Here is a 54,419-nt window from a genome sequence, read left to right as displayed (position 1 = left end):
TTGAGGAACTGCGTTGTGGAGCCAAAGATGCGTCCATCCTTGGTGCGGATGATGTTGCCGATCTCGTTGGCCACCCGCACCACCTCAGGGTTGGGAGTGCCGCCTACGGCTGCTACCCCTTGCTCGTCGGTGGCATAGGCGCCGCTTACCGGATCAATGCGGGCAATCACCCCGTTGGCGTCGAAGCCAACCACCAAGCGGCCCACGTAGCGGTAGTTGGCGCCGGTGTTGACCACCGCCACCGGCTGGCCACTGGCGGAGGAGCGCAGAATGGGGTAGTCGCCCGTGCGCACATCCCCAGGGCGCAGGCGGTCGGTGGGCTTGGCAATCACCCGATGGGAGCCCCCTGCAATGATGACGTCCACATCCCGCAACTGGCTGGCCAGGGCCACCTCGTTTTGGAGCTGCTGCAGGTGGGCCAGGAGGATGATCTTGTTAATGCCCTGGGCAGTAAGCTGGTTAACGAAATTTTGAATCAAGGCGGCGCTGACCTGGTCACTGTCATCTACTCTGCCTTCCACCCTTACTTCAGGGCCAGGACTGGAAATGGCAGCTAGGCGCGTGGTGGTGGCTCCCACTAGGCCAATTCGCTGTCCCCCTACAGTAATCACAGCGGTTTTGGCAATCTTGCCCGGAATGGAACTGGCCTCTTGCCCATCGGGAGCTAGATCAGTGCTGCTTAATTCGCCGGTGCCGCTAAAGCTGAGGTTGGCGCTTAGGTAGGGAAAGCGGGCGCCCGCATAGCCGCGGCTAGGGTCAGGCCGCAGGAGGTCGCGGAGTTGCCGGGTACCCTGGTCAAACTCGTGGTTGCCAAGAGCAGAGGCCTGAAAGCCAATGGCATTGAGGATCTCGATATCAGCCTTGCCAGGCGTGCGGTCGTAGCGAGCCCGCAGCGAGGGATCGGCGCTGGCGTTGTAGAAGGGGCTGGGAATGTAGTTGTCGCCACTAGAGAGGATCACGGTGTTGGGAAATTGGGGCCGCAGCGCATTCACCACCGCCGAGAAGCGGGGTGCATCCTGAACGGCAGCGATGGAAGCTTCTAAGTCGCTGGCGTGCAAAATCTGCAGCGTGAAGACAGGCGGCTGGGGGGAGAGGGTGACGTTGGGATCCGAGGCAATAAACCCCGCTCCTCCCCCGGCTGGAGGAACTGAGCTGCCGTCGGTGGTACCGCAGGCGTTAGCCAGACCCAGCGCCAAGCAGCACAGCCCAGCCCCAAGGGACTTGGCCAGAGGGTTCAGCCAAGCCGGGAACCCTCCCTTGGCAGGGGCAGACCCTCGCGTGCAACAAGCTGGTTTCATGACCATCCCTACACTCCGTCCACAAGACGCCCTCGCGTTCACGTTACCAGGGCTGGGCGGGAGGTTTTGCTATGGTTTGTTTAAGGTTAGGTCAAGCCCAGGTTAAGCTTGGCTGGGATCCCAGCCAAACTGGTGCAGGTCCACCCGGCCCTCGGCGTCGAAGGGGATCCCTTCGGCTTGGAGCAAGACTTTTTGCAGGTCGTCGTAGCCAAGGCGAAAGGGGGAGTAGGAGATGCGCCCTTGGGCGTTGATCACCCGGTGCCAGGGGATGTCGGTCTTTTGGCCTTGCAGGCGAAACAGGGCATAGCCCACCTGGCGAGCATACCCCGGATAGCCGGCCAGCCGCGCCACCTGCCCATAGGTGGCCACTCGCCCCGGCGGGATCCGCCGCACAACTTCATAGAAGCGCTGGTAGAGGCTGATGGATTGGGCCTCGGTGGGGCAAGCCGGTGTCATAGGGATCCCTACCCAAACTCAGGAGACAATGGAGTTGGCTGATAACAAGCGCAGCTCTTCCTATGAGTTATCTCATTGCCGTCCTGCCGGATCGCATGGCTGCCGAAGCGGCCTACAGCGCCCTGGAACAAGCGGGCTTTCCCGTGGAGCGGCTGCACCTCCTGGGGCGAGGCTACAAAACGGCAGATGAGTTTGGGCTCATCGATCCGGCCCAAGCAGCCCGCCGGCAGATGCAGCGCCTAGCCATTTGGCTGGTGCCCTTTGGCTTCTTGGCGGGAGTGGGGTTCAGCCTCCTCAGCGGCCTGGATACCTTTGCTTGGGCGGGATCCCTGGGCAACCACCTCATTGGCGGCCTATTGGGTGCCCTGGGCGGGGCCATGGGCAGCTTTTTTGTGGGGGGAGGAGTGGGTCTAACCAGTGGCTCTGGCGATGCCCTGGCCTACCGCAACCGCCTCAATGCAGGCAAGTACGTGCTCATTGTGGAGGAAGCAAGCGAAACCCGCCTTCGCGAGGCGACGCGGATTTTGCGCCAATTTGAGCCGGAGAATCTACAAGGGTACAGCGAGCACCTTTGAACTTGACCTAGCTGCCGGTACAGCAAGCTTAGACCCTTTGCGTACGTGCAATTAATTGTGAGGTAGCAAAAAGCATGTTTTGGCAGTGGCGGCGACCTTTGGCCTTGCCTGCTCCAGTGGGCCGCAACTGGGCCGTTGGCCTGGGAGCAGGGATCGCCTGGCTGGCCTCTGGGCCGGCTCTTGCTCACCACGTTTTGGGCGGGAGATTGCCGGCCACAGGATGGGAAGGATTTCTCTCGGGGCTGGCTCACCCTGTTATTGGCTTAGATCACCTGGCCTTTGTGGTGGCCATGGGTCTCATTGCAGCGGGGCAGCCCTGGCGCTACGGGATCCCTTTGGGCTGTGTGCTGGCCAGTCTACTGGGCACCGGGATCCACCTGGCCGGCTGGGATCCCTTGGGGCTGACGGAGTTGGCGATTGCCTGCTCCATAGTTCTCTTTGGCCTACTGCTGGTTCAATCGCGGCAGCTCCCCAGTTGGCTCTTGCTGCTGTGGGGGTCCCTGGCTGGGCTATTCCATGGCTATGCCTATGCCGAAGCCATCCTCGGCGCCGAACCCATGCCCTGGCTGGGCTACTTACTGGGGTTGAGCACCGTGCAATATGGGGTAGCGCTCCTTGCCCTCTGGGCAGCTGAAACCTGGGCAGAGAGGATCCCTGGCTTCATCCGCAGCGCCGGCTGGATGATTGCGATAGTGGGGTCTATATTCCTGACGTTGGCGGTGGTGAGCTCCTAGACACCGTTGCACTGGGGATCCCCAATCCGGTACAAGGATAACGGTGAAGATCAACTCAAACAAGGGGAGATCCCATGGAGCGCACTTTTATCGCCATCAAGCCAGACGGCGTGCAGCGGGGTCTGGTGGGCACCATTATCCAGCGCCTGGAAAGCCGGGGCTACCAATTGGTGGGCCTAAAGCTGGTGCAGGTAAGCCGAGAGCTGGCAGAAGCCCACTACGCTGAACACAAGGAACGCCCTTTCTTCCCCGGCCTGGTAAAGTTTATTACCTCAGGGCCAGTGGTGGCCATGGTCTGGCAGGGCAAAGGAGTGATTGCTGCCGCTCGCAAGCTAATTGGCAAAACCAACCCCCTGGAAGCCGAGCCGGGCACCATCCGCGGCGATTTTGGCATTGATATTGGCCGCAACCTTGTCCACGGTTCTGACGGGCCGGAAACTGCCCAGCGGGAGATTGCCCTTTGGTTTCAAGAATCCGAGCTGGTGAACTGGACGCCTGCCACCCAAAGCTGGATTTACGAAGAGCTGTAGAGCTGCAAAGGGCACTCAAGACTCAAGCATCTGGGCTGGCACTACAATAAGGGTATTGCCCTCGCGCTCGATCACGTAAAGCTCTTGACCAGGTTGGATGGCTAAGTTAGGGATACTGCACTTGGCATTCCAGATGGAGCCGAGATAGGAGACCCGACCCCGCTCACCCGGCGGAATGGCCGTAACTGCCCGCGCTTCTCGCGATTCCTTCAGGAGATCTTCCAACTGCGTTGAAGGAGAGGGCAGCAGACGCCGGCTGAGAATGATTAGCCCAAGGGAGAGCCCAATCCAAGCCAAGAACTGGGCCCAAACTGGCCAACCCCAATGGGCCAAAAGAGCAGCGCCTAGAGCAGCCAAACCCACTGGGCCAGCTACCAGCCCCGGCAAAAACAGCTCGGAGGCAATGAGAACCAACCCAAGAACAATCCAGGGCCAAACCATAGGACCTAGGGATCCCACCACGTTTAGTATGGCTCACAGCCTCCGGATTCTGGGCAGGGATCCCTTTTTCTCCTGGCTAGACTGCCAGCTAGCCACCCAGGGGGTAGGGCTTCAAAAACTGCAAGGGATCCCTCTCCTCCTAAGGGGAATTCTTGGGTAAGTTCCTGGACTCGGCAAGCCGCATCAGGGTTTCCCAGTCTGTGTTCATGATGAAGGCCACCGCCTGAAGGGCTGCTTCTCGGTGGGGGCAGGCCTCGCCTAAAACGCAGCCATCTCGGCAAAGAGTGGCGCAGTCGTGCTCAGGGCTCTTGAGATTTGGGCCAGCCATACCGTCGTTCTCTCCTGGGGTTTTACATTTTCTTTAGGATACCCGACCTGAAGAGAATCTTGCGCCTGCTAGGGATCGGAATGGGCGCAGATAGCCTGGATGAGGTGAGAAGACCGGTTAAGCCCAGAGGAGCAGTGGTCTTATGGAGTTTTCCCAACTGCAAGTGCTGGTGGAGCGGGCTCTGGAAGATAAGAAGCTAACCCGCAGCGAGGTGGATCAAATCATCGCCGCCATCCGGGCCGATGGCAAAATCTCCCCGGAAGAGATGAACTTGCTGGAGTCCATTCGCGAGAAGGTGCTGCGCCGAGAAATTCAGGTGGTGGAAGAGTAAGGGGCGGGGATCTCTTTTTGCAGGTAGAGGGTAACCTCGCTGCGGTTGTGGAACAGGTGGCGGGCTCTCACCACGGAAAAAGCCTTGCCCAAAATGTCCAGCGTTTGCTGCAGCACCCGCAGGCGGGAGCGGCGGGGGAGTTTTAGGGTCATCACGGCTGCCCCCTGCGGCTCCAGATAAGGGGCAAAAGCCACCATCAAATGGGCAGAGGCGCGGCCATCCATGCGCATGTCGTTGAGAATGAGGTGAAACCGCCCCGCGCAGCGAGCCAGATAGGCTTGGGCGCTGAGGCGGTGGTGACAAATGCCGGCATCGGAGCGGAGACGCTTGTCCAGCTCTGCCGGATCCACGGCCGTCACCTGCTGGCCATGCAGGCGCAAAATGCGCGACCAGCCCCCCGGCGCTGCCCCCAGATCTAGGGCCTGCCCTCCTGGGTGCAAAGGGATGCGAAACACCTGGATGGCTTCTAGCAACTTGAACTCAGAGCGGCTAATCTGACAGGGATCGCGGCGGAAGCGGTGAATGCCGCCGGCCCACGTGGAGAGGTTTTGCGCTGCCCGCGACAGGCCCAGCCAAGCTCGGATCCCTGTCGGGTTGGCCAGGATCACCACCGAGATCACCTGTTGGGGATCCCTGACCTGCAGCGGCGCCCCCACTGCTGCCGCCACCTGGGCTGCTAGGGCGGCGTTGACCTGAAAGGGCTTGACGTTGAGCTTGCCAAATAGGCGCGTCTGCACAGAAAAGCTGAGGGCAGGGTCGATGGCCGCCAACAGCTCTTCGTCTAGACAGAGTTGCGCTAGGGATCCCTCGTCCAGCCGAAACTCCCGCTGGATGGGGCAGATGTGGCGCAAAAAAATAGGGGGGTTGGCCTGCCAGGCCTGGGCAAGGTCGGCAAAGGAACGCTGACTGCACACCCACACAAGGCCAGGTGCCTCCGGCAAGGGCTGAAGGACGGCCTCGGGATCCGCCGCCGCAATTTCCCGCCTTGCCAGATCCAGAAAGTTGGGGTCGGCGCTGCCCAGCCACAGGTGAGTAGCAGGGGGAAGAAACCTGCTCACTTGACCCGCTGCCATCGCAGATAGGGCAAAGAAGCAGCCACCTCTTGAATCCGATCCCGGGCGGCCAGCAACTGTCCGGTGGCATCCCACGTCCCCTGCACCAGCATCTGCCAGGCCCCCTGCGGGATTTCAACAGCAGCGGCCTTGTCCTCCCAACGCACCTGTTTGTTGAGCAGATCCAGCGTTAACTGGAGCTGCGGGTTTCTGACCACTGCCTCCTGGAGAGTGTGGATTACGCTCGCAGGTGCTGTTACACAGGGGATCCCCAAACTTAGACAGTTGCCGAAAAAGATCTCGGCAAAGCTTTCGCCAATGAGGGCGCGGATCCCCCACTTGGCCAGGGCCTGGGGGGCATGTTCCCGGCTGGAGCCACAGCCAAAGTTAGCGTTGACCAGCAAGATCTCTGCCCCCTGGTACTGAGGCAGGTCAAAGGGGTGCTGGCCGGCAGCTTGGGCGCGGTCGTCGGCAAACACGTGTTGGCCCAAGCCCTCAAAGGTAACGCATCTTAGGAAGCGGGCTGGGATAATCCGGTCCGTGTCAATGTCATTGCCTACCAGTGGGATCCCTCGACCTGTAATACTTAAAACTTCGCTTGCCATGCAAACCCCTGGCGAAACTTCACCCTCCGTCCAGAGATGGGCTAAAAGCGGCGGTAAACTTGGTTCTCCAAGTTGCGCACCTGTCGCTCCAGGCGATCCAGCCGCCCGCGCAGCTCATCCATTTCCGACTGGCGAGGCACGCCCAAATCCTGCAAAACGTTGCGCACCTGCCGCTGCACGTAGGATTCCAAGTTGCTCTGTTCAGTTTTTACCTGGTTGAGCAGGCTGTTGAGGAGATTGGATGCCTCTTCTGAGCTAAGCTGCCCTTTTTGCACCAGCTCATCGGCAGCTTTCTTTAACTGCTCTGCCAACAAAGTCGTGGTGCCAACACCCATCAGTAAGAGCTGACGTAGGATACTATTGTTTTCCAATGCTGCCCTCCAGAGACCACTTGACCAACAGGACTGTCCCCCATGACCTTTCTAGCCCCCTCTCTTAGGGCGGCCTCTGCCATCATAACAAATGAGCTCCACCCCCTCGAAGAGGGGTCAGTTTCAACCCCTATGGGGTGCCGGCCCAGGGGTTTCTGCCACTGGCAGCGCGGAGCGCCTGCCCTCGGGGATAGGGAAAACGCCAAAGTGCTAGCAACAGAGTTGGGCATTCCCCAAAAGATGCGGGAAGATTAGGAGTTAGGAAAGCCGGGATCCCAAGTCTTCTTGTTTGCCGAGGAACCCCCATGCACGATCTGGAGAGTTTGCCAGAACCGGTAGCTGATGCCCTGATCAAAAGTCTGCTTACAGATCTGGAACGGCTCATTAACCAGCATGGTTTGTCGGAGGTTTTGGTGGGGTTGGCCATGTATTGCAATGTGCAGTTCAAGGCCAAGCTCAACAAGCCCAACCGCACTGAGAGGGATGAGGAGTTGGGGTTTTATTTCCGCGACGCTGCCAAGGCTCTAGAGGTAGCAGCCAGCCTCACCTACCGCACCATTGACCGCTCCCGGCCCAGCCAGCCCAACGCTTAGCCACCCCCACCTCCAGCCCCTCTCCCTGAGGGAGAGGGGAGGTGGCCAGTGCTCTGGGGTTTGGGGTGGCAAGGGATCCCCCTGGGTTCTTATGCTGGTGGGCAACAGTTGCAGTGAGGCCGAGCGTGAGAGTTGTCTGGGAACGCAGCATTTACGCGGGCAATGGCCGCGTGCCCTGCATTATCTGCGGCGGATGGGCCACCCCGATCCAGAAAAAGGGGCAGCAGGTGCTGCTGGCGGTGGTCTACAACGACCGCGGCCAAATCTATGGCGAGATCTGCCGCAGTTGCCTTAGCCTGGGGGCTAAGGGCATCAAAGAGTATCTACGGGAGCGGATTGCCCGCCTGCGTAGACAACTGCAAGATCTGGAGGAGCTGGAGCGGGGAGAGGTGGAGTTGCCCACCTTGGAGGAGGAGCTGAGCGCTTACCTAGATTGAGGACTGCCCTTCCCGCCGCTCAATCGGGATCTTGAGCCAACGGCTCAGCTCCGAGGCCAGCCATTCCAGCTCTGGCTCCTGCAGACCCGTTAGCTCGTACTTGCGGATGCCCGCCCAGATGTTCAACCGTGGGCTCACCTCCCCGCGATCCCCATCGGAATCCCGTTTGGTATGGCGCGGGATCAACTCCAGCCGGTCAATATCCCGTCGTAAACTAGGGGGAACTGGATGAAAACGTAGGCCAAACAGCTCGTGGGCTAAGCTGATCCGTTCTTTGTCAATATGCAGGTAGGCCTTGCCGAATAACCCGTAGAGGATCCCGCGCATCACTGCCAACCCCACCATCCAGAAGGGCAGCGTGAACAGGCCAACCATCAGATTGCCCGGAAAAGGAGCATACCAAACCGACATGATCGTGAAAAAGGCCATGAAGGAGTTCCAAGTAATGGCGAAAGGCAACGAAGCCAAGGCACCGGATCGTTGGGCCGGGATCACTACCAGAAAGATCTGCTCGGACTTGTACAGTTGAATCCGGCTGCCTGCCGGCTTTCGGCGGGGAACCGCGGCTGCTGTTGAAGGAACCGGCAGGGGGTGGCGATCCAACTGCTCCAGTGCCGCCAGGGCCTGCCGGGCGGAAGTGGGGCGATCCGCCACTAAGGGCTCTGTCAGCCAGCGCAGCCAGTCGCGAAAGGCCGGGCTCAGTTGCACCGCTTGCTCGAACCCAATCCGGGATCCCACCTGCGGCAAGTCCGCCGGATGCTGGCCTGTCAGCAGGTGAATCAGCGTGGCGCCTAGGCTGTAGAGATCGGAGGCAGGCACAGTTCTGCCGCCAAATTGCTCTAGGGGCATGTAGCCGTAGCTCCCCACCACGGTGTAGGATCCCTGCTCCCGCGGCGCAGCCGCCTGCACCGAGCCAAAATCCACCAGGTACACCTGCCCGTCGGCTGCCAACAGAATGTTGCTGGGCTTGAGATCTCGGTGGATAACCGGCGGATGGAGCTCGTGGAGGTAGATGAGGATGCGCAGCAGCTTTTGCGCCAAGTCGCGCACTTCTGGCTCGGCAAAACGTCGCCCTCGCTCTATCCACTCCTGCAACGAGGGGGCATCGATGTAGCTTTGAACCAGCGCCAGGCCGCGCCCCCCTTTCAGGGCAATTTCAAAGCAATCGCGGTACTGGGGAATGGCCGGGTGGGAGAGAGTTTGCAGGATCTGGGCTTCTCGCTCAAACAGCTTCAGGTCGGCCCAGTTGAAATCCGGCCCGAATAGGATTAGCTTGATGACAACCGGTTCTGAGGTGAGGAGGTCCCGCGCTAGGTAGGTGTGTCTACCGCTACGCTTGCTCAGCCGCCGCTCGAGTTGATACCGCTGCCGCCAAACTGGACGCTCTGAAGCCATCTCTCCTCGCTCAAGCACCCCGTTTGCTCAGCTCCATAGTAGCTCTAGGACAGGGATCCCCTCGGGGTCAGAAATTTGTTCTGGGAGACAGAATCAATGGGATTCCTGGAAAGCCTATCCAACAGCTTTCCCAAAACGGGCAGGATATGCTGGCGAGGGATCCCTGGTTCTCTACCGAGTCTCCCCTGGCCCCTCCGCCTGTTTCCCCACCTACTACCAGGGCTTTCTCCCCAAGCCAGCCTAGAGGAGATCAAAGCCGCTTGCCGCCGGCGGGTGCCGTCTGCCTGCCGACTTCCCCGAAGGGTTGCGGCAATTGGCCCAGTGAGATACCACGTCCCTCAGCAACAGCCAGATCCCAGCCCTCCCCCTTGCCGCAGCCGGCTGTGACCTCTACTGCTTGGCTTGCTCTCTTGAGTGCCGGCTGGAGGGGGGCTGCTCTCTGTTTGGCAAGTTTGGGTCCTCAGCCCGGCCCAAGGTTTGGATGTGGCCAGCAAAACGAGTTTCTCGGCCACCCCAACTCGCCTGCCATCGGCCAACGGCAGCAAAGAACGCCGGCGTCTAGCCAGGCAGGACTTTGGCCCCTAGGCGGGAGGAAAAGACCTCGTAAATGACCGTCAAAGGCTGGCCCCGGTGTAACAGGAGATAGTGCCTAGCCCAAAAAGGGCCGGGGCAGTTGAGAAGCCGGGCAATGGGCTCGGCTTCGCCGTAGTAGAGCCGCCCCAACTCGCGAAAGGTCTCCAGTTTTTCTTGGATTAGGTTTTGACCAATGGGCAGATCAGGATGGGGCAAGTACTGGGCCAGATGGGCAGGATTCCACCAAGAGGTGGCATACAGCAAAGGCCGTTGCGAGGCCGCCCCCCACAGACAAACCCGCCGCCGCATCAAGGGGGATCCCAGCCGCGCCAGATCCTTAGCCAGTTGAGGCATGGACTTGGGGACGGTGCTTTGCTCGGCCAGCAGCTCGACCTGGGCTGTATCCAACAGCTGGGCCTGAATGGGTTCCAGGGTTAGAGTGGCCAGATTGCGAGTGGTCAAGCCATCCCCCAGCAGCAACAGCCGCAACACGGGATCCACCTGCATCAGCTCAGGGTGAAGGGGGTCGGCTTCCCCCTGCCACTGCAACCGCAGCGGCCACCACTCGGCTTGACCCGAGGGAACATTGCCTAGGAAACCCTCCTCCGCAGAGCCAGCTGAGCTCTTGGGAGGTGCCGCCCCAAAGGCATGGCCGAGGGATAGAGAGTGGAAAAGTTCCAAGATGGCAGTGCAGTTGTTAAGTTCTGTATCGACACCTAGTCTAACCCACTCCCCCTCGCGGCAAACTTCTCTAGCTCGTGCCCGGCTGGATCAGCAGCCGCACCACCCAGGGGACGACCACAATGACGCTGATCAGGCGGGCCAGATGCATAACCACCACTGTGCTAGTTTGGGCTCCCATGTCCAGGGCGATCAAGCTCATATCGGAGATGCCCCCTGGGGCCGTACCCAAGATGGCAGTCAGGCGCTCGATCCCCAACCAGCGAGAGATCAAAAACCCTGAGAGAACGCCAGTACTCACCGCAATCACCGTACACAGCAGGGCTGGCCGCCACAGATCCTTGAGGGCCAGGAATGTCTCAGCGGTGAGCTTGCTGCCTAGGAGAATACCCAGGACCACCTGCATGACAAAGCGGATCCCAGAGGGGGGAGTGGGAATCGGGATTGCCCCCCAAACATTGACCAAGCCTACTGCCACCATCGAGCCTACTAAAGCCCCGGCTGGCAGCCTTAGCTTGACGGCAATCAAGGCGCCTGCCAACCCAATCAACACTGTCCAGAGATAGTTCATCATTGTGGCTTGGCCTCAAGGCAATAGGATGACTGGCAATTAGGGTTGGGCCTGCTTCCTCCACGGCATTCGGCGCAGACGCCGTAGAAGTCAAGCACATGGTACTCGATTACAAATTGGTAGCGGCTGGCCAGCTGCTCCTCCAGATCCCCCACCGGACAATCTGGCAAAGGCACCACCCGCCGACATTCGGTGCAGATCAGGTGATGGCGACTGTGGCCGTTGCTGGGCAGCACCTGGTAGTAGGTTTGCTGATCCCCCAGGTGGACGGCCTGGACCCTGCCCTCATTGCGGAGGGCCTCCAAAACCCGGTAGACAGTGGCTAAGCCTACCGTGTGGTTGGCGTTGCGCAGCTTCAGGAAAATCTCCTGAGCCGCTAGGGGCCGTTCGCTCTGCTCCAGCACTTCCAGGATCAATTTTTGGTTGCGAGTCTGGCGGGAGGAGGACATGAGCCTTTTCCCTTGGGGGTTACTGTGAGAGTTAGTGCTCAGCGTCAGCCTCAGCTTTCATGCGCTCTAGGGTCTGCTGCATTTGGTCAAACATTTGGCTCAGAGAAAGCCCAAACATCCCCAGTTGAGTTTGCAATTGCTTAATAGTCAGTTGGGCCATAAAATCGTCGGAGAGCTCCAGCCTCTTCATGAAAATGCGCTGACGCTCCAGCAATTCTTCCATGTGCTGAATAAAGATTTTTTTGCCTTCCCGGTCAAATTGACCGTAGCGCTCACCCAGTCGCATCAGGTTTTGGAAATCCTGAAACAGTTGCCTTGCCTCTTCCTGGACAATCTCCGAGTCGAAAAAGCTCATGGCTTTCCCCTTGCCCCCAACAAACGACATTCGATATACCTATCCTATCCGATGGCGTTGGAGAATGCAGGCGGTGCTGACGGGATCCCGTCCTGAGGGAATTGATTTAGGTGACTTACTAGAAGATGAAGACCCGAGATCTTAGCCTGTCAGCTATGCTCCTGCCTCCCTGCATTGAGGCTTACACTCAGCCCGCTTTGGCCCAACAGTGGTGCCAACGGGTACAGGGATCCCGACCTCTGTTTCTGGCCTGCCTAGGGTTTACCGAAACAGCTCTCATTCCAGGTATTTCCGCTGCTGGCGCCACGCCCTCCCTACGGCGCTACACAGCCTTGGCGGACGGGGAGGTGCTGCTGACCGGCCGTTCTCAGCGCTTGCCTACCTCGCCCGAGGGCTATCCCTCGCCGGTGGTCATCAGCCGGGCTGTCTTAAGCGAGCTGGGGATCCCCTGTGGCGTGTTCGACTGTGGCCTTCTGGAGCCTTTGCCAGGAGCAGAAAAAGTGCCTTCTGGCGGGCCAGCCCGCTGCCTGAGCACCGGCCAGGCGTTGTCCCTAGAACAGGTGAGAGCCTTGTGGCGGGAGGGGTATGAGCGGGGATCCCAACTGGAAGCCAGCTACTGCGTCGTCGGAGAATGCGTGGCGGGTGGTACCACGACGGCACTGGCGGTGTTGCTGGGGCTAGGCTGGCAGGCAGACGGCATGGTCAACAGCAGCCATCCGGTCTGTAACCACACCCAGAAGCTAGCCTTGGCCCAGCGAGGTTTGAAGAATCTCCCCTCCACCGCGACCGCGCCAGAGGTAGTGGCTGCCGTAGGGGATCCCATGCAACCCTTTGTAGCTGGGCTGGCCATGGCAGCAGCCCAGCGGGGGCCGGTGCTGCTGGCGGGAGGAACGCAAATGCTAGCGGTGCTGGCCCTCATGCGGCGCTGGGGAGAAGAGCAAGGGATCCTCTGGCCGCCAGAGAACGTGGTGGTGGGCACCACCCGCTGGGTAGCAGAGGATCCCTCAGGCAACACGGTAGGCCTGGCGGAGATGTTGGGCAATGTTTGTCTCTTGGCCACCCAACTGAGCTTGGCTCAGAGCCGCTACCCCTCCCTGCAAGCCTATGAGCAAGGCTATGTCAAAGAGGGAGTAGGAGCCGGCGGGCTAGCCATTGCCAGTAGCCTGTATGCTGGCTGGGGTCAGGCAGAGCTATTGGCCGCTGTTGAGCGCAGCTACGAGCAGCTCGTACTTCAGGCTGGTTCCAGCGGGGCCATCGTCAGGCCTTCCCGCAGCAACTGCTGATGGTAGAGCTCTGCTTGCTCTTGCGGACCGACCCAGACAACTGCCTGGCCCTCCCTGTCCACCTGCATTGTCAGTTGTCGCGCCAAGGGCAAAGTCATGCCGGGGATGTACTTGAGCAAGCATTCAGTAACGTGCTGGAAGGTGTTGAAGTCGTCGTCCAGGACAATCACCTTATAGTTGGGGTAGGGTTTGCGAACCCGCGTTGTAACTGAGGCCAACTGCTGCAGAGTCCGGGTTGGAGTTTCCGTGATCGCGGTCATAGCAGCTTAGGAGCGAAACAACCTCTAAGACCCAACTTCCGGCAGCGGCCTTTCCACAACTTAAGCCAAGCTGTGAAGGCCGTCCGTTTGTGACCACTACTAGTAGCTATTTTTAGCCAGTTTTGTGGCTAGGGTCAGCCTGGGCCTGCCTGCGGATTCCCGTACCAGTTCCTAGCTGGGGCGATTGCGGAAGCATGCCAAGGTTTAGCGCTGCTAGAAGCTACGAAAAGTCCCTAGGAGGGTCGTCGTTCTTGGCTTTGGGCAAACTGCTGCAGTTGCCGCAGCATCAGCAATTGGCCCAAGCCCAAGGGCAGGAGCGAGATGGCCTCTACCCGCAACTGTACCCACCCATTCCCCCATAGCCAGTCACAGTAGCCATCGGCACCACCCCACATCAGTAGCCGCAGCCGCCGGGGCAACAGGGTTTCCACCTGGTGCAGGATGGAGATAGGGCCCCAATGGACGGCAAAGGTGCTGCCCTGTTGTAGCTGGGCAGGTAGGGATCCCTGCAGTTGTTGTGGCCAGATCCACTGCCGCAACAGCTCCACTTCCGTGAGGCAGCGCTGCAGAGTCGAGGAACGGGCCTCAACCTCGATGCGGATGGTGGAGGACTGGAGGGTTCCTAGCATCCCTTCAAACGACGCTGGAGCTGGGGCACTGGCTATCCCTAAGTCTATCCTGGTCGGTTGCAAGAGATTTGCCTTTGAAAGCGCCTCGTCCCCACTTGGTGGCCATCTTGGCCCAGAGTCTCGATGGCAAGCTTGCTGCCCACCGCGGGCAAAGGCCCCACTTCCTTAGCTCTGAAGACCAGCGGCATCTGGAAACCCAAGCTGCTCGGCAACAGGCTTTAATCATGGGGGCGGCCACGCTGCGGGCTTACGGCACCAGTCTCCGCCTGCGGGATCCGGAGCTTATCCAAAGCCGAATGGCGCGGGGTCTCCCCCCCCAGCCCCTGACAATTATTTGTTCCAGCAGCGGCGAGATTCCGGAAGAGCTGCCCTTTTTTCGCCAGCCCCTTACCCGCTGGCTATGGACAACGCCGGCGGGATCCCGCCGGTGGCAGGGACGGCCCGGTTTTGCCGAGATCTGGGTGGCCTCGGATTGGGATTTGACTGCTCGCCTAGCTCGCCTGCGGCAGCGGGGGATCGACCAGGTAGGCCTATTGGGCGGGGGGCGGCTTTTGGGGGCGTTTTTGCAGGCGCAAGCTTTGGATGAGCTGTGGGTGACGCTGGCGCCGGTGCTACTGAGTGGCTACCCCGCTGCCCCAGCTAGCATCGAGGGCTGGCAACTGCAGGGATCCCCGCCGCGCCTGGAGCTGCTCGAGTGCCGCCGCGGTTCCCAAGAGCTGTTTTTGCACTATCGAGTTGAGTGGCCCTAGGAGAGGACTCGAGGAAAATTTTTTAGAAAACTGAGATTTCCCAAAAATCCACAGGTTTTCCCCAGTCTTTCCACAGGTAGGCGGGCTGTTTTCCACAAGGTCTTTCGCTCTGGAGGCCGCCTCGAAGGGTTCTGTGGAAAAGTGGCCACCAGTAAGGTTCAAGTGACTACACCCTGAGAAACGTAACGGGATCGCGTCGCTTTTTCCGATGCCATCAAGGCCAAGGGAGGGCTTAAGTTCCCCTGGATACTCTTGCCCAGGATTGACATTCCCCCCAGGACAGAGGGCAAAATAACCCCACCTGAGGTGAGGGGGAGATTTCCCCAGCCCTTCTCCTCAGAGACAATTGCGTCCCCCTTGTCCTTCTCCTGCTTGAGAGAGACCAGGGAGTGGCTAGCTGCTTGCAGGCAGCTGACAGGCCAGCCCTTTTACACCCTTTCCTGTGAGGCCAAAGCGATCCCTGAGGGGCCCCAGTTAGAGGACTGGGTCAGCGGGTGGGCTTTCTTCCTGGGCCAGCTGGGCTTTGGCCGAGGGCCTAGAATCTTTCTGTTTCGACTGTTTGAGTATTAATCCCAGGTAGGTGGTTGGGCTATGGATTCTCCCACCGTCAGCATTTTGAGCGAAATCCCCAAGGAGCTCCATGACACCCTCAAAAACTACCTCTCTCGTCATCCCGACTGGGACCAAGACCGGGTTGTAACGGCAGCCCTCTCGTTGTTCTTGCTCCAAAGCGGAGATGGGGATCGACGTGCTGCGCGCATTTACCTAGACAGCCTCTTTCGCCGCAACTAGGCCCTTCAAAAGCAAGCCCCACAGCTAGCCGAAGGCCAGCTTAGGGCTTTGGGAGCGTCCTGTTAACCTACAAGTTAGGAAGGTGCCCTGCTGCTGCCCCAAAGCCGCAGGCAGGGCAAAAAGGACCCACAAGGGAAAAACCGCCGTGCCCCAGGGTTTTGGTCAAGGGAAAGGCAATCGGCAGGCGGCTAGGTGCCGGACCGCAGGGCACTCCTTCCCCTCGCCGGAGGCGGCGCTGGCTGTAGCCGAGCGCTACCGACAAGCAGGGGATCTGGGGGCGGCACTGCGCCTTTGTCAACAGCTCACCCGCACCCATCCGCACCTGGCTGCCGCCCAAGCGCTGCTAGGGTCTCTCTACCTCCAGATGGGAGATCCCTGTCAAGCCTTGACCCCCTTGCAACTGGCTGTGCACCTGCGGAAGGACTGGGTGCCTGCCTGGCAGGAGTTGGGTGATGCGTGGATGCTGCTGGGCCACCTGGAGGAGGCAGTGCACGCCTACCAAGAGGGGTTGGCCTTTGCCCCTGGCAATGGGCAACTGCTGTTCCGGCTGGGCAGTTGTTGGCTGGCGCTGGGGCAACGGCAGCGGGCCATTGCGGTTCTGCGCCAAGCTGCAGCAGCCCAACCTCCCCAGCCCTACGCTCTGGCCGCCCTGGGCAATGCTCTGATGTTCGATAACCAGCTGGAGGAAGCGGAAGGCTGGTTTCGCCAAGCCCTTGCCTTCCTACCCCAGGAGGGGCGGATCCTTGTCAACCTCGCCCACTGCCTCCACCTGCAAGACCGCCTGGAGGAGGCCGCCGACTGCCTCCGACAGGCCATCCCCCTGCTGCCAAAGGATGCTCAGCCCCACAACAACTTGGGCACGGTCCTGCAGGAACAGAACTGCCTCGAGGCCGCCCTTGAGTCCTACCGGCGGGGCTTGCAACTGGCCCCTGACTGGCCAGAGATCCACTACAACCTGGGCACGGCCCTGCTTACCCTGGGCCGCTATGAGGAGGGATGGCGGGAGTACGAATGGCGGCTGCAGCGCCAGGGGGCAGCCTATCCGCGCTTCCCTTCGCCCTTGTGGACGGGATCCCCCTTGGGCCAGCAGACTCTGCTCATTTACGCCGAACAAGGGTTGGGGGACACCCTTCAGTTTGTGCGCTACCTGCCCCTTCTGGCCGCGGCCCATCCGCAGGCCTCCCTCTACTTCCGCTGCCCCCCCTCCCTAGTCAAGTTGCTGCGGGCCTCCTTTCCTCAGGTACAGGTTATCTCGGATACGGATCCCCTACCTCCCTTTGACTGGCACCTGCCGTTGCTCAGCCTGCCCCACCGCCTGGGCACCACGCTAGAAACAATCCCTGCCCGTCTCCCCTACCTGGTCTGTCCCCAAGAGGGCTCTGCCTGGCCAGAAGCATGGCCCAAAGTTCCTCAAAAGGAGATGAAGGTGGGTTTGGTGTGGGCCAGTGGCCGCCGCAGCGACCCTGCCCTCAACCGGGTGTGGAGGTTAAAAAGCTGTCCTCTCCACCTCTTCCTTGAGCACCTTGATCTGCCCCAGGTGCAGTGGGTTAGCCTACAGGTGGGGGAAGAGCTAAGCCAGGTGGAACCCCTGCTAAAGCAGCACCAGGTGGTGGAGCTGGGATCCCGTTTCCGCAACTTTGTCGATACTGCCAGGGCAGTTGCCCAGTTGGATCTAGTAATTAGCGTCGATACCGCCGTTGCTCACTTAGCTGGAGCCCTGGGCAAGCCGGTGTGGGTGCTACTGCCCTTTGCGGCCGATTGGCGCTGGTTGCTGCACCGCCAGGATAGCCCCTGGTACCCTGGTGTGATGCGCCTATTCCGCCAAGAAGCCCCTGGCGACTGGGTTGGCCCCCTGCAGCAGATGCGAAGGGCGCTGGAGGAGAAATTGGCAGGGATCCCTTCCTAACCCTCTCCTTTTTCGCCTTTTGGCACAATGCGCTGAAACAGGTAGCCAGTGCCGCGGGCTGTTAGGATAAGCTCAGGATTGCTCGGGTCATCCTCCAACTTGGCCCGTAGCCGCGAAATGTGAACGTCCACCACCCGTGTATCCACATGGCGCTCTGGTGTATAGCCCCATACCTCTTGCAGGATCTCGGCGCGGGAAAACGGCTCCCCAGAGCGGCTAACCAATAGCTCCAGTAAACTAAACTCCATTCCCGTCAGGCGGATGCGCTCGCCCCGCTTGTAGACTTGGCGCTTGTTGGTGTCAATGCAAAGATCCCCCACCTGGATAATCCCGGAGCTGGGGATCCCCTCATGGCTAGAGCGTGCCACCCGCCGCAGCACCGAGCGAATGCGGGCCTCCAGCTCCTTGGGGGAAAAGGGCTTGACCACGTAGTCATCCGCCCCCAGCTCCAACCCAGTAATGCGGTCGGCCACATCCCCCAAGGCTGTAAGCATGATGATTGGGATGTCGGATTCTTTGCGCAACTCCTGGCAGACCCCGTAGCCATCCAGCTTTGGCATCATGACATCCAGCACCACCAGGTCAGGATTCTGCTTGCGGAAGACCTGCAGCGCCTCCTCGCCGTCGGCTGCGGTAACCACCTCGTACCCAATCATCGAGAGGCGAGTTTCCAAGATGCGGCGGATGCTAGCTTCATCATCAACCACGAGAATCCGTTCTTTACGCTGGGCTTCCACGGTGCTGCAACTCCTGTACTCACTATGCTTGGAGAAGTTAAGAAGAGCTCCTCCTGCCGCTAAAGGGCAGGTGGCCAAGGCACATTTCGCTTCCTGGTAACCGACTCGGCCTTCCTACGGAAACGCCGCCAAACTCGTGCTTAGAAAACTGTGGCCCAAGAACCCACCTCCAGCCAAGGAACGCAGAAGGCCTACTTGGCAACAGCTCTTAAAAGCACTGGCTTCCCTTGCCTTTAGCTGCCGTCTTCTCTGCAAACCCTCGCGGTTGACCGCGGCCAAAGCTGAGAAGCCCTTACAAGGAATTTACTTTCTAGCACTTAATGTATCATCTAGAAGCGGCTGCCTAGCCACCTTGAAGCTCTATTTTGCAGCCATTTGCCCAACTTGACACATACCTTCACAACTTTTTCAAGAGGTCGCCAATTGTTTGGGATTGGCCTCAGAAAAAGCTGGAGCAACTGGGGATCCCTGCTCGTCTGCAGGGGAGCAGCCAGCCAGCAGGCGGGCAGACCGGATTTCTCGCTCCGCATGCTGCTCCAAAATTCGGCGCAACAGGCGCTCTGCCCCCCGCCAAGCCGTCAAAGGCGGCGTTTTGTTAGCCAAGGGGGGCAAGGTGGGGCCAGGCAGGAATCCCAGGACCTGCAGGACAGAACTGGAGACGGCGGCAAGGGGGTTGGGCCGCTGTGCCATCCGGCAGGGATCGCAGAGCAGGCCGCCCCCCTGGGGACAGAAGAAAACCTCGCCCACTAACTCTCTCCCACAGGAGTAGCAGGCCTGTACCGAGGGGGCAACCCCCCCCACAGCCAAAAGGTGATAGAGGCCATGGACAAGGAGCGGCAAAACCGCCTCTGCTGCAGGAGCCTGCTCAATGCGCTGCAAGTGTTCTACTAAGAGCACAAACAGCTCTTCCTGAGCCTGATCTGGCAGGGCCAGGAGCAAAGCCACCTCTGCCAGGTACTGGGCTGCCGTGAGGTGGGCCAAGCTGCGGCCTAGACGGGGAAAACTCTGCAGGGTTTCTGCCTGAACAATACGCTGCAGGCGCTGGGAGGGATCCGTTTGGGCCGACCACCGTCCTCGGGCAAGCAGCAGGTCGTTAACTACAAAGGGCTCCAGTCGCCCTCCCCACTTGGAAGACGGCTTGCGGGATCCCTTGGCTACTGCCCGCAGCAATCCCTGCTCGCGAGTGAGGATAGTCACCACCCGATCCGACTCCCCCAGGGGGAGGGCTTTGAGATTGATGCCGGTAACCCGGTAGGTTCGCCCGCTCATGCTCTGCCAGCCTCCCTCGCCCGCAGCTCTTGCATCAGCTCTAACCCCCAAGAGGTGCCAATCCGAGTAGCCCCTGCTGCAATCATTGCTTCCGCCTGGGCCAGCGTGCGAATGCCGCCCGAAGCTTTTACCCCCACCCGACCCCGGCTAAGCTGGGCCAGCAGTTGCACATCTGCCAAGGTTGCCCCTCCCATCCAGCCAGTGGAGGTCATCAAAAAGGCAGCTCCCGCATCCATACAGATCTCGGCAGCCAGCTTTTTTTCCTCGTCAGTAAGCTGGGCTGTCTCCAAAATGGCTTTGACGCAAACCCCCGTCTCCTCCACAATCTCAGCAATCTCGGCGTGGAGGCGATCCAGATCCCCCGCCTTAAGCCAGGCGAGGTTAATGCGAACATCCAGCTCCTGGCAGCCCTGCTCCACAGCCAGTTGAGCTTCGTAGAGTTTGACCTCCGCTGTGTTGGTCCCCAAGGGAAACCCCACCACGGTGCTCACCCGTACTGGCGACCCGTGCAGCCGCTCAACCACCCGCCGCACGTAGCAGGGAGGCACACAAAAGGTAGGGAAGCCGTAGCGCAGGGCAATTTCGCACCCCTCCTCAATTTCCTCCGGGGTCACCATGGGCAGCAGCAGCGTGTGGTCAATGTACTCTGCCAGGTTAATCGGCCCTTTTGCTAGACCTTGGGGCTCCAAAGAGACCATAGGTTAGGTAACAGCACCATTTCTACTCTAGCCCCCCAGCCCAGCCAGGACTCGGCCAATTCAGGACCAGGTGGTCCTTTTTGGGGGCCGAGCAGGGCAACATCTTGATACCCTGGTTGGGGGGCCATTTTCAACCTTGGGAAGGCATGGGGAGAAACCGGACTGGCGCGTTTATTGGCGGGCTGTTGGTGGGAACGGCAGTGGGCACAGTCATTGGCTTGCTCCTGGCCCCCCGCAGCGGACGGGAGACGCGGCGACTGTTGAAAAAATCGGCAGAGGCCCTGCCAGAAGTGGCAGAAGATGTAGCTAGCAGCCTGCAGTATCAATCCGAAAAGTTGTTCGACGCCGCTCAACGCAGTTTGGATGAGGCCCTGCTGCGGCTACAGCAGGCGGTGGCAGTGGGGAAAGAGGCGATGTTGCAGAAGCGGAAGGAGCTGCTCCAAGCCCAAAACTCGCGTCCCGTCGGGGGGGAGGAAAATGATCTGGAAGCCCAAAATGGGGAGGAGACAGCAGGATGAGCGATCCGGTCTTTTGGCTTGGCCTCTCGGTTGGTTTGGTGGCAGTGGCCATTTTGGCGGTAATCCTGACCCTGCTGCCTGCCGTTATTCAACTGGGTCGAGCGGCCCAGAGTGTGGAGCGCTTTTTCGACACGCTGCTACGGGAGTTGCCGCCCACCCTAGAGGCTCTGCGCCTGACTAGCCTGGAAGTTAGTGAGATTGCCGACAGCCTTGACGAAGGGGTGAAAGGGGCGGGTCAAGTGGTAAAACAGGTTAGCCGCTCCTTGGAAGGAGCCCGTGCCCAAGCCCAGGGTGCCCAAGTCAATGTTCGCAGTTTTTGGGCGGGAGTACGGGCAGCCTGGCAGACCCTTGCCAGTGGGGCTCCCCCTGCCGGTGGGGGCAACCCTCGCTTGCACTCGGCTCGGGTGTCTTCCTTCTCCGTGGGGGGTGGCCGTCCTTTTGCCGACAAGGCAACTCCTGCCCAACCTTCCCAGGCCAAGGCTACCAACTCTTAGCTGAGGGGGGTGCGGGGGTGAATAAGCCCTGCCCTGTATTAGACAGGGTTCGAATACAGACACCGCCGCGAAGATGGGATAGGTAGGCCTTGGCTGCGGAGTGGGGCATCCCCTGTCTACTCGTGGAGGAACCACCTCCGTGGCAGCAAGAAGCCTGCCCTCTAGGCGTTAGCGGAAGTATGTCATGCACTCCTGAGGAGTTTCTGAAAAACAGGCGTGGGGGGTTGGGGTTCTTGACCGGGGGGAAGCTGGCCCCAGCTGGCATCGGGATCCCAGCGCAGTTGGGTGATGTCGGTGAGGGAGAACCCTAGTTGCTGCAGGATCTTGAGGCTAAGGTTAGGAATGATGGGGGAAAGGGCTACTGCCACCCAGCGCACGCTTTCTAAGACGGCATAGAGAATCTCCGCTACCTGCTGGCTTTGCCCCTGTTTGTGCAGCGTCCAGGGAGCCTGCTCGTCGAGGTATTTGTTGCTGGCCTGGGCCAAGCTGAGGGCTTTGCGGGCAGCGGAGCTGGGATCTAACCGCTCGTAGGCGTCGGCCACCGCCGGGGCTAGGCGCTCGACCAGGGTTTTGAGGGGGTGATCCGCTGCGATCTGCACCTGGGGAATGCGGTAGTCGGGCTGGTATTTTTTGAGCATACTGAGGGTGCGGTTGAGCAGGTTCCCCAGGTCGTTGGCGAGGTCAGCGTTGAGAACCTCAATGAAGCGGCCCTCACTAAAGTCGCCATCCTTGCCCAGCTCAATTTCGGTCAAGAAATAGTAGCGCACAGCATCAGCGCCGTATCGCTGCACCAGCTCAAAGGGATCCAGCGTGTTGCCGAGGCTTTTGCCCATCTTGAGGCCATCTTTGGTGAGAAAGCCGTGGCCAAAGATTTGCTTAGGCAGCGGCAGCCCTGCCGACATGAGCATGGCCGGCCAGTAGATGGCATGAAAACGGACGATGTCCTTACCTACTAGATGCACATCGGCAGGCCAGTAGCGGCGCAGGGCGTTCTCCAGGGTGGGCTCGTCGTGAGGATCCAAGGCGGCGCTGATGTAGTTAATGAGGGCATCAAACCAAACGTAAAGGGTTTGGCTGGGATCCGCCGGGAAGGGGATCCCCCAGGAGACGCTGGGGCGAGAGATGGAAAAGTCCCGCAGGCCCTGCTTCACAAAGTTCATGACCTCATTGCGGCGGCTTTCCGGTTGAATGAACTCCGGGTGCTCCGCATAGAGGGCTTCCAGTTTTTCCTGGTAGCGAGAGAGGCGAAAAAAGTAGTTTTCTTCGTCTTTCCACTCCACTTTCTTGTTGGGGTGAAGGGGGCAAAACCCGCCTTCTAGGAGCTCTGACTCGTCCTTGAACTCCTCGCAGGCAACGCAGTACCAGCCCTGCTGGCGGCCAACGAAGATATCTCCCCGATCCCAAACCCGCTGAAAAAACTCCCGCACAATGGCTTTGTGGCGAGGGTCAGTGGTGCGGATAAAGCGGTCGTAGCGGATATCCAGCAACCGCCAAAGCTCCACAAACTGGGCGGCAATCTCGTCACAGTGCTGCTGCGGCGGAAGGCCGCGCTCTTCGGCGGTGCGCTGGATCTTCTGGCCGTGCTCGTCAGTTCCCGTTACCATCAGCACATCCTTGCCCCGCAGGCGGTGGTAACGGGCGATGGCATCCGCCGCCATGGTGGTGTAGGCGCTGCCGATGTGGGGGGCAGCGTTGACGTAGTAGATGGGTGTGGTGATGACGAAGGTGGAATCCGGCATGAGCAGTTGCAGCGCTTTCCCCCATGATAAAAGTTGCCGGAAAGTCCGGCAGGCCGAGTTACGGAGCAGGGATGAAGCTGGCATTCAACCTAAAGGGATGGGGCTGCGGTGTCCTGGGGGCCGGGATCTTGGGCGCCGGGGCGGCTCTGGCCCAGCCTCTGCCCGAGACCCGCATCCCTTGCGAGATCCTCATCGCTGGGGGCGGGCTGGGGGGGGTGGCGGCGGCCTACGATGCCCTGCGCTTGGGGCGACAGGTGTGCATGACCGAAATAACCGACTGGATTGGCGGCCAGGTGAGCGCCCAGGGGGTCTCGGCTTTGGATGAGCGGCCCTTGCAGCGGGAAAACGAGATCTTTCCCCAGGGCTATAGAGAGTTTCGCCGCCGGGTGCGGGAAAAGTACAGCGGTGATCCCAATCCCGGCAAGTGCTGGGTGAGTGTGCTCTGCTTCTCGCCCCAGGTGGGCCACCAGGTCATCCGAGAGATGTTGGATCCCTACCTGCAGTCGGGGCAGTTGCGGCTGTTTACCGAGACGGTGGTCAAGGACGTGGAGATTGAGAACTACCAAATCCGCAGTGTGCAGGCCATCCGCAATATTCCCAAACACGCCGGCGTCCAGCCGGAGAATCGGGGGGATCTCTCCACCTACTTGCTGGATTTTTACCGCCTAGAGCCCACCCCAGACTGGGACAAAGAGATCCTGCGCTTTGAGCCGCCGCCGCAGCGGCAGGGCAAAACCCTACCTTGGGTAGTTATCGATGCTACCGAAACCGGCGAGCTGTTGCCCCTGGCGCGGGTGCCCTACCGCCTTGGCACGGATGGGAAAAGCCGCTGGGAGCCCAGCTCCAAGCCCTACAGGGATCCCTACTGCACCCAGGGGTTTACCTACACCTTTGTTATCGAGCACTCCGCTGTGCCGCAGGTGCCCATCAAGCCGGAGTTCTACAACGACCCGCTGCACGGCCCCTACTACAGCTTTGAACAGTCGCGCTTTAACTTTGCTCTGGTCTTCACCTACCGCCGCATCCGGGGACAGGTATTTGGCTTTGGGGAAGAGGCCATCCGGGTGGGGGATCAATCCCTGCAGAACTGGACCTGGGGCAACGACTGGCGCATCACCGGGCCGGAGATCAACCTCATCCTCACCCACGAGCAACTGCAAGCCTCAGGGCAACTGGATCCCGGCGGCTGGATGGGGGGCTTGCGGGTAGAGGCGCTGCGGCGGGCTGAGCAACATGCTAAAGGCTTCTTCTACTGGTTGGTGGCGGGGCGGACGGATTTTCTCCTGCAGCAGGCGGATCCTGACTTTCAAAAGGACTTTTACCTGCGCTACCGCTACCTCAAAGGGCCCAATAGCCCGATGGGAACTGCCAGTGGTCTCTCCAAGTACCCCTACATCCGCGAGTCGCGGCGCATCCTCGGTCGGCCCAGCCTTGCCTACCCGGAGGGGTTCACCATCTACGAGTCGGATATCACCACGCGGGAATCGGAGCTAAACCGCGGGCGCCCCTTCATCTTCTACGATTCGGTGGGGGTGGGGCAGTACCCTATTGATTTTCACGAGTGCCTGCTGCCCGATTTTTCGCTGCCCCCCAGCCACAACCAAGATGCCCAAGCCCCTACCTACCCCTACCAGATCCCGCTGCGGGCCCTGATCCCCCAGCGCATTGACAATCTTCTAGCTGGCAGCAAGAACATCGCCACCAGCCGCATTGCCAGCGCCTCTTACCGGGTGCATCCTGTGGAATGGGCCATTGGCACGGCAGCGGGTCACACGGCCCACTTTGCCCTGGAGCGGGATCTGATCCCGGCGGAGATCCTGCGGGAGCCGCTGCTGGACTTGCAGCTATTGCCCGCTCTCCAAGCCCAGATCCAGAGCTTGGGCAATCCCATTCAATTTCCTGGCACCACCATTACTGCCACCGACTGGGCCCAATCCCGCTAGCCTAGAAAGGCAGGGTTGGGAGCTGGCCATGGAGGCTATGGGGGTTGAATTTGGGGGACTGGAGGCGATCCGCCCTTCGTTGTGGGCGGCCACAGCCCTCTGGAGCCTGGGGTTGATGTGGGGTTTGTCGCCATTGCACCGCCGCCTGCAGGAGGGTTGGGAAAAGCAGTTGTCCTGGGATCCCAGTGGGGCTCTGGCCTCTTTGCTCAGCGTCATCCCTTTCCTGTTGGCAGCAGCGGTGGTGGTGGCTTTCACCGAGATCTCGTTGGGCAAAAGCTGGGCCGTCTCCTGGGGCCTTATTGCCTGTGTTGGCGGTGGCCTCTATGAGCTAGGCCGGCGGGACAATGCTCGCTAACCCAACGCCGGCCCCTCTCCCTCTGGGAGAGTAGACAATGCTAAGAGCCGTACCTAGAGCGATGACTCCCTTAGAAGAAGCGGCGGAAGCGGCGGCTAAGCTGCTGGTGTTTCGGGAAATCTGCGCCCATCCCCTGGCCCTGGCCTGGCAGGAGCTCATCCAGCAGTTGATGAGCGGGGATCCCCTGCCCTGCTGGAGAGCCTACGGGCGCTGGTTTGAGCTTTTGGCCCGGCAGGGCTTGAGCTGGCGGGAGTGGCTAATCCAGGAAATCCGCTGGGCCGATAACCCCTTCTCGCGGGCGGCGCTGCAACCCCAAGGGATCCCGGCACCCCTTTTGCAAGCGGCCCGCCACGATCTCCGCTGCCTGCAGATCCTGGCCGATAGCCAGGAGACCATTGCTGAGCAGATGCAGGCGCTGGGCTTGGGGATCCCCTGGCCGGATGAAAACCCCAGCAGCTCTGGCTGGGATCCCCGCCCTTTTGCCGATTGGGGCCAGAGCCTGGAGGCCTTAATTGCCCACTACCGCCAAGGGGGAGTGGGGCTCTATGGTCGCTATTGGGCGTTTCGCTGGGGGCCGGCAGGGCTAGAAGGGATCCCCACTCCCGATCTGCCCGACTGGGAGGAGATCTACGGCTACGAACGGCAGAAACGGCAGTTGGCCGCTAACACCGAAGCCCTCCTGCGGGGAGAGCCGGCGCTGCATGTGCTGCTTTACGGGGCGCGGGGCACCGGCAAGTCTTCCCTCGTGAAAGCGTTGTTGCGGCGCTACGGCCCCCAGGGGCTGCGCCTTTTGGAGCTGCGACGAGCAGATTTGGCTCAATTGCCGCAGATCTTGGCAGAGCTGGGACAGCAGACGCTGCCCTTTGTTCTCTTTGTGGACGATCTCTCCTTTGAGGCCGACGAGACCGAGTTTAAGCAGCTCAAAGTGCTGCTGGAAGGGGATCTCCTCCCACCGCCGCCCAACGTGCGTCTCTATGCCACCAGCAACCGCCGCCATCTTATCCGCGAGTTTTTTGGCGATCGCCCCCCTCCCCAAGAGCAAGAGGTGCACGCCTGGGATACGGTGCAGGAGAAGCTGTCGCTGCGGGATCGCTTTGGCCTTACCCTTACCTTTACCCCTTTTAGCCAAGCTGACTACCTGGCTACAGTAGAACACTTGGCGCAGCGGCTGGGTCTCCCTCAACCTTTAGAGACCTTGCGCCGCCAAGCCCTCCTCTGGGCGCAACAGCAAAATGGCTTTTCCGGTCGCACCGCCCGCCAGTTTTTGCAGGCCCTGCAGGCCGGCCTGGTGGAAGGTGGATAGCCAGCGGATTTTTCTAGGGGCAAGGAGGACTACAGTAGCCACTCGGAGGCGCGCTCTCCCACCCCTTGCAAATTCAAAGGAATGACCACCGCTTTGCCTACGCGGGGTTTCTGTCGGGTAGCTTCAATTTCTCGCTGCACCGTCTCCCATACCCCCCACGCCTGCAGATGGGCCATGACCGACTCCAGGCGAGCCAGATACTCGGCTTCACTCAAAGGGAAAGAGGGCTGCTCCAGGTAGCGCCACATCACCAACAGAACCACCCTGTCCCCCCTGCGGCGCAGTTGCACGTCGTAGGAGCAGCCCCACTTCTCCCGCAGCAAAGCTTGCAAGTCAGCTCCCGTCATAGTCAGCCTGGAGGGGGTTGACGATCCCAAGCAAACCTCTTGCCTTGGGTTGCTCCTAGCTTTGCATTTCTTAATGAAATTGGCTAGGGGACTCAGCTAGGATAGTGTCGCTTGTCAACGAAGATTAAAACTTCTCAGGCTTTCCTGACCATTATGACCGAGGCAATTAGCAACTTTGAAGCGCCGCCCATGAGCCGGCGGGTTTTTCTCAACGCCCTCCTCAGCGGCTCAGTGGGGGTGGTGGTGGTGGGCACCCTCTACCCGGTGGTGAAGTACTTTATTCCTCCCTCCGCTGGTGGAGCAAGTGGGGGGGTAATAGCCCAGGATGCCCTTGGCAAGCCAATTAGCGTGAGCGAGCTGCTGGCTACCCACGCAGCTACGGATCGGGTGCTGGCCCAAGGCTTAAAGGGGGATCCCACCTACATCGTGATTGACAATGGGGCGGTGGCCAACTACGGCCTCAATGCCGTCTGCACCCACCTTGGCTGCGTGGTGCCCTGGAGTGCAGGAGAAAACCTCTTCAAGTGCCCCTGTCACGGATCCCAGTACGCAGCCAATGGCAAGGTCATTCGCGGGCCGGCTCCCCGCTCCCTGGAGCTAGTTAGCGCCACGGTGGAGGGCGACAACATTCGCTTCAGCCCCTGGCAGGGCCCCGATTTCCGTGAGACCTAAGGCGGGAGGACAGCCCTTCCAAGGGGCGCCATTGCTGAGGGGGAAGAGGGGGAAAGCCTGAAGAGGGTGTGGCGCTGGTCTTGGCCAGGGCGCCCCTAGGCTTTTAAGGGTAGGGTCCAAGGAGCTTTTGCAGATTGGAATTGCACTTTTGAGCTGAACTTATGAGGAGAATTTTTTATTTGGCCTTGTGTGCGCTGCTGCTGCTGGGAATGGGAGCCCGTCCGGCCGCAGCCTATCCGTACTATGCCCAGATGGCCTACGACAACCCCCGCGAGGCAACGGGGAAAATTGTCTGCGCCAACTGCCATCTGAACACCATGCCTATCCGGGCCGAAGTGCCGCAGGCGGTTACCCCCGGCCAGGTGTTTACCATCAAGGTCGGGATCCCCTATGACTTGAGCAAGCAGCAGGTGCTCGCCGATGGCAGCAAAGGCGGTCTGAACGTCGGCGCGGTGGTGGTGCTGCCGGAGGGCTTCCGACTGGCTAGGGAGGAGGAAATGACAGAGGAGCAGCGGCAGGAAACCGCTGAGACCTACATCACCCCTTACAGCGACGCCAAGCCCAACATCCTCCTGGTGGGCCCCTTGCCCGGTGAGCAGCACCAGGAAATTGTCTTCCCGGTGGTAGCCCCTGATCCGAAGGAGGATCCCTCGGTGGCCTTTATGAAATATCGGGTTTACATTGGCGCCAACCGCGGTCGTGGCCAGATCAACCCCGATGGCAGCCTCAGCAACAACAATGTCTTCCGCGCTCCTGCCACTGGTCGCCTGACTAGCATTGCCACCCTCGAATCCGACCTTAGCGACCTGCCAGCTGAGCTGGCTGCCCTAGTGCCCCCCGAATACGAGTTGCCAGGCACGCGGGTGCTCAGCTTCGAGACCGAAAACGGGATCCAGCACCTCGTGGTGCCGCCGGGGCCGGAGTTGGTGGTCAACATTGGCGATACGGTCAAAGAAGGGGATCCGGTTACCAACAACCCCAACGTAGGTGGCTTTGGCCAAGCAGAGCGGGATCTGGTGCTGCAGAACCCAGAACGGGTGAAGTGGTTGGTGGCCTTCCTGGCGGCGGTAGCTATTACCCAACTTCTGCTGGTGCTCAAGAAAAAGCAAGTGGAGCTCATTCAGGCGGCAGAACTTTTGGGCTAGCCCAACTGCTGCTATCACGCTCCCGCACCCCGGAGCCAGCCGGGGTGTTTTTTCTAGGGGATCCGCAACTCTCCCACTATGACCAGCACTGCCTGCCCTACAATCTCCACCCGAGAGCCGCGATGGCAGCACCAGAGCTCGCCTCCTCGCGCCGAAAGTTGCCGCACCCTGAGCTCCCTTTGGCCTAGGCGCTCCGACCAATAGGGCGCCAGCAGACACTGGGCAGACCCGGTTACTGGATCCTCCGGGATCCCCAACTGGGGGGCAAAAACGCGACAGACGAAACCCTCCCCCCTCTCTTCAGCGGCGGTGACGATCAACCCGGAAACAGGCAGCGCCTGAACCCAGTTCAAGTCCGGCTGCACCTGTTGGATCTGTTGTGCCGAAGCCAGCACCGCTACCCCCATGCTGCCGCGGTACAGCTCCAAGGGGGGGATCCCCAAAGCCGCCGCCACCTGGTCTTGCGCTTCCAGCCAAGGCTGGGGAGTTTGGGCGGGGAAGTCCATCGCCAAACGATCCCGTTGCCGCCGCACCGACACCTGGCCACTGGGGGTGGAGAAGGTCACCTCCTGCGCTTCTGGGTGAACCTCGCTCAGCAGTACATGAGCAGCGGCTAGGGTGGCATGCCCGCAGAGAGCCACTTCCGTGGTTGGTGTAAACCAGCGCAGCCGGTAGTGAGGGAGGCCCTCCTGGGATCCCTGAGGCAGCAAAAAAGCGGTTTCCGAGAGATTGTTCTCTGCTGCAATTGCCTGCAAAAGTTCCTGCGGCAGCTCCTGGGACAGCAAGCAAACCGCCGCTGGATTGCCCCTGAAAGGCACCGCCGTAAAGGCATCCACCTGAAACAACGGGATCCGCACCTAGCTTGTTCAGCCCACCTCAAGCCATGATCCCACAACAGGCCCAGAAGTAGAGAGATCCGCACCTAACCGTACCTGCCAAAACTAGGGATCCCGCCAAAAGGGGCTATTGCCAGGCTGGAAAGCCGACTGATAAACTAGCACTCGTGAGCCGAGAGTGCTAAAACCGCAGCGAACGCAAGTTTCCCTCTATCACTCTTTGGCTTCCTGCTATAGGCATCAGGGAGGACACTTAGTATGGCTGCAGTAACGCTAAACGTCTCTACGCTGAAACCCCTAGGCGACCGGGTGCTGGTGAAAATTGCCCAGCAGGACGAGAAAACTGCAGGCGGGATCTTTTTGCCTGACACTGCCAAAGAGAAACCGCAGGTGGGGGAAGTGGTTGCTGTTGGCCCCGGCAAACGCAATGATGAGGGCAAGCTCATCCCAATGGAGCTGAAGGTAGGGGACAGGGTACTCTACTCCAAGTACGCTGGCACGGAGGTGAAGCTAGGCAGCGAGGAGTATGTGCTGCTAGCTGAGCGGGATATCCTCGCCATTGTCCAGTAGTTTTCTATTCTTGAGCAAGAGGCAGCAAATACAGGAAGTAGGCTAATAGGTGCCGCTAGCTAACTCTCGCTTGCTTCCCTACTTTACCCTTCGTTTACTGACAGTGAGAGGTTGACTATGGCTAAGACGATTATTTTCAGCGAAGAAGCTCGTCGTGCTCTTGAACACGGCATGGACATTTTGGCGGAAGCCGTAGCTGTTACCCTTGGCCCCAAAGGGCGCAACGTGGTGCTGGAGAAAAAATTTGGCGCACCCCAGATTGTTAACGATGGGGTAACCATTGCCAAAGAGATTGAGCTGGAAGACCACATTGAAAACACTGGCGTCTCTCTAATCCGTCAGGCCGCCTCTAAGACCAATGACATTGCGGGCGACGGCACCACTACAGCTACGGTCTTGGCCCACGCCATGGTGAAAGAAGGGCTCAAGAACGTGGCCGCCGGCGCCAACCCCATTGCCCTCAAGCGGGGCATTGACAAGGCGGTGAAGTTCCTGGTGGACAAAATTGCTGAACATGCCCGCCCAGTAGAAGACTCCAAAGCCATTGCCCAGGTGGCGGCCATTTCCGCTGGCAACGATGAGGAAGTGGGCCGCATGATTGCCGAGGCCATGGAAAAAGTGGGCCGCGAAGGGGTGATCTCCCTGGAAGAAGGCAAGTCCATGACCACGGAGCTGGAAGTGACGGAGGGGATGCGCTTTGACAAAGGCTATATTTCCCCTTACTTCGTCACCGACACCGAGCGGATGGAGGCGGTCCTGGAGAACCCCTACGTTCTCATCACGGACAAGAAGATTACCCTGGTGCAAGACCTGGTGCCAGTTCTGGAGCAAGTAGCTCGCGCTGGCCGTCCATTGCTAATCATCGCTGAAGACATCGAGAAGGAAGCGCTGGCCACCCTGGTGGTGAACAAGCTGCGGGGTGTGCTGAGCGTGGTGGCGGTGAAAGCCCCTGGCTTCGGGGATCGCCGTAAGGCCATGCTGGAAGACATCGCCATTCTCACCGGCGGCGAGGTCATTAGCGAGGAGCGCGGCCTGAAGCTGGAGAATGCCCGGCTTGAGTCCTTTGGCTCGGCGCGGCGCGTCACGGTAACTAAGGATCACACCACCATCGTGGCGGAGGGCAACGAAGCGGCTGTGAAAGCTCGCTGCGAGCAAATCCGTCGCCAAATTGAAGAGACCGACTCCACCTACGACAAAGAAAAACTGCAAGAGCGCTTGGCCAAGCTGGCTGGCGGCGTGGCAGTAATCAAAGTGGGCGCAGCCACCGAAACCGAAATGAAGGATCGCAAGCTGCGCCTGGAGGACGCCATCAACGCCACCAAGGCGGCGGTGGAAGAAGGGATCGTCCCTGGCGGTGGCACCACCCTGGCGCACCTCATCCCAGTGGTTACGGAGTGGGCGCAGGCCAACTTGTCCGGCGATGAGCTGGTGGGGGCTATGCTGGTGGCCCGCGCGCTGGGTGCTCCGCTGCGCCGCATTGCCGAGAACGCTGGCCAGAACGGCTCGATTGTGCTGGAGCGGGTGAAAGAGAAACCCTTCACGGTGGGTTACGACGCCCAGAACGACGCCTACGTGGACATGTTTGAGGCGGGCATCGTTGACCCGGCCAAAGTTACCCGCTCTGCCCTGCAAAACGCTGCCTCGATTGCCGGCATGGTGCTCACCACGGAAGCCATCGTGGTCGACAAGCCCGAGCCTAAGAACAACAAGCCAGCGGGCGGCGGTGGCGCAGATGACTACGACTACTAATCCTCGGGCACTAAATCGGCTGCCTCGTCAGCCCGTAGTCACCTGCTCTGAATAGAGCTTCCGGGATCCCCTGCAGCGGGATCCCGTTTTTTAGCTGTTGAGGCGGATGTCAGGGCAATTTGACGCCATTGGCAGTCCTGCCTTCCTCTCTTGCTAGGAGGGGGGTGAGGGAATCCTCGGTCGAGTGGGTGGAAAAGGGGAAGGTAGCGTGGCTCAGTTAATCTGCATTGGCCTAGACCTGGCCTGGTCCAGCCGCAACCCCTCGGGGGTGGCAACGTTGCAGGTCGAGGTCAGGGATCCCGACGCTCAAGCCTTGGCGGGACGCCTGCTGGACAGCCGCATCCTGCAAACCGACCAGGAAATCGTGGACTATATCCAAGCTCAAGCCGGCGGGGATCCCTGCCTGGTGGCGGTGGATGCTCCCTTGCGGGTCCCCAACCTTACTGGCCAGCGGCGGGCGGAAGCTGAACTAAACCGAGTGTTTCGCCCCTACGCGGTTGGTGCCCACCCGGCCAACCGCCGGCTTCTGGAAAAAGGCGGCCAGGTGCGAGGAGAGGCGCTGGTGCAAGCCCTGTCTGGCTATGGCTTTCAGGAGCAGGCCAGCATCGAGCAGGGACGCCTAGCCCGCCAGATTACCGAAGTCTTCCCCCACAGTGCTATGGTGAGCCTGTTTGGCCTCAGCCGCAGCCTTCCCTACAAAGCGCGTCCCCGCCGCCGCTGGCAAGCGCGAGAACAGGCCTGGCGTCTGTACCAGCAACATTTGCGCGCCTTGGCCAGTGCTGATCCCTCTCTGCAAGGCCACGAGCCCCTGCTCCAAGTGGAAGTGGGATCCCTTAGAGGCCGTCGGCTCAAAAACTACGAAGACCAAGTCGATGCCCTGCTGTGCGCCTACATCGCCCTCTACGGCTTCCGCTGGGGATCTCAGCGCTGCCATAGCTTCGGAAGTCTGCAGGAAGGGCACATCTTCACGCCCCTGCCCAGTAACCTCCAAGGTCAAGGGGGGTTAGCCTTGGAGCCCTCCTGGGCGACGTGATTAAGACACGACTAATACTACCATAATACGTGTAATGCAACATGGTTAATACATTAAGGGGAGCCAAAGCAAGGAAATGAACGTACAACTGGGCCGCAATCGACAGGCAAGACGGGCGTACGGGCTGGATGAGATTGCGCTGGTACCGGGCAGGCGAACTCTGGATCCTAGCCTGGTGGATACTCACTTCACCCTAGGAGGGATCCAACGGCCCATCCCCATCATCGCTAGCGCCATGGACGGTGTGGTGGATGTCAGGATGGCCATCCTCCTTTCCAAGCTGGGGGCGATGGGTGTGTTGAACCTAGATGGGATCCAAACCCGCTACGCGGATCCCGACGAGGTGCTAGACCAAATTGCTGCGGTCGGCAAAGACGAGTTTGTCCCCCTGATGCAGCGCCTCTACAGTGAACCCGTCAAGCCGGAGCTCATCCAAGAGCGCATCCGCCAGATCAAGGCTGCCGGTGCCATTGCTGCCGCTAGCTGCGTGCCCGCCCATGCGGCTGAATATGGCCCCCTGGTGGCAGAAGCAGGCGGGGATCTGTTTTTCGTCCAGGCCACAGTGGTTTCCGTCCATCACAAGGTGCCTGAGGGCATGCAAAAGCTGGATCTGGCCGCGTTCTGCCGCTCCATGCCCATTCCCGTGGTGCTGGGCAACTGCGTCACCTATGACGTCGCCCTGGAGCTGATGCAAGCGGGAGCGGCTGGAGTGCTGGTGGGCATCGGCCCCGGTGCTGCCTGCACCTCCCGCGGCGTGCTAGGAGTAGGGGTGCCCCAGGCTACTGCCATTGCCGACTGCGCTGCCGCCCGCGACCAGTTCTTGGCCGAAACCGGCACCTACGTTCCCATCATTGCCGACGGCGGCCTGGTGACTGGCGGGGATATCTGCAAAGCCATTGCCTGTGGAGCCGACGCCGTGATGATTGGATCCCCCTTAGCCCGCGCCCAAGAGGCGCCCGGTCGCGGCTTTCACTGGGGCATGGCCACCCCCAGCCCAGTCTTGCCCCGCGGCACCCGCATCCGGGTGGGATCCACCGGCACCCTGGAAGAGATCTTGTGCGGCCCTGCCCGCCTGGATGATGGCACCCACAACCTCTGGGGCGCTCTGCGCACCAGCATGGCCACCCTGGGTGCCGCCAACCTCAAAGAAATGCACCAGGTGGAGATCTGCATCGCCCCTTCCCTTTTGACCGAGGGCAAGGTGTACCAGAAGGCGCAGAGCCTGGGCATGGGGAAATAGTCTCTCAGAAATGCTAGACTCAGGGAGCCGAGGGGGCGGTTAGCTCAGCGGTAGAGCGCCTGCCTTACAAGCAGGATGTCACTGGTTCGAGTCCGGTACCGCCCATCCCCATTCAGGTTTGCAGCTTGGGATACACTCGCTAGCCAGGGCTGGATCCCTGAGGTAGAGTAATGAAGGTGGAGCCTGGATCATCTACCACCGTTGGGTCTCGCATTGAGTCTGGCTCAAAAAGTGTGTAAAGTGGTAGACGACATCGACGGGGGCTGTACTATGTTCTTCTAAAGTCCGCAATTGTCAGGCTCGCTCTCGAGTTAGACAGCTTGTTACTTTTAGAAGACACTGCTACAGCCAAGACAGGTGTGAGGACAAAGAAGAAGGAGAGAAACATGCCCGCGAAACACGCGAATCCCTGGAAAACGCTGCTGGCTGGCACCCTGGGTGCAGCGGCAGTCTTGACTCCTGGAGTGGCCTATGCCCAAGCTACAGGGCCTGTCACTTCGATCTCTGAGCTTTCCGATGTTCAGCCTACTGACTGGGCATTCCAGGCGCTGCAATCTCTGGTCGAGCGCTACGGCTGTATTGCTGGCTACCCTGACCGCACCTTCCGCGGCAACCGGGCCATGACCCGCTATGAGTTTGCCGCCGGGATGAATGCCTGCTTGGATCGCATCAACGAGCTGATTGCCGCTGGCCTGGCCGACAAGGTTTCTAAGGAGGACTTGGCTACGCTGCAGCGCTTGCAAGAGGAGTTTGCCGCCGAGCTGGCAGCCCTGCGGGGACGGGTCGAGGCAGCGGAGGCTGATATCAACGACCTGAAGGGTAAAGTCTTCAACCCGGTCACCAAGCTGAATGCCCAAGTGATCACCGCTGTCCTGGGCAGTGCCCTCACCGACGACCGGGTGGTCAACAACAGGGTGGTGGCCGAGAAGGATCAGGCGAACATGACCCTGCCCTATCGGGTGCGGCTGAACTTCGACGCTTCCTTTGCTGGGCGTGACCGTCTGCGCATTCGTCTGCAGGCTCGCGATGCGGTAACCACCTTCTTCGAAGGGGATCCGGGCGTTGGCTTCCAAGGGGGGGGTGGTGGCACCTTCACGCTGGCCCAGTTGGTCTATCAGTTCCCTGCCTTTGACCGCGCTGCCACCATCTACGCCGGCATCACGGGCACGGGGGTGTCCAGCGTCCTGCAATACAGCGTTCCCTTTGATGCCCTCTCCGATTTTGCCGATCTCCCCAACTCTACGGGAGATGTGCCCAGTGGCACTCTGTTTGGCTTCCGCTTTCGCCTCAGCGACCAGCTTCGCCTGGCCTACGCCTACAGCACCCGCGGCGGCCAGACCTTGGGCAGAGGTTTTGGTGACAGCGGTTTGACCGGTAACGACAGCGCCCACACGGTGGAACTGGGCTTCCTGCCGACGAAAGGCCTGGAGTTCTACCTGCAATTTGCTTCCACCTATCTGCAGGACGCTAGCCGTGGCCCTGGTTTCCTGGCTACTGGCAGCAGCCTTTTCCGTGGGCCGCTGCGCCGGAATGACGTCACTCCTTCGGCTCGGGTCAATGCCTTTACGGCGGCCGCCACCTGGGAGATTAGCCCACGCATCATCCTGTCCGGCTGGTTTACGGCAGGCAATGTTGATTACAACCTGCCCAACGTGGTACCAGCTGGCACCATCGATCCTGGCGATGAAGACTTCAACGGGTTCTTGCTTGGTTTTGCCTTCCCGGATCTCTTCATTGAGGGTGCCAAGGGTGGCGTAGTCTTCGGTCAGCCGATCGTGACCACCGACAACGAGGGGGTTTGGGATACTCGGCCCTTCATTGTGGATGTCTACTACAGCTTCCCAGTGAACGAGTACATTACCCTGACGCCCGCCGCCTACTTTGTGAGCAACCCCAATGGGGGCAAGCCAGGGGACAACGACCCGACCATTGGTGTGGGTGCTCTGCGAGCAGTGTTCACCTTCTAACCCATTGCTCTCTTGCCTAGGTTAAAAACAACGGAGGGATCCGCCGCAGCGGATCCCTTTTTTATGGAAAGTCTCCCAAGCCTTGCCCTGGAAGACATCGAGCAAGTTGGAGCGGGCGCCGGGAAGCTAGGGGTTACAAAAGGCGCACTGAGCCGGATCCGCCCAGGTCTCTGCCACGGGCTCGGTGTGGGTGTGGGAACAGCGGCCACAGCCATACACCCACGCCTTGGTTACGGGGGTAGGGGCACCACACTGGCCGCAGGGCAGCCCAGGCAGCGCACGGATGCGCCAGTAGCCGGGAGTGCCGCAGGCAGGGCAGAGGCTTTGGGCTTTGGCGATGAGGTTTTGGGTGGCTGCCGCAATCACCTGCAGACGGGTTGGGTTGTACAGGGCCCGCATGTCGGTTTCCAGATGCAGCCCTCCCTGGCGGGCCAGCAGCTCTTCCACCACCTGCTTTAGGGTTGCTTCGTCCTGGATCCCTTTGTGGATAAGTTGGGGGTTTTCCGGCTGGTCGAGGGCAATTAGGGCGTGCTCGGGGAAACCTACTTTTTGGGCAAAGTCCAGGGCTTCTGCAAAGCTCTGCACCCAGCGATGGCTGAAATTGGTTTGGGTGCTTTCTGCGTAGCCCACCAGCTCCAAGGGATCCGCGCCCGGTTCAAAAACCTTGAGCATGACCCATTCCTGGTTCCAAGGGATCCAGGGAAGCTGGGGGTGGGGGCCGAAGGATCCCTCGCTGGCCAAAAGCAAGGGGGCAGGACAAACTTGGCGGGCTCTCTCAATTTTTAAGCGTAGGGTGTGGATGGGATCCCCCGGCCGGGGCCGCTCCCGCGAGAAGGTGCCCAGTTGGTCGGTATCAAGAGGTATCACCTGCACCTGGATCCCCAGCTGTTGGGCCAAGAGGGGGCCAATTACCTGCTCTTTGCGATGCAGGGTTGCCAAGTAGGCAACCCGACCCTTCCAGTGCATCATCCAGAACTGACCCCGAGCTGGCAAATGAAGCCTACCGCCTTGTCGTGGGGCAAATCAAGATGGCTCAAACCAGGGGATGGGGTTCTGGTGCCAGGCCCAAGTGGGCAAGGGCCTCGGCCAAGGCGGCTTCCCGGCTTTCCACAAACCGCTCCGCCGGCAGGGGCAAACGTAGGCTTTCCAAGCGCTGTCGGATCCGGCCCCTGGCCCCGACAATCCACACCTGCTTGCCGCGATCTAGGGCCTCACGAATGGCATTTTCTAGAGAAAGCGTTGCCGAAACGCCTAGCATTGGCACATCCGACAGATCCACCACCAAAGCTTGGCAGGAGGCCACCGCCTGGTATTGGCGGGAAATGGCCTGGGAAACCCCGAAGATCATCGGGCCGCTCAGGTAAAACAGCAGCACCTGGCCGCGGCCCTGGCGCAGCAATTCCTTTTCCCGCGGCGTGAGATCTACAGCATCGTCGGCATCGGTAATGGCTTTCACCTCTTCCGACTGGAGCTCGCTCAGGCGCTGGATGGTAAGCAAATTGGCCACAAACACCCCTACCCCCACAGCGGCAATGAGATCCACGAACACCGTCATGAACATCACCCCGTACATGATGGCCGCCCCTTTAAGGGAGAGGCGGTGGGCCCGCTTCAGGAAGCTCCAGTCGAGGATGTCCACCCCCACCTTAAAGGCAATCCCCGCCAGCACCGCCATCGGGATCCCTTGGGTGAGGGGCGCGGCAAACAGCACCACCATCAAGAGGAGAAGGGCGCGAGTGATGCCGGCCAAGGGCGTACGTCCTCCCGATTGGATATTCACCACCGTGCCCATGGTCGCCCCTGCCCCCGGCAACCCCCCCAAGAAGCCGGAAACCAGGTTGCCGATCCCCTGCCCAATCAGCTCTTGGTCGGAGTCGTGGCGGGTGCGCGTGAGGTTGTCGGCAATCACTGCTGTCAAGAGGGTATCAATGCAGCCCAGCATGCCCAGCACCACGCCGTCCAACACCAAGCTGGGCAGGGAAGCCAAGGGCAGCTGTGGCCATTGCACCTGGGGCAAGCCGGTAGGGATGGGGCCAATGCGCCGCAGATCCCAATCAGCCATGAACAAGTTGGCCACCAGCGTTCCCAGCAGCAGAGCCACCAACTGGGGCGGCACCGCCTGTCGCCAAGGCTTGGGATAGAAAAAGAGGATGGCCAGCGTCAGCAGCCCCAACCCCAGTTCCGGCACCTTAAGGTTAAGCAGGTAGGTCGGCAGATTCTGCACGGCCCCAATCACTCCCCCCTGGCTGGCGTGGCCCAACAGCGGCGGGATCTGCAGCAAAATCATGATCCAGCCGATCCCCGACATAAAGCCGGAGATGACGCTGTAGGGCATGAGGGTGATGTATTTGCCCAGCTTCAGGGATCCAAACAAAATTTGAAACAGTCCCCCCAGCATGACCACCGTGAAGGCCGGCCCCAGCCCCTGATCCGGATAGCTGGCGGTAACCTTGGCAATGACTGCCGTCATCATCACCGTCATCGGCCCGGTGGGTTCGGAGATGAGGGTAGGGGTACCGCCAAACAGGGCGGCAAAAAAGCCCACACACACCGCCCCGTACAAACCTGCCACTGGCCCCGCCCCGGAAGCCACCCCAAAGGCTAGAGCCATCGGCAGCGAGACAATCGCCGTCGTCAGCCCGCCGAAGAGATCCCCACGCCAGTTTTCTAGGCTTAGCCGCCGCTGCCAATCCAGAAATCTCCTACCGCCGGACTGCATGCTCCACCGCTCTCGACGCTATGTAGGTAGGCTACCATTGAGCGTTACCATAAGGAACAGACTAGAAAGTAGATTTCTATCTATAAGTTTCTTCAGGGATCCCCCTTTGGCTCCGAGTTGCAGAGCCGCTCTACCCCAGCAAAAGGCAATGGTAGACTGGAAACACCTGGATTGTTGGTTACTCCCCTAAGTTGCCGACGGTTGGCGGGCGACAACCGTGGGGTTTCTTGTCCTGCCCACACCCAAGTCCAGCGGGATCCCTCACCTCTACCTCCACCCCATGAGCGACAACGAATTGACCGCGCGCATCATCCCCACCGACTTGCAGCGGGAGATGACGCAGTCCTACCTGGAATACGCCATGAGCGTCATCGTCGGGAGGGCTCTGCCAGACGCGCGGGATGGCTTGAAGCCAGTGCATCGCCGCATTCTCTATGCCATGCACGAACTGGGGCTGACGGCGGATCGCCCTTTTCGCAAGTGCGCCCGGGTGGTGGGGGATGTAATCGGGAAATACCATCCCCATGGAGATCAAGCAGTTTACGAGGCCCTGGTGCGCATGGCCCAGGACTTCTCCATGCGGGAGCGCCTGGTAGACGGGCACGGCAACTTTGGCTCCATCGACAATGACCCACCGGCGGCCATGCGCTACACCGAGTGCCGCCTCACCGCCTTTGCCCAGGAAGCCCTGCTGCAGGATATCGACGCCAACACCGTTGACTTCATCGACAACTACGACGGATCCCAGCAAGAGCCACTGGTGCTGCCGGCACGGATCCCGCAGTTGCTGTTGAACGGCTCTTCCGGGATTGCTGTGGGCATGGCCACCAACATCCCGCCCCACAACCTAGGAGAGCTGGTGGATGGCCTCATTGCCCTAATCGAAAACCCCAACCTGACCAGCCTGGAGTTGATGCACTGGATCCCAGGGCCAGACTTCCCCACAGGGGGGTTGATCCTGGGCCAGGAGGGCATCCGCGAAGCCTACACCACCGGGCGCGGCTCCATTACCCTGCGGGGAGTGGCCACCATCGAGACCATTGAGCAGCGGGGCCGACCGGCGCGGGAGGCCATCGTGATCACCGAGCTGCCCTACCAGACCAACAAGGCAGCCATGATTGAAAAAATTGCCGAGTTGGTCAATGAGAAAAAACTGGAGGGCATTGCCGACATCCGCGACGAGAGCGACCGCAGCGGCATGCGGGTAGTCATTGAGCTGAAGCGGGATGCCCAGCCCCAGGTAGTGCTCAACAACCTCTACAAACAGACCCCCCTGCAGACCAGTTTTGGGGTCAACATGCTGGCCATCCTCAACGGCAAGCCCTGCACCTTGACGTTGCGGGACGCGCTACAGGTTTTTCTGGATTTTCGGGCAGAGGTCATCGAGCGGCGCACCCGCTACGAGCTGCAAAAAGCTGAGGAGCGAGCTCACCTTTTGCAGGGGTACCTGCTGGCTTTGGGGCAATTGGAGCGGGTGATTGCCCTTATCCGGGGAGCTGCTGATCCTGCCACAGCCCGCGCTGAGCTGCAGAGCCAACTGGGGCTAAGCGAAGCGCAGGCCGACGGCCTCTTACAAATGCAACTCCGCCGCCTCACTGCCCTAGAAGCCGAGAAAATCCAGGCCGAACATGAGGACCTGCTGCGGCAAATTGCCGATTTGCGGGACATTCTGACTCGACGGGAACGGGTGATGCAAATTATCTGCGAAGAGCTGCAGCAGCTTAAAGCCCGCTTTGGGAGCCCGCGCCGCTCCCGCTTCTGCCTGGAGGACGGTGAGCTGGAGGTGGCCGATCTTATCGAAAACCGCGAGACGGTCATCTTCCTCACGGAACAGGGCTACATCAAGCGCATGGACATCGAAGAATTTCGGGTGCAGGGACGAGCCACCCGCGGCAAGGCCGGCGCCCGCATCAAAGACGACGATGCCATTGCCCAATTTTTTACCTGTCGCAGTCACGACACCCTTCTCTTTTTTACCAACCGGGGGGTGGCCTATACTCTGCCCGCCTATCAGATCCCCCAAGGGAGCCGTACCGCCCGCGGCAGCGCCATTGTCCAGTGGCTGCCGCTAAGCCGGGAAGAGCGGGTTACCTCCATGGTGCCCGTGAGCGAGTTTAGCGACGACGAATACCTGGTGATGCTCACTCGGGGGGGGTACATCAAAAAAACGGCCCTCAGTGCCTTTGCCAACGTTCGCTCCAATGGCCTGATTGCCATTTCTCTTGAAGAAAACGACGAGTTGTGCTGGGTGCGCCGTGCCCGCTCTGGCGACGATGTGGTCATGGCAACTCGCCAGGGCATGGGCATTCGCTTCCGCGCTGACGACGAGCAGCTGCGTCCCCTAGGGCGGCCTGCTCGCGGCGTGCGAGCCATTACCCTCAACCCCGGCGACGCCATCGTCAGCATGGACATTCTCTCTGCCGAGTTGGTGAGGGCTGCCGAGCAGGAGGGAGAGCGGCTAGCCAATCCCTGGGTGCTGGTAATCACTAAGGAAGGCCGGGGCAAGCGCCTGGCCATTGACCATTTCCGCCGGCAAAACCGTGGCGGCAAGGGGGTGATCGCCACCAAGTTCCGCCAGGCGTCGGATGAGTTGGCGGCCCTGCGCATCGTCAATGCCGAGGACGAAATCCTCTTGGTAACTGCCAGAGGCATTGTCATGCGCCAGTTGGCCAAGGCCATCCCCACCCAGTCCCGCGAGGCCACTGGAGTGCTGGTGCAGCGCCTGGATCCCGAAGACAGTATCGTCGGGGTGACGGTGGTGCCTGCCTCATTTGTGGGGGAGGAGATCCCGGAAGGTGGGGCCTGAGGTACGGCATTTGCCGCCTCAAAAGGGTGGGATCCCGTACCGAGGGCAGCAAGGCGCAGGTGCTAAGTTGGGCATAGCCCAAATTGGGGGAGCGGTGAGAGCCTGAGGGATCAGGCAGGCCGTCCAGTTGGGCTTTACCTGCTGTGTTTGGGGAGCTTGGTAACTCCATGTCCAGCCCAATCAACTTCATTCCTGGCTTTGAGGCTGTGCCAACGCCTAGCCCCAACAACCGGCTCTGGCAATACCTGCAGTCGCAGGATCCCAGCGTTTTTCAGGATATTGCCCGCAATTCTTCCCCAGAAGTGCTGGAGATCCTGGGCTATAACATCCGCAGCCTGCTGGGCAGTTTGCCGTCCGACCAATTTGGCGTTCAAATCGTCACCAACCGCGAGAGTTTGGCAAAGATGCTCTCGGGTGCCATGATGGGGGGCTATTTTCTGCGGGTGATGGAGCAGCGCCTGGCCCTGGAGCAGTCTTTGGGCAACTCACCCCCTGCCATCGACGCCTCCCAACCTTCCAACAACGTAGAGCAACCCTCGCCAAGAGAAGGCGAGAGTGCTCAGTAGCAGCGGGCTAGGACTGGTTGGCCTGCAAGCTTCAATGGGGGAAAAGGGATCCCAGTTCAGCCGCCCGCCGCGGCGGATTTTGGTCTGCCCGGATAGCTTCAAAGGATCCCTGACGGCCAAGGCAGCAGCAGAGAGCATTGCCCGCGGGATCCAACAGGTGTTGCCCCAGGCGGAGATAGAGCTGCTCCCTCTAGCCGATGGGGGCGAGGGTACCCTGGAGACCTGGATGCTGGCGCTGGGGGGAGAAAAACGGGGGCTGTGGGTCACCGGCCCGCTGGGGGATCCCGTCTGGGCCGAGTACGGCGTAGTAGGCGAGCGGGCGCTGCTGGAAGTAGCCCAGGTGGTCGGCCTAACCTTGGTGCCTCCCCAGCGGCGGGATCCCACCCACACCACCACCTATGGCCTAGGGGAGCTGTTGCGGGCCGTCTGCCGGGATCCCATTGCTGAGATTTGGATAGGGCTGGGCGGATCCGCCACCGTGGATGCCGGAGCAGGCATGGCCCAAGCCTTAGGCTATCGCCTCCTGGATAGGGCTGGGGATCCCATTGGCTGGGGGGGAGGGGAGCTGGCCCGGCTGGCGCGCATCGAGCCGCCCAAGCAGCCTGTCTGGCAGGGCAAGTGCATCCGCGGCCTCTGCGATGTGCAGAACCCTCTCACCGGCTCTTGGGGGGCGGCTGCCGTTTTTGCGCCCCAGAAGGGCGCCACTCCCCAGCAAGTAAGGCAGTTGGAGCAGGCCCTGCAGCACTGGGCCAGAGTGGTGGAGCGCGACCTGGGTCGGATGGTGGACGGGATCCCTGGCGCCGGCGCTGCCGGTGGGCTGGGGGCAGGGCTAGTGGCCTTTTTGGGAGCCACCCTGGAGTCCGGGATCCAGCTCTTGGCCCAGCACTTGGCACTGGCGGAGCGTATCCGTCACTGCGATCTGGTGATTACGGGCGAGGGCTGTCTCGATGAACAGAGCAGCATGGGCAAAGTGGTGGGGGCAGTGCTGGAGCAAGCGATTGCGGCGCAGAAGCCCTTGCTCATCCTCTGTGGTCAGGCCACCCCGGCAGCTCGGGCCGACTTGACCGCCCGGTCGCTTCCCGTGAGGGTTGGCGCTCTCTGTGACCGGATCCCGGACGTGGCCGAAGCCCAGCGCCAGGCCGGCTATTACCTAGCCCAGCTGGCTGCTCAGGAGTTGCGAGCCCTCTGCCAGCTATAATGGCTGGAATCGTAACTTTAGGAAGCCATGGCTAGGATTGAGTTTTCTCCCGGCATTGAGGAAGTACCCACCCAGGTACGGCTGCTGAAATCCAAAACCGGCAGCCGGGGATCGGCGATTTTTCGCTTCGAGGAGTTAAAGACCGATACCCAAAACATCCTCGGTATGCGGATGATTGACGAGGAGGGGGAGCTGACCACCCGCAACATCAAGGCCAAGTTCCTCAACGGGGAATTCAAGGCCCTGGAAGTAATCTACGACATGGAAACCGAAGCCGAGTGGGAGCGCTTCCTGCGCTTTATGGAGCGCTTCTCGGCGGCCAACCAGATGGGCAGGGCCTAATCCCCTCCTCAGCCTTTGGACTTTTTGCTGCCGGAGCCCGACTTGCGCTTGCTTTGGGGTTGTCCGGAAGCTGCTTCTTTGGGTTCTGCCAGCGGCGGACGCCGTTTGTGCCAGTCGGTGCTCTGCTCGTAGGCGTAGGCCACCCGCAGCACCTTGCTCTCCTGCAAGACGTTGCCGATGATCTGCAGGCCAATGGGCAGGCCGTTGGCAAAGCCACAGGGCAGGCTTAGGGCTGGCAAGCCCGCCAGATTAACCGGGATCGTCATTAGGTCGCACAGGTACATGCTCAAGGGATCCTCCCGCTCCCCTGCTTTAAAGGCTGGCGTGGGGGTGGTGGGGCTGACCAGTACATCCACCTTCTCGAAGGCCCCCAGAAAATCTTGCTTGATCAAGGTGCGCACCTTCTGGGCCTTGAGGTAGTAGGCATCGTAGTAGCCGGCAGAGAGGGCATAGGTGCCAAGCATAATGCGCCGCTTCACCTCTGGCCCAAAGCCGCGGGCGCGGGTCTTGCCATACATAGCCAAAAGCGAGTCGGCAGGTTCCCGCAGGCCGTACTTGACGCCGTCGTAGCGGGCCAGATTGGAAGAAGCTTCGGAAGGGGCAATGATGTAGTAGGTGGCTAGGCCGTAGCGAAAGCTGGGGCAGTCAATCTCCAGGATCTCCGCCCCCAGCTCCTGCAGGTGTTGGATAGCCGCTTCCACGGCAGCGCGGGTTTCCTCGCTGCAGCCTTCTCCCAGCAGGTTGCGGATGACGCCAATCTTGAAGCCTTTGATATCGGGGATCAAAGCCTGGCTATAGTCCGGGATCTCCACCCTGAGGCTAGTGGAGTCCATGGGGTCATGGCCGGCAATCCCCTGCAGCAGCAGGGCCACATCCTCCACGGTGCGCCCAAACGGCCCCACCTGATCCAGAGAAGAGGCAAAGGCCACCAGCCCGTAGCGGGAGACCAGCCCATAGGTGGGCTTGAGGCCAACCACGCCACAGAAGGCCGCCGGCTGGCGGATGGATCCCCCCGTATCCGATCCCAGAGCCACCACCGCCTGGTCTGCCGCCACCGCTGCCGCCGACCCGCCTGAGGATCCCCCTGGCACCCGTGTCAGGTCCCAGGGGTTGGCGGTGCGCTGGAAGGCGGAGTTTTCCGTGGAGCTGCCCATGGCAAACTCGTCCAGGTTGGTCTTGCCCACCATCACCATGCCGGCTGCCGCCAGCCGCGCCGTCACCGTTGACTCGTAGGGCGGAATAAACCCCTCCAGCATCCGAGAAGCACAGGTGGTGCGGATCCCTTGGGTGCAGAGGTTATCTTTCACAGCCAACGGGATCCCGGCCAGCGGGCCAATCGCCTCCCCGGCGCGAATGCGGGCGTCCACGGCTCTAGCCTGCTGCAGGGCCAGCTCCTCGGTAACGGTAATAAAGCTCTTCAGCTGCGGCTCCAGTTGGTGCAGGCGCTCTAGGTATTCGCGCGCGATCTCCTCGGCCGAGCGCTCTTTGCTCACCAACTGGCGGTGCAGGGCACGGATAACAGACATAGGCAAACTCGCTAAGGAAGAGAAAGGCCGATCGAGCGAAGTTAGGGTTCCCTCTAGATTAATCCAGCACGGAGCCCCACCAACTCCCCCCTCCCTCTGGGAGAGGGGCGCGGGGTGAGGGGCTACCGTCGTTCTAAAAAATCGCGAAAATCGCGGCGCAGATCCCGGATCTCCTGCCGCATCTCCCTCATCTCTTGGGCCATCTCGTCAGTGCGCCGTTCCAGAGCTTCAGTTCGGCGCTCCAGGGCATCCGTGCGGCGCTCGATAGCGCGGGTGCGCGCATCAAAGCGCTCCAGCGCCTCGCGAAAAAACTGGGCCAGCATTGCCTGCCCTTCTCGCAGTTCTTGAATCAGAAGCTGCTGATTTTGTTGGACAAGACGTAGCTCCTGCTGGGCCGCTTGCAGCTCCTGGATGGCGCGGATCAGCCACTCTTCTTGTTCCGGAGTCATTATCAACTAGAGCGAGAGGATGCCAAAATCCTACTACCAACTCCCCTCTCCCTGAGGGAGAGGGGTCGGGGGTGAGAGCAATGGAGAGTAGGGAACTCGAATCCCTGACCTCTGCGGTGCGATCGCAGCGCTCTACCAACTGAGCTAACTCCCCGTGGCTTTACCAGAATAACCCAAGTCCGCCGCCAAGATCTCCCCCGCCTGCACCTCCAGCCCTGCAAAAACCTTCGAGGGCACCCGCTCGGATCCCTTCACCTCCAGCAGGTCGTACCAGCCCTCGTGCAACAGCAGCAGGCTCACCTTCTCCTCCATCGGATCCACAATCCAGTACTCACCAATGCCCAAAACGCAGTATTCCGCCCGTTTGGCCCGGTAGTCCGCCGCCCGGCTTGATTCACTCACCACCTCCACCACCAACAGCGGCGGCGGATCCTCCAAGCGAATGAGAGCCTCTCGGGATCCCATCTCCTGCCACTGCTGCAGAGGCAGCACCACCACATCCGGGATCCGCACCGTATCCCAGCGGTTGCCTCGCGGCGACTGGATCCCGATAGCCATTGGCTGAGAAGTCCACGGTAGCCCCTGGCGCCGGATCTCAGCTCGAAAAGCGGTATTGAGGAAATCCACAATCTGACCATGCCGTCCGGTTGGAAGGGCCATCGGCACCAACTCCCCCGCCACCAGCTCATAGCGGGTATCGCCGCCATCGGAATACTTGAGGTACTCTGCCAAGCTCAGGCGAGCCGCTGTCGGCCCAGGAACGGATCCTATCGTCAAAGCCACAGCCACCTCCAAAAGCCACTCTGCTGCCATCCTAACCCCCCTCTCCCTGAGGGAGAGGGGTCGGGGGTGAGGGCAATGGAGAGTAGGGAACTCGAATCCCTGACCTCTGCGGTGCGATCGCAGCGCTCTACCAACTGAGCTAACTCCCCGTGGCTTTACCAGAATAACCCAAGTCCGCCGCCAAGATCTCCCCCGCCTGCACCTCCAGCCCTGCAAAAACCTTCGAGGGCACCCGCTCGGATCCCTTCACCTCCAGCAGGTCGTACCAGCCCTCGTGCAACAGCAGCAGGCTCACCTTCTCCTCCATCGGATCCACAATCCAGTACTCACCAATGCCCAAAACGCAGTATTCCGCCCGTTTGGCCCGGTAGTCCGCCGCCCGGCTTGATTCACTCACCACCTCCACCACCAACAGCGGCGGCGGATCCTCCAAGCGAATGAGAGCCTCTCGGGATCCCATCTCCTGCCACTGCTGCAGAGGCAGCACCACCACATCCGGGATCCGCACCGTATCCCAGCGGTTGCCTCGCGGCGACTGGATCCCGATAGCCATTGGCTGAGAAGTCCACGGTAGCCCCTGGCGCCGGATCTCAGCTCGAAAAGCGGTATTGAGGAAATCCACAATCTGACCATGCCGTCCGGTTGGAAGGGCCATCGGCACCAACTCCCCCGCCACCAGCTCATAGCGGGTATCGCCGCCATCGGAATACTTGAGGTACTCTGCCAAACTCAGGCGAGCCGCTGTCGGCCCAGGAACGGATCCTATTGTCAAAGCCACAGCCGCCTCCAAAAGCCACTCTGCTGCCATCCTAACCCCCCTCTTCCTCAGGGAGAGGGGCCGGGGGTGTTCGCGTGAGCGGCGCGGAGCACTTGGCCTACCGCCCTTCCAAAAAATCGCGGCGCAGATCCCGGATCTCCTTCATCTCTGCCACCATCTCGTCGGTGCGGCGTTCAATAGCGCGGGTGCGCTCGTCAAAGCGATCCAGCGCCTCGCGGAAAAACTGCGCCAGCATCGCCTGCCCCTCGCGGACTTCCTGAATCAGAACCTGTCTGTTGGACAAGGCGCAGCTCCTGCTGGGCAGCCTGCAGCTCTTGAACGGCCCGGATTAACCCCTCTTCTTGCTCTGGGGTCATCGTCAAAAAGTTCTACAGAGGATAAGAAAATCCTACCCCCCTCTCCCTTGGGGAGAGGGGCCGGGGGTGAGGGATCGGGGGTGAGGACCTCAGTACAGCGCCTCTTCTTGATGGGTAATGATGGTGCAGTCAGAAGTGGGGTAGGCCACGCAGGTCAACACATAGCCCTGCGCAATCTGATCGTCATCCAGGAAGGATTGATCACTTTGATCCACCGTGCCGCTTACCAGCTTGCCGGCACAGGTCGAACAGGCCCCGGCGCGGCAGGAGTAGGGCAGCTCGATCCCTTGCTCCTCCGCCACATCCAGAATGTACTCGTCGTCCGGCACATCGATGGTAACGTCCAAGCCCCGCTCTTCGTTGATCAACCGAACTTTGTAGACAGCCATCCTGCTTGGGTCTCCAGAAAAAACGTCCACTCCTCATCCTGCCACCCTTCTGCCCCGGATCAAGCACCCTTTTGCCAGGAAATAGGCAAATCTTCTGGTTTTCTGGGGGCAAAGCGTCAACCCCCCGCCCCCAGACCGCGCTGTATCCCCCTGGATCCCAACTTTTCTTGAAAAAAGGGCAAGACTTGTCAACCTGGGCAGATCTGCCTGTATGATTTACGGAGTAACCAGAGCAAGCGCTGACACAAGCGCGCGTGCGTCTCCCGCCCGAACGGCAAGCCCCTAGCCCCATTAGTTGCTTTGGGCCGGTCAATCGGGTAAGTTAAGGGAAGTGTTCAGCCGAACCCTACTTTTTTGGTTAAGAGGAGAAAAATGAACGGAACAATCCAGAAGTGGCTGCTAAAGTCACTGGGTTCTTTGACCCTAGCGTCTGCCGTGATACTTGTGCCGGTAATCCTGACGGGCTGCGGCGAAGATAGCTCTGGCCCGGCAGTGCCTGTGCCGCCCCCACCGCCGCCGGCCCCTCCGGCTCCCCCGGCCCCGCCGCCAACTCCCACGCCAACCCCACGTCCCTCGGGAACGGTTAACGTCACTCCTGAGAGCAACATCAGCCAGATCATCGCTTCCTCTGACCCGGCTCAGCCTCTTACCATCGTTCTCCAGCCGGGTGTTTACCGCCAGAACATTGTCATCAACCGCAGCAACGTTACGGTGCGCGGCGCAACTGGCAATGTGGGCGATGCCATCGTGGTGGGTGCAGCTACCGGCGCTCCCGTGCAAGTGACCAACAATGCCAGCGGCGTTGTCCTGGAGAACTTCAGCATTCTCAACACCCGCTCTTTGGAACCCATTGAGTACGGCATTAATGCCGAAGGCGCCACCGAAGTTACCGTTACCGGCGTCGATATTGTTCTCTTTCCAACGGTAACCCCTCCGGCTTCTCGCGGGGTAGCCATTGGCTTTGGCTCAGCGGCTGCCGGCACCACCTCCAAGAACCTGACAGTAACCCGCTCTAACCTGTTTGTGGCTGGCGCGGGCGGCTCGGCAGGCATTCGCATTGCCGGCGACAACGCGGGCATCAACCTGCGGGTGGAGACCAACAACATCTTCTTGGGCTACGGAGCTGCCCCCAACATCCCAACTCAACTGATCAACCCTGCGGCGCAGGATGTGGGTGCCGGCTCTGCCGCCATCTTCATCGAGCCGGCAGTGACGGGGCTGAGCCTGACTTTTGCCGGCAACACCATTACCCCAACAGCGGCGGCGGCCAACGTCTACGCCATTCGTGACGACCGCGGCAGCGGCTTGAGCGCGGCTGAGCGGCGGGCCATTGTGGCGGCAGGCAGCGGCCTTGCCTTCAACAGCAACACCAGCAACGTCTATCTCTCCCTCACCCGCGCCATTGCCGAAGCGGCCGGCCCCAACCCGACGGTGACGGCAGGCCCGGGTTCCTTCACGGCAGAAGGTGAGATTGTGATCCCTGTTGACAGGCCCGGCCTGACGCTGAACTCCCTCGACGGCACGAGCACGCTGCGCAACGTCAAGATCTTGGCCAACGACGCCACCCTGGGGGGAACGGAGGGCAACGGCTTCCGGATTACGGGCACCTTGGGCCGCGACCCCGACGCGGGTGGCCCGGCGGTGGACTACCAGGTGGGCATTGGTGAGTGCGACCTAGCCAACCAAGGGGCGCGCAACGTAGAAGTTTCCTTCAACGACTTCGCACGGCCCACGCAGGCCGACGCCTACGTCTCTGTCCAAGTCTGCGACTTCTCGCAGGCCGATATCCACAAGAACCTGCTGCGCGGCTACACGGTTGCCGGCGTGCACGTGGTGTCGGCGGAGCCTGCCACGGTCACCATCCGCGAGAACCGCTTTGAGGCTTCCATCAACAGCCCCTTCTTCATCGCCGACATTGTGGATCGGCAGACCCAGGCTTCGGGCAACCTCTCGCCCTTTGCCAAGGCCTCGGTGACGGGCAACGTCTTCAACCAACCGCCCGAGGGCACGGGAGCTATCTACGCTCGTCCAAGTGTTGACCTCACGCCAACCGCGGCCGGGGCGCTGGGCGGCGAAGGCACCATTCTGCAGGCTTTCTTCAACAACACCATCACGCCGATGCCTATCCCTGGCTTTGTGGTGTGTGGACGCCTTGAGAGCTTGGCGGGTGCGCCAGGTAATCTGGTGAACTTCTTAGATAGGTCGCCGGCGCTGGCTCCCTTTACCTCCAACGTCTTCGGCGCGGTGGCGGATGCCCTCTGCTCGGCGGTAGGCTTTGGCCCAGGGGCCAGCCTACAGTTCCGTCCAGGTGGCGCGCCGCCCGCACCGCCGGCGCCTGTGGGCCCGCAGATCACCATCCCGGGGCTGCCTGCCAACGCGATAGTGACGGTGACGGGTGCAGGAGGGTCGCCGGTGATCGCCACCTCCACGTCGGTGTCTGGCAACGTGGCCACCTTCTCCCAGCCGTTCACCATTCCCTTCGGCGGCCAGATCCGGATAACGCCGGCCATTGCCTCGCCGCAGCCGATTACGGTGGGTGGTAGGACGCTGGACGCCTTTGACAACACCACTAACCCCGGCAGCACCACCTACTTCAACTTCGGCACGGCCATCTCGGTGAACTAGCTTGGGGCTAGCGCTATCAGGGCGACCTGTTCCTGTTGAGTCAACAAAAGCGTTGCTACACACTGCCAGGTCGCCCTTCCTTCTCCGTCTTGCCTGCGCATTCCCGGTTTTTTGGGTTCCCTACTGTACGTTTTGGCCCCTGGTTGGGTATTCTATTACCAGGTTTGATATGGTTTTCCCTGTCGAGTGAGCCGGGCTGCGCTTGCCAAGACTTCAACCCTTGGTCAAGACCTTATCTTCGGAGATTGGTGACGATGCCTAACCGCAACTTCTTGCCTGGCTTGCGCTCTTCCCTAGTTTCTCTGGCCCTGGCCTCCTCGGTGGCCGGGGTGATGGCCGCTTGCTCTTCTGACACGCCCACCGCTACGCAGGTGCCTTCTACCATCTCGGTGCAACTGCCCGAGACGGCAGCCCCCGCCACCGACGGCATCGCCTTCTACTACGACGGGGTGAAGACCTCCATCAAAATCACGGACGCAGCGGTGCTCTTTGCCGCCTGCACCCTCGAGACGAGCGACCCCACCAAGATTGTGAATTTTGTCAACAATACCCTGAAGGTTCAGCCGCCGATCACTGCTGCTGAGGTTACGGGGCTGGGCGACCCGCTCAAGCCAGATATTTCCGACTTCACGGGCGACGGCAGGGTGAAATGCGAGGACGCGGCGGTGCTGTTTGCGGTAGTTACTGTAGGGAGGGATGCTAGTAGGGTCAACCAGTTTCTCTCCAGCACGCTGAAGATTCCGGATGTCAAAGTCACCCAAGACCGGATCGACGACTTCTTCCCTAGACCTACGCCCACGCCCAGCCCGACGGCAACACCTACATCCACGCCAACACCGACCGCCACACCAAGCCCAACGCCGGATCCCAGCCAGATAAAGGTAGAGCCTGCCACCCTGACGCTTCCGAGTGGCTCTAGCCAGATAGTGACGGTGACCTTGCCCAGCCAGCCGTCGGGGAACGTAACAGTGACGGCGACGCCCTCAACGGGCATTACGGTTACGCCGACTACGCTGAACTTCACGCCCACTGTTTTCAGCGGCACAGTCACGGTGAAGAGCGTGGCGGCTCCTGGCACCAAGGGCACCGTCAAGTTCTCCGCCTCTGGCTACACAGACAAGGTTGTCGATGTTACGGTTGGGCAATCGTCTTCTATTGTGGTCAGCCCCACCAGCTTGGAGATTCCCACTGCCAACAGTGGTCTCAAGACCTTCAACGTGAAGCTGGCGGCTGCCCCCTCTAACCCCCTCACCATTACCATCACGCCACCGACAGGCTTTGCCACTGACAAGGACTCGTTATTCTTCAACAACGTCAACTTCAACACCAACCAGACAGTTACGGTAACCACGACAGCGCCGGCGGGTACCACAGGGGTCATCGAGCTCTTCAACCAGGATTTGGGGCAGTTTAATGTCGAGGTCAAGGCGCTCCCGGCTGCTGTGGGCCAGTTCTTCGTGGATCCGGTTAACGGAGACGACGGCAACTCCGGTACGGCCGCTCAGCCCTTTAAGACGCTGGAGAACGTTCTCCACGACACGCGGGATGCTGCTGACCTCGTTGAAGCCGCGGCTGAGACCCTTGGCTCTGGCACTGGCGGAGGAACTGATGTAACGGTGACGATCCTCAGCCCTATAACGGAGGACGCTACTGGCATCATTGCTTCTCCTAACCTGGACAGGGGATCCGTTACTGTGATCGGCCCTGCTGGCTTTAACTTCAATTTGGGCGACTTCAAGCTAACCCTCAACAAAGGCTATAAGCTGCAGGGCTTCAAGATCACCAGTAACAACCCAACAGGTACGGCGAGTACGGCCATCACCCTTGCCGACAAGGGCACCTCTCTGAAGAATATGACGATTAATTGTAAGGGGTTGGGAGAACAAGAGAAATGCGTCGGGGTCACTGCTGCCGACACCAACATCGTTCTGGAGGGCCTCACCCTGTCCATCCAGGGCAACGAGAACAAGACCGTGGCTATTTTCCATGATGGCAGCAACACAACCCTCCAAATCATCGGAAGTACTATTGAATCTATCGCTAGTAATGGCACAAATGTTGTCGGCATTAAAGGCAACAGCGCCAACACCAAGCTAGTGGTCACCGCAACCACGGTCGATTTTTCGTCGATTGTAAGTGGAACCAATGGAGACCCAACGGTTGCCATCCAATTGAGTGCTGCAGGCTCTAGCGTGCAAAGCTCTATAATTAAGATCAATGGCACGCCAGGTCAGAACCAAGGCGCCATTGGAGTTAAAACAACCCATACTACTAACAAGGTAACTATAGTTGGAAATAGGTTTACAACGGTGACGAACAAAGTTGGCATTGGCATCAAAAAAGCGGATAATGGGACCATTGACGCTACGGGCAACATCTTCCCCGTCGCTCCTGAAAAAGAGCTGTTCCAGAACACCGATCCCGCTACTCTCTAGGCTCCGGGTGTAGGCTGAGGGTGGCCCCTTCTCCCGTAGGGAAGAGGGGGCCTTTTGGCGTTTAGCCGCAGCAGCAAAGCGGTGGGGGCGGAGGAGAGGGGGGTTACGGTTTGTGGTAGGCTAACACCAGCTTAGGTAAGAGGTGAGTATGGCCAAAAGGTTGGTCTGGCTGTTGGGTCTGGTGCTGCTGGGGTGTGCCGGCAGGCCGCAGGGCCCTTCCCTCTGCAGCAATGCCCGCCAGGTCACGGCGGAAGAGGTGCTGGCGGCCAAGGGTAAGAATCTGGCCGGCTGTCAGCTCCTCGGGGTCAATCTGGCCAACGCCAAACTGGCCGGGATCCACCTGGGCGAGGCGGTGGTGCAGGGGGGGGTTTTCCTGGAGGCGGATTTGTCGGGGGCCAACTTGGCCAAGGCCTATGTGGAAAACTCGGCCTTCAACAGGGCCAAGCTGCGGCGGGCCAATTTGCAGGGGGCCCGCTTTCCCGATTCCAGCTTTGCCGAGGCCGACTTGACGGGGGCCAATTTGCAGGGGGCCGACCTGCGGCGGGCCAACCTCAAGGGGGCGATTCTAGCAGGGGCCAACCTCAAGGACGTGCTGACGGACGGGGAGACAATCTGCCCCAATGGGGAGCGCGGCCCTTGCCAGTTCCAGTAGGCCGAGGTGCCCATTGCCTGGCAGGTGGGCTCGGGCTAAGAGCAGGCCGTGTCAGAGCGGGTGGAGGCCATCCTGGAAATCCTGGCTCAGCAGACGCTGGCCAACGCCCAGGCGAATGCCCAGAATCCAGAGGCCATCGGGCAAGCCTTCGAGGCCATTGCCCAGAGTACGGAGGCTATTGGGCAAAACGCCCAGGCTATTGCCGAGCTGCGCGAGGTGGTCGAGCAACAAAACCGCGCCATCGCCTATCTCCTGAGCCAAGACTAGTCCAGGAGCCGGGAGCACCTGGGAAAAGGTGTTCGAGGAGCAAGCAGGGGCAGGCCATCCCAAAGGCTTTCTCAGCCAAGCGGCGCGCGTTAGCGAAGGGGCAAAACTGTTGGATCCGCAACGGCAAAAACTGGGCAATAATTTTCTCTAGTTCCCAGAGGTGAGCTGGCTGGCACTTGTCCAAGTCTTCAACCGCTGCTTAGCTTTTGATGAATTGTTGGAGATTGCTAATGTCTAACCGCAGTTTTCCACTCGGCCAGCCTATTTTCCTAGCTTCCCTGCTTTTGGCCGCTGCCTTGACCGCCTGTTCTTCTTCTTCAAGTCCATCTCTAATCGAGCCCACGCCTACCCCGACACCGACTGCAACGCCCACGCTGACACCGAGGCCAACCCCCACCCCCACGCCGCCACCCACGGCGATACCAGACTCGTTTACACATATACGAGCCCACCCCACCCGACGCGATCGGGGATGGGGGGGGGGGGGGGGAATAAAAAAAGGGGGGGGGGGGGGGGGGG

The 54,419-nt window shown here is 60.5% G+C and carries 59 protein-coding genes and 3 tRNA genes (1 of these 62 running past the window's edge); 32 read left to right on the top strand and 30 right to left on the bottom strand.

What is annotated here, in order from left to right:
* Together NW822_RS10320 and NW822_RS10315 are read right to left on the bottom strand one after the other, a co-directional pair.
* Positions 1–1,196, bottom strand: partial view of a bifunctional metallophosphatase/5'-nucleotidase gene (locus NW822_RS10320; RefSeq protein WP_414404369.1) — the 5' portion only. The gene continues 760 nt to the left of window position 1, outside the view; only the first 1,196 of its 1,956 coding nucleotides appear in the window; the start codon lies at positions 1,194–1,196; the stop codon falls past the left edge of the window.
* Positions 1,197–1,400: 204 nt separating this feature from the next.
* Positions 1,401–1,754 (bottom strand): MGMT family protein, encoded by a 354-nt coding sequence (locus NW822_RS10315; protein WP_414360586.1) that lies wholly within the window; start codon positions 1,752–1,754, stop codon positions 1,401–1,403.
* 62 nt (positions 1,755–1,816) lie between these two features.
* Between NW822_RS10315 and NW822_RS10310 the strand changes: the two genes are divergently transcribed.
* The 3 genes from NW822_RS10310 to ndk all read left to right on the top strand — a co-directional run bounded on the left by NW822_RS10310 (position 1,817) and on the right by ndk (position 3,593).
* Complete coding sequence (locus tag NW822_RS10310) at positions 1,817–2,329, top strand: hypothetical protein (RefSeq protein ID WP_414360588.1); 513 nt, start codon at positions 1,817–1,819, stop codon at positions 2,327–2,329.
* Positions 2,330–2,403: 74 nt separating this feature from the next.
* On the top strand, positions 2,404–3,063 hold the full coding sequence (locus tag NW822_RS10305; protein ID WP_414404368.1) for a HupE/UreJ family protein: 660 nt from the start codon (positions 2,404–2,406) through the stop codon (positions 3,061–3,063).
* A 74-nt stretch (positions 3,064–3,137) separates the two neighbouring features.
* Entirely contained in the window at positions 3,138–3,593 is a 456-nt protein-coding gene (ndk, locus tag NW822_RS10300; RefSeq protein ID WP_414360590.1) for a nucleoside-diphosphate kinase, read from the top strand.
* 15 nt (positions 3,594–3,608) lie between these two features.
* Here the strand turns inward: ndk and NW822_RS10295 are convergent, their stop codons facing one another.
* Entirely contained in the window at positions 3,609–4,034 is a 426-nt protein-coding gene (locus tag NW822_RS10295) for an NfeD family protein (protein WP_414404367.1), read from the bottom strand.
* Positions 4,035–4,173: 139 nt separating this feature from the next.
* The gene (locus NW822_RS10290) at positions 4,174–4,362 is read right to left on the bottom strand and encodes a hypothetical protein (protein ID WP_414360594.1); all 189 of its coding nucleotides are present in this window, start codon (positions 4,360–4,362) and stop codon (positions 4,174–4,176) included.
* A 142-nt stretch (positions 4,363–4,504) separates the two neighbouring features.
* On the opposite strand from NW822_RS10290, the gene NW822_RS10285 reads away from it, so the two are divergent.
* Positions 4,505–4,693 carry a hypothetical protein gene (locus NW822_RS10285; protein ID WP_414360596.1) on the top strand — a complete coding sequence of 63 codons (189 nt, stop codon included), beginning with the start codon at positions 4,505–4,507 and terminating at the stop codon, positions 4,691–4,693.
* Here NW822_RS10285 and NW822_RS10280 read toward each other — a convergent pair.
* From NW822_RS10280 to NW822_RS10270, 3 genes are read right to left on the bottom strand one after another with little or no spacing between them, the layout of a single operon-like run.
* On the bottom strand, positions 4,675–5,751 hold the full coding sequence (locus tag NW822_RS10280) for an SAM-dependent methyltransferase (protein WP_414404366.1): 1,077 nt from the start codon (positions 5,749–5,751) through the stop codon (positions 4,675–4,677). The genes NW822_RS10285 and NW822_RS10280 overlap by 19 nt on opposite strands.
* The gene (leuD, locus tag NW822_RS10275) at positions 5,748–6,350 is read right to left on the bottom strand and encodes a 3-isopropylmalate dehydratase small subunit (protein ID WP_414360600.1); all 603 of its coding nucleotides are present in this window, start codon (positions 6,348–6,350) and stop codon (positions 5,748–5,750) included. The genes NW822_RS10280 and leuD overlap by 4 nt, the downstream gene beginning before the upstream one ends.
* A 41-nt stretch (positions 6,351–6,391) precedes the next feature.
* Complete coding sequence (locus NW822_RS10270; protein WP_414360602.1) at positions 6,392–6,721, bottom strand: phasin family protein; 330 nt, start codon at positions 6,719–6,721, stop codon at positions 6,392–6,394.
* A gap of 305 nt (positions 6,722–7,026) precedes the next feature.
* Here NW822_RS10270 and NW822_RS10265 point away from each other — a divergent pair, with 305 nt between their 5' ends.
* Both NW822_RS10265 and NW822_RS10260 read left to right on the top strand, forming a co-directional pair.
* Positions 7,027–7,314 (top strand): hypothetical protein, encoded by a 288-nt coding sequence (locus NW822_RS10265; RefSeq protein WP_414360605.1) that lies wholly within the window; start codon positions 7,027–7,029, stop codon positions 7,312–7,314.
* 125 nt (positions 7,315–7,439) lie between these two features.
* Positions 7,440–7,751 (top strand): hypothetical protein, encoded by a 312-nt coding sequence (locus NW822_RS10260; RefSeq protein WP_414404365.1) that lies wholly within the window; start codon positions 7,440–7,442, stop codon positions 7,749–7,751.
* Here the strand turns inward: NW822_RS10260 and NW822_RS10255 are convergent.
* From NW822_RS10255 to NW822_RS10235, 5 genes are all read right to left on the bottom strand, one after another.
* Positions 7,743–9,146 carry a serine/threonine protein kinase gene (locus tag NW822_RS10255; protein WP_414360609.1) on the bottom strand — a complete coding sequence of 468 codons (1,404 nt, stop codon included), beginning with the start codon at positions 9,144–9,146 and terminating at the stop codon, positions 7,743–7,745. The genes NW822_RS10260 and NW822_RS10255 overlap by 9 nt on opposite strands.
* A 558-nt stretch (positions 9,147–9,704) precedes the next feature.
* Entirely contained in the window at positions 9,705–10,400 is a 696-nt protein-coding gene (locus NW822_RS10250; protein ID WP_414404364.1) for a chorismate pyruvate-lyase family protein, read from the bottom strand.
* 70 nt (positions 10,401–10,470) lie between these two features.
* Complete coding sequence (locus NW822_RS10245) at positions 10,471–10,974, bottom strand: AbrB family transcriptional regulator (RefSeq protein ID WP_414360613.1); 504 nt, start codon at positions 10,972–10,974, stop codon at positions 10,471–10,473.
* The gene (locus NW822_RS10240) at positions 10,971–11,420 is read right to left on the bottom strand and encodes a Fur family transcriptional regulator (RefSeq protein ID WP_414360614.1); all 450 of its coding nucleotides are present in this window, start codon (positions 11,418–11,420) and stop codon (positions 10,971–10,973) included. Before NW822_RS10240 ends, NW822_RS10245 begins: the two co-directional genes overlap by 4 nt.
* Before the next feature lie 31 nt (positions 11,421–11,451).
* Complete coding sequence (locus NW822_RS10235; protein ID WP_414360810.1) at positions 11,452–11,775, bottom strand: DUF1825 family protein; 324 nt, start codon at positions 11,773–11,775, stop codon at positions 11,452–11,454.
* Between the two features lie 125 nt (positions 11,776–11,900).
* On the opposite strand from NW822_RS10235, the gene cobT reads away from it, so the two are divergent.
* Positions 11,901–13,058 carry a nicotinate mononucleotide-dependent phosphoribosyltransferase CobT gene (cobT, locus tag NW822_RS10230; protein ID WP_414404363.1) on the top strand — a complete coding sequence of 386 codons (1,158 nt, stop codon included), beginning with the start codon at positions 11,901–11,903 and terminating at the stop codon, positions 13,056–13,058.
* On the opposite strand, the gene clpS is transcribed toward cobT, so the two are convergent.
* Together clpS and NW822_RS10220 are read right to left on the bottom strand one after the other, a co-directional pair.
* Positions 13,007–13,318, bottom strand: coding sequence for an ATP-dependent Clp protease adapter ClpS (gene clpS / locus NW822_RS10225; RefSeq protein ID WP_414360618.1), 312 nt, complete (start codon positions 13,316–13,318; stop codon positions 13,007–13,009). The two genes, cobT and clpS, sit on opposite strands and share 52 nt — an antisense overlap.
* A gap of 233 nt (positions 13,319–13,551) precedes the next feature.
* Positions 13,552–13,947, bottom strand: coding sequence for a hypothetical protein (locus NW822_RS10220; RefSeq protein WP_414360619.1), 396 nt, complete (start codon positions 13,945–13,947; stop codon positions 13,552–13,554).
* 74 nt (positions 13,948–14,021) lie between these two features.
* Here NW822_RS10220 and NW822_RS10215 point away from each other — a divergent pair, with 74 nt between their 5' ends.
* The 3 genes from NW822_RS10215 (at position 14,022) to NW822_RS10205 (ending at position 17,394) form a co-directional block, all read left to right on the top strand.
* On the top strand, positions 14,022–14,696 hold the full coding sequence (locus NW822_RS10215; RefSeq protein WP_414404362.1) for a RibD family protein: 675 nt from the start codon (positions 14,022–14,024) through the stop codon (positions 14,694–14,696).
* Between the two features lie 591 nt (positions 14,697–15,287).
* The gene (locus NW822_RS10210; protein WP_414360623.1) at positions 15,288–15,488 is read left to right on the top strand and encodes a DUF2811 domain-containing protein; all 201 of its coding nucleotides are present in this window, start codon (positions 15,288–15,290) and stop codon (positions 15,486–15,488) included.
* Between the two features lie 145 nt (positions 15,489–15,633).
* Complete coding sequence (locus tag NW822_RS10205; RefSeq protein ID WP_414404361.1) at positions 15,634–17,394, top strand: tetratricopeptide repeat protein; 1,761 nt, start codon at positions 15,634–15,636, stop codon at positions 17,392–17,394.
* Here the strand turns inward: NW822_RS10205 and rpaB are convergent.
* From rpaB to deoC, 3 genes are all read right to left on the bottom strand, one after another.
* On the bottom strand, positions 17,391–18,131 hold the full coding sequence (gene rpaB, locus NW822_RS10200) for a response regulator transcription factor RpaB (RefSeq protein WP_414360628.1): 741 nt from the start codon (positions 18,129–18,131) through the stop codon (positions 17,391–17,393). The genes NW822_RS10205 and rpaB overlap by 4 nt on opposite strands.
* Positions 18,132–18,539: 408 nt before the next feature.
* Entirely contained in the window at positions 18,540–19,400 is an 861-nt protein-coding gene (gene recO, locus NW822_RS10195; protein ID WP_414404360.1) for a DNA repair protein RecO, read from the bottom strand.
* Positions 19,397–20,098 carry a deoxyribose-phosphate aldolase gene (gene deoC, locus NW822_RS10190; RefSeq protein WP_414360633.1) on the bottom strand — a complete coding sequence of 234 codons (702 nt, stop codon included), beginning with the start codon at positions 20,096–20,098 and terminating at the stop codon, positions 19,397–19,399. Before deoC ends, recO begins: the two co-directional genes overlap by 4 nt.
* Before the next feature lie 146 nt (positions 20,099–20,244).
* On the opposite strand from deoC, the gene NW822_RS10185 reads away from it, so the two are divergent.
* Both NW822_RS10185 and NW822_RS10180 read left to right on the top strand, forming a co-directional pair.
* Positions 20,245–20,616, top strand: coding sequence for a YtxH domain-containing protein (locus tag NW822_RS10185; RefSeq protein ID WP_414360635.1), 372 nt, complete (start codon positions 20,245–20,247; stop codon positions 20,614–20,616).
* Complete coding sequence (locus tag NW822_RS10180) at positions 20,613–21,110, top strand: hypothetical protein (protein ID WP_414404359.1); 498 nt, start codon at positions 20,613–20,615, stop codon at positions 21,108–21,110. The genes NW822_RS10185 and NW822_RS10180 overlap by 4 nt, the downstream gene beginning before the upstream one ends.
* Before the next feature lie 182 nt (positions 21,111–21,292).
* On the opposite strand, the gene metG is transcribed toward NW822_RS10180, so the two are convergent.
* Positions 21,293–22,849 (bottom strand): methionine--tRNA ligase, encoded by a 1,557-nt coding sequence (gene metG / locus NW822_RS10175; RefSeq protein WP_414404358.1) that lies wholly within the window; start codon positions 22,847–22,849, stop codon positions 21,293–21,295.
* Positions 22,850–22,920: 71 nt separating this feature from the next.
* Here metG and NW822_RS10170 point away from each other — a divergent pair, with 71 nt between their 5' ends.
* The 3 genes from NW822_RS10170 (at position 22,921) to NW822_RS10160 (ending at position 26,450) form a co-directional block, all read left to right on the top strand.
* Complete coding sequence (locus tag NW822_RS10170) at positions 22,921–24,792, top strand: FAD-dependent oxidoreductase (RefSeq protein WP_414404357.1); 1,872 nt, start codon at positions 22,921–22,923, stop codon at positions 24,790–24,792.
* A 37-nt stretch (positions 24,793–24,829) separates the two neighbouring features.
* Positions 24,830–25,147, top strand: a complete 318-nt coding sequence (locus tag NW822_RS10165; RefSeq protein WP_414334789.1) for a hypothetical protein — start codon at positions 24,830–24,832, stop codon at positions 25,145–25,147.
* A gap of 61 nt (positions 25,148–25,208) precedes the next feature.
* Entirely contained in the window at positions 25,209–26,450 is a 1,242-nt protein-coding gene (locus NW822_RS10160; RefSeq protein WP_414404356.1) for an ATP-binding protein, read from the top strand.
* A 29-nt stretch (positions 26,451–26,479) separates the two neighbouring features.
* Here the strand turns inward: NW822_RS10160 and NW822_RS10155 are convergent, their stop codons facing one another.
* Positions 26,480–26,797 (bottom strand): DUF3067 family protein, encoded by a 318-nt coding sequence (locus NW822_RS10155; protein WP_414404355.1) that lies wholly within the window; start codon positions 26,795–26,797, stop codon positions 26,480–26,482.
* Between the two features lie 153 nt (positions 26,798–26,950).
* On the opposite strand from NW822_RS10155, the gene NW822_RS10150 reads away from it, so the two are divergent.
* Complete coding sequence (locus NW822_RS10150; RefSeq protein ID WP_414360813.1) at positions 26,951–27,469, top strand: cytochrome b6-f complex iron-sulfur subunit; 519 nt, start codon at positions 26,951–26,953, stop codon at positions 27,467–27,469.
* 161 nt (positions 27,470–27,630) lie between these two features.
* Entirely contained in the window at positions 27,631–28,614 is a 984-nt protein-coding gene (locus NW822_RS10145) for an apocytochrome f (protein ID WP_414360652.1), read from the top strand.
* Between the two features lie 53 nt (positions 28,615–28,667).
* On the opposite strand, the gene NW822_RS10140 is transcribed toward NW822_RS10145, so the two are convergent.
* Positions 28,668–29,471, bottom strand: coding sequence for a PhzF family phenazine biosynthesis protein (locus tag NW822_RS10140; RefSeq protein WP_414404354.1), 804 nt, complete (start codon positions 29,469–29,471; stop codon positions 28,668–28,670).
* A 237-nt stretch (positions 29,472–29,708) separates the two neighbouring features.
* On the opposite strand from NW822_RS10140, the gene groES reads away from it, so the two are divergent.
* The 6 genes from groES (at position 29,709) to NW822_RS10110 (ending at position 36,009) form a co-directional block, all read left to right on the top strand.
* Positions 29,709–30,020, top strand: coding sequence for a co-chaperone GroES (groES, locus tag NW822_RS10135; protein WP_414360657.1), 312 nt, complete (start codon positions 29,709–29,711; stop codon positions 30,018–30,020).
* A 117-nt stretch (positions 30,021–30,137) separates the two neighbouring features.
* A complete protein-coding gene (groL, locus tag NW822_RS10130; RefSeq protein ID WP_414360659.1) occupies positions 30,138–31,769 on the top strand; it encodes a chaperonin GroEL in 1,632 nt (543 codons plus the stop codon).
* A 208-nt stretch (positions 31,770–31,977) separates the two neighbouring features.
* A complete protein-coding gene (locus tag NW822_RS10125) occupies positions 31,978–32,802 on the top strand; it encodes a DUF429 domain-containing protein (protein ID WP_414404353.1) in 825 nt (274 codons plus the stop codon).
* A gap of 76 nt (positions 32,803–32,878) precedes the next feature.
* The gene (locus NW822_RS10120; RefSeq protein WP_414404352.1) at positions 32,879–34,042 is read left to right on the top strand and encodes a GuaB3 family IMP dehydrogenase-related protein; all 1,164 of its coding nucleotides are present in this window, start codon (positions 32,879–32,881) and stop codon (positions 34,040–34,042) included.
* A gap of 33 nt (positions 34,043–34,075) precedes the next feature.
* Positions 34,076–34,147 (top strand) — tRNA-Val (locus NW822_RS10115).
* Positions 34,148–34,428: 281 nt separating this feature from the next.
* Positions 34,429–36,009 (top strand): iron uptake porin, encoded by a 1,581-nt coding sequence (locus NW822_RS10110; protein ID WP_414404351.1) that lies wholly within the window; start codon positions 34,429–34,431, stop codon positions 36,007–36,009.
* A gap of 126 nt (positions 36,010–36,135) precedes the next feature.
* Here the strand turns inward: NW822_RS10110 and NW822_RS10105 are convergent, their stop codons facing one another.
* Both NW822_RS10105 and NW822_RS10100 read right to left on the bottom strand, forming a co-directional pair.
* Positions 36,136–36,978, bottom strand: coding sequence for a DUF6671 family protein (locus NW822_RS10105; RefSeq protein WP_414404350.1), 843 nt, complete (start codon positions 36,976–36,978; stop codon positions 36,136–36,138).
* A 64-nt stretch (positions 36,979–37,042) separates the two neighbouring features.
* Complete coding sequence (locus tag NW822_RS10100; protein ID WP_414404349.1) at positions 37,043–38,728, bottom strand: SulP family inorganic anion transporter; 1,686 nt, start codon at positions 38,726–38,728, stop codon at positions 37,043–37,045.
* 280 nt (positions 38,729–39,008) lie between these two features.
* Here NW822_RS10100 and gyrA point away from each other — a divergent pair, with 280 nt between their 5' ends.
* From gyrA to psb28, 4 genes are all read left to right on the top strand, one after another.
* A complete protein-coding gene (gene gyrA / locus NW822_RS10095; protein ID WP_414404373.1) occupies positions 39,009–41,534 on the top strand; it encodes a DNA gyrase subunit A in 2,526 nt (841 codons plus the stop codon).
* A gap of 167 nt (positions 41,535–41,701) precedes the next feature.
* Positions 41,702–42,100 carry a DUF760 domain-containing protein gene (locus NW822_RS10090; protein WP_414404348.1) on the top strand — a complete coding sequence of 133 codons (399 nt, stop codon included), beginning with the start codon at positions 41,702–41,704 and terminating at the stop codon, positions 42,098–42,100.
* On the top strand, positions 42,090–43,298 hold the full coding sequence (locus tag NW822_RS10085; RefSeq protein WP_414404347.1) for a glycerate kinase: 1,209 nt from the start codon (positions 42,090–42,092) through the stop codon (positions 43,296–43,298). Before NW822_RS10090 ends, NW822_RS10085 begins: the two co-directional genes overlap by 11 nt.
* Positions 43,299–43,325: 27 nt before the next feature.
* Positions 43,326–43,640 carry a photosystem II reaction center protein Psb28 gene (psb28, locus tag NW822_RS10080; protein ID WP_414360678.1) on the top strand — a complete coding sequence of 105 codons (315 nt, stop codon included), beginning with the start codon at positions 43,326–43,328 and terminating at the stop codon, positions 43,638–43,640.
* Between the two features lie 8 nt (positions 43,641–43,648).
* On the opposite strand, the gene gatA is transcribed toward psb28, so the two are convergent.
* The 8 genes from gatA to NW822_RS10040 all read right to left on the bottom strand — a co-directional run bounded on the left by gatA (position 43,649) and on the right by NW822_RS10040 (position 47,921).
* On the bottom strand, positions 43,649–45,166 hold the full coding sequence (gene gatA / locus NW822_RS10075) for an Asp-tRNA(Asn)/Glu-tRNA(Gln) amidotransferase subunit GatA (protein ID WP_414404346.1): 1,518 nt from the start codon (positions 45,164–45,166) through the stop codon (positions 43,649–43,651).
* 122 nt (positions 45,167–45,288) lie between these two features.
* Positions 45,289–45,615, bottom strand: a complete 327-nt coding sequence (locus NW822_RS10070; RefSeq protein WP_414404345.1) for a hypothetical protein — start codon at positions 45,613–45,615, stop codon at positions 45,289–45,291.
* Positions 45,616–45,696: 81 nt separating this feature from the next.
* Positions 45,697–45,769 (bottom strand) — tRNA-Ala (locus NW822_RS10065).
* A complete protein-coding gene (locus NW822_RS10060) occupies positions 45,760–46,428 on the bottom strand; it encodes a Uma2 family endonuclease (RefSeq protein ID WP_414404344.1) in 669 nt (222 codons plus the stop codon). The genes NW822_RS10065 and NW822_RS10060 overlap by 10 nt, the downstream gene beginning before the upstream one ends.
* 46 nt (positions 46,429–46,474) lie before the next feature.
* Positions 46,475–46,547: transfer RNA gene (locus tag NW822_RS10055), tRNA-Ala, on the bottom strand.
* Entirely contained in the window at positions 46,538–47,206 is a 669-nt protein-coding gene (locus NW822_RS10050) for a Uma2 family endonuclease (protein ID WP_414404343.1), read from the bottom strand. The genes NW822_RS10055 and NW822_RS10050 overlap by 10 nt, the downstream gene beginning before the upstream one ends.
* Positions 47,207–47,273: 67 nt before the next feature.
* Positions 47,274–47,459 carry a hypothetical protein gene (locus tag NW822_RS10045; protein ID WP_414404342.1) on the bottom strand — a complete coding sequence of 62 codons (186 nt, stop codon included), beginning with the start codon at positions 47,457–47,459 and terminating at the stop codon, positions 47,274–47,276.
* Between the two features lie 162 nt (positions 47,460–47,621).
* Positions 47,622–47,921 carry a ferredoxin gene (locus tag NW822_RS10040; protein WP_414360687.1) on the bottom strand — a complete coding sequence of 100 codons (300 nt, stop codon included), beginning with the start codon at positions 47,919–47,921 and terminating at the stop codon, positions 47,622–47,624.
* Between the two features lie 372 nt (positions 47,922–48,293).
* Between NW822_RS10040 and NW822_RS10035 the strand changes: the two genes are divergently transcribed.
* The 5 genes from NW822_RS10035 (at position 48,294) to NW822_RS10015 (ending at position 54,051) form a co-directional block, all read left to right on the top strand.
* A complete protein-coding gene (locus NW822_RS10035; RefSeq protein ID WP_414404341.1) occupies positions 48,294–50,546 on the top strand; it encodes a hypothetical protein in 2,253 nt (750 codons plus the stop codon).
* 254 nt (positions 50,547–50,800) lie between these two features.
* Positions 50,801–52,981, top strand: coding sequence for a hypothetical protein (locus tag NW822_RS10030; protein WP_414404340.1), 2,181 nt, complete (start codon positions 50,801–50,803; stop codon positions 52,979–52,981).
* A gap of 148 nt (positions 52,982–53,129) precedes the next feature.
* Positions 53,130–53,633: a pentapeptide repeat-containing protein gene (locus NW822_RS10025; RefSeq protein ID WP_414404339.1), complete on the top strand. Its 504-nt coding sequence runs from the start codon at positions 53,130–53,132 to the stop codon at positions 53,631–53,633.
* Between the two features lie 48 nt (positions 53,634–53,681).
* Complete coding sequence (locus NW822_RS10020) at positions 53,682–53,900, top strand: hypothetical protein (RefSeq protein WP_414404338.1); 219 nt, start codon at positions 53,682–53,684, stop codon at positions 53,898–53,900.
* Positions 53,901–53,928: 28 nt separating this feature from the next.
* Positions 53,929–54,051, top strand: a complete 123-nt coding sequence (locus NW822_RS10015; RefSeq protein WP_414404337.1) for a hypothetical protein — start codon at positions 53,929–53,931, stop codon at positions 54,049–54,051.
* The last annotated feature ends 368 nt before the right edge of the window (positions 54,052–54,419 follow it).

This window comes from Synechococcus sp. H70.2, from assembly GCF_047462275.1.
In the GTDB taxonomy this organism is placed as follows: domain Bacteria; phylum Cyanobacteriota; class Cyanobacteriia; order Thermostichales; family Thermostichaceae; genus Thermostichus.
This window is presented reverse-complemented; position numbering and strand designations above follow the sequence as displayed.

What these genes read in the sequence shown, in the direction of transcription:
- NW822_RS10315 (WP_414360586.1), bottom strand. Translation starts at nt 1,754, where the DNA reads ATGACACCGGCTTGCCCCACCGAGGCCCAATCCATCAGCCTCTACCAG.
- NW822_RS10310 (WP_414360588.1), top strand. Translation starts at nt 1,817, where the DNA reads ATGAGTTATCTCATTGCCGTCCTGCCGGATCGCATGGCTGCCGAAGCG.
- NW822_RS10305 (WP_414404368.1), top strand. Translation starts at nt 2,404, where the DNA reads ATGTTTTGGCAGTGGCGGCGACCTTTGGCCTTGCCTGCTCCAGTGGGC.
- ndk (WP_414360590.1), top strand. Translation starts at nt 3,138, where the DNA reads ATGGAGCGCACTTTTATCGCCATCAAGCCAGACGGCGTGCAGCGGGGT.
- NW822_RS10295 (WP_414404367.1), bottom strand. Translation starts at nt 4,034, where the DNA reads ATGGTTTGGCCCTGGATTGTTCTTGGGTTGGTTCTCATTGCCTCCGAG.
- NW822_RS10290 (WP_414360594.1), bottom strand. Translation starts at nt 4,362, where the DNA reads ATGGCTGGCCCAAATCTCAAGAGCCCTGAGCACGACTGCGCCACTCTT.
- NW822_RS10285 (WP_414360596.1), top strand. Translation starts at nt 4,505, where the DNA reads ATGGAGTTTTCCCAACTGCAAGTGCTGGTGGAGCGGGCTCTGGAAGAT.
- leuD (WP_414360600.1), bottom strand. Translation starts at nt 6,350, where the DNA reads ATGGCAAGCGAAGTTTTAAGTATTACAGGTCGAGGGATCCCACTGGTA.
- NW822_RS10265 (WP_414360605.1), top strand. Translation starts at nt 7,027, where the DNA reads ATGCACGATCTGGAGAGTTTGCCAGAACCGGTAGCTGATGCCCTGATC.
- NW822_RS10255 (WP_414360609.1), bottom strand. Translation starts at nt 9,146, where the DNA reads ATGGCTTCAGAGCGTCCAGTTTGGCGGCAGCGGTATCAACTCGAGCGG.
- NW822_RS10245 (WP_414360613.1), bottom strand. Translation starts at nt 10,974, where the DNA reads ATGATGAACTATCTCTGGACAGTGTTGATTGGGTTGGCAGGCGCCTTG.
- NW822_RS10240 (WP_414360614.1), bottom strand. Translation starts at nt 11,420, where the DNA reads ATGTCCTCCTCCCGCCAGACTCGCAACCAAAAATTGATCCTGGAAGTG.
- NW822_RS10235 (WP_414360810.1), bottom strand. Translation starts at nt 11,775, where the DNA reads ATGAGCTTTTTCGACTCGGAGATTGTCCAGGAAGAGGCAAGGCAACTG.
- cobT (WP_414404363.1), top strand. Translation starts at nt 11,901, where the DNA reads ATGAAGACCCGAGATCTTAGCCTGTCAGCTATGCTCCTGCCTCCCTGC.
- clpS (WP_414360618.1), bottom strand. Translation starts at nt 13,318, where the DNA reads ATGACCGCGATCACGGAAACTCCAACCCGGACTCTGCAGCAGTTGGCC.
- NW822_RS10220 (WP_414360619.1), bottom strand. Translation starts at nt 13,947, where the DNA reads ATGCTAGGAACCCTCCAGTCCTCCACCATCCGCATCGAGGTTGAGGCC.
- NW822_RS10210 (WP_414360623.1), top strand. Translation starts at nt 15,288, where the DNA reads ATGGATTCTCCCACCGTCAGCATTTTGAGCGAAATCCCCAAGGAGCTC.
- recO (WP_414404360.1), bottom strand. Translation starts at nt 19,400, where the DNA reads ATGAGCGGGCGAACCTACCGGGTTACCGGCATCAATCTCAAAGCCCTC.
- deoC (WP_414360633.1), bottom strand. Translation starts at nt 20,098, where the DNA reads ATGGTCTCTTTGGAGCCCCAAGGTCTAGCAAAAGGGCCGATTAACCTG.
- NW822_RS10185 (WP_414360635.1), top strand. Translation starts at nt 20,245, where the DNA reads ATGGGGAGAAACCGGACTGGCGCGTTTATTGGCGGGCTGTTGGTGGGA.
- NW822_RS10180 (WP_414404359.1), top strand. Translation starts at nt 20,613, where the DNA reads ATGAGCGATCCGGTCTTTTGGCTTGGCCTCTCGGTTGGTTTGGTGGCA.
- metG (WP_414404358.1), bottom strand. Translation starts at nt 22,849, where the DNA reads ATGCCGGATTCCACCTTCGTCATCACCACACCCATCTACTACGTCAAC.
- NW822_RS10170 (WP_414404357.1), top strand. Translation starts at nt 22,921, where the DNA reads ATGAAGCTGGCATTCAACCTAAAGGGATGGGGCTGCGGTGTCCTGGGG.
- NW822_RS10165 (WP_414334789.1), top strand. Translation starts at nt 24,830, where the DNA reads ATGGGGGTTGAATTTGGGGGACTGGAGGCGATCCGCCCTTCGTTGTGG.
- NW822_RS10160 (WP_414404356.1), top strand. Translation starts at nt 25,209, where the DNA reads ATGACTCCCTTAGAAGAAGCGGCGGAAGCGGCGGCTAAGCTGCTGGTG.
- NW822_RS10155 (WP_414404355.1), bottom strand. Translation starts at nt 26,797, where the DNA reads ATGACGGGAGCTGACTTGCAAGCTTTGCTGCGGGAGAAGTGGGGCTGC.
- NW822_RS10150 (WP_414360813.1), top strand. Translation starts at nt 26,951, where the DNA reads ATGACCGAGGCAATTAGCAACTTTGAAGCGCCGCCCATGAGCCGGCGG.
- NW822_RS10145 (WP_414360652.1), top strand. Translation starts at nt 27,631, where the DNA reads ATGAGGAGAATTTTTTATTTGGCCTTGTGTGCGCTGCTGCTGCTGGGA.
- groES (WP_414360657.1), top strand. Translation starts at nt 29,709, where the DNA reads ATGGCTGCAGTAACGCTAAACGTCTCTACGCTGAAACCCCTAGGCGAC.
- groL (WP_414360659.1), top strand. Translation starts at nt 30,138, where the DNA reads ATGGCTAAGACGATTATTTTCAGCGAAGAAGCTCGTCGTGCTCTTGAA.
- NW822_RS10120 (WP_414404352.1), top strand. Translation starts at nt 32,879, where the DNA reads ATGAACGTACAACTGGGCCGCAATCGACAGGCAAGACGGGCGTACGGG.
- NW822_RS10110 (WP_414404351.1), top strand. Translation starts at nt 34,429, where the DNA reads ATGCCCGCGAAACACGCGAATCCCTGGAAAACGCTGCTGGCTGGCACC.
- NW822_RS10105 (WP_414404350.1), bottom strand. Translation starts at nt 36,978, where the DNA reads ATGATGCACTGGAAGGGTCGGGTTGCCTACTTGGCAACCCTGCATCGC.
- NW822_RS10100 (WP_414404349.1), bottom strand. Translation starts at nt 38,728, where the DNA reads ATGCAGTCCGGCGGTAGGAGATTTCTGGATTGGCAGCGGCGGCTAAGC.
- gyrA (WP_414404373.1), top strand. Translation starts at nt 39,009, where the DNA reads ATGAGCGACAACGAATTGACCGCGCGCATCATCCCCACCGACTTGCAG.
- NW822_RS10090 (WP_414404348.1), top strand. Translation starts at nt 41,702, where the DNA reads ATGTCCAGCCCAATCAACTTCATTCCTGGCTTTGAGGCTGTGCCAACG.
- psb28 (WP_414360678.1), top strand. Translation starts at nt 43,326, where the DNA reads ATGGCTAGGATTGAGTTTTCTCCCGGCATTGAGGAAGTACCCACCCAG.
- gatA (WP_414404346.1), bottom strand. Translation starts at nt 45,166, where the DNA reads ATGTCTGTTATCCGTGCCCTGCACCGCCAGTTGGTGAGCAAAGAGCGC.
- NW822_RS10070 (WP_414404345.1), bottom strand. Translation starts at nt 45,615, where the DNA reads ATGACTCCGGAACAAGAAGAGTGGCTGATCCGCGCCATCCAGGAGCTG.
- NW822_RS10060 (WP_414404344.1), bottom strand. Translation starts at nt 46,428, where the DNA reads ATGGCAGCAGAGTGGCTTTTGGAGGTGGCTGTGGCTTTGACGATAGGA.
- NW822_RS10050 (WP_414404343.1), bottom strand. Translation starts at nt 47,206, where the DNA reads ATGGCAGCAGAGTGGCTTTTGGAGGCGGCTGTGGCTTTGACAATAGGA.
- NW822_RS10040 (WP_414360687.1), bottom strand. Translation starts at nt 47,921, where the DNA reads ATGGCTGTCTACAAAGTTCGGTTGATCAACGAAGAGCGGGGCTTGGAC.
- NW822_RS10035 (WP_414404341.1), top strand. Translation starts at nt 48,294, where the DNA reads ATGAACGGAACAATCCAGAAGTGGCTGCTAAAGTCACTGGGTTCTTTG.
- NW822_RS10030 (WP_414404340.1), top strand. Translation starts at nt 50,801, where the DNA reads ATGCCTAACCGCAACTTCTTGCCTGGCTTGCGCTCTTCCCTAGTTTCT.
- NW822_RS10025 (WP_414404339.1), top strand. Translation starts at nt 53,130, where the DNA reads ATGGCCAAAAGGTTGGTCTGGCTGTTGGGTCTGGTGCTGCTGGGGTGT.